34 protein-coding genes are annotated in these 43,975 nt (G+C 55.0%); 13 read left to right on the forward strand and 21 right to left on the reverse strand.

The window, feature by feature from the left end; all coding sequences use genetic code 11:
* Nucleotides 1–162: 162 nt before the first annotated feature.
* From rcsC to gyrA, 3 genes are all read right to left on the reverse strand, one after another.
* Complete coding sequence (gene rcsC, locus ACLW56_RS03965) at nt 163–3,012, reverse strand: two-component system sensor histidine kinase RcsC (protein WP_330982520.1); 2,850 nt, start codon at nt 3,010–3,012, stop codon at nt 163–165.
* Nucleotides 3,013–3,015: 3 nt separating this feature from the next.
* A complete protein-coding gene (locus ACLW56_RS03970) occupies nt 3,016–3,213 on the reverse strand; it encodes a hypothetical protein (RefSeq protein WP_330982557.1) in 198 nt (65 codons plus the stop codon).
* 81 nt (nt 3,214–3,294) lie between these two features.
* The gene (gene gyrA, locus ACLW56_RS03975) at nt 3,295–5,934 is read right to left on the reverse strand and encodes a DNA topoisomerase (ATP-hydrolyzing) subunit A (protein WP_330982521.1); all 2,640 of its coding nucleotides are present in this window, start codon (nt 5,932–5,934) and stop codon (nt 3,295–3,297) included.
* 159 nt (nt 5,935–6,093) lie between these two features.
* Between gyrA and ubiG the strand changes: the two genes are divergently transcribed.
* Nucleotides 6,094–6,816: a bifunctional 2-polyprenyl-6-hydroxyphenol methylase/3-demethylubiquinol 3-O-methyltransferase UbiG gene (gene ubiG / locus ACLW56_RS03980; RefSeq protein WP_330982522.1), complete on the forward strand. Its 723-nt coding sequence runs from the start codon at nt 6,094–6,096 to the stop codon at nt 6,814–6,816.
* A 36-nt stretch (nt 6,817–6,852) separates the two neighbouring features.
* On the opposite strand, the gene yfaL is transcribed toward ubiG, so the two are convergent.
* Nucleotides 6,853–10,575, reverse strand: a complete 3,723-nt coding sequence (gene yfaL / locus ACLW56_RS03985) for an AIDA-I family autotransporter adhesin YfaL/EhaC (RefSeq protein WP_330982523.1) — start codon at nt 10,573–10,575, stop codon at nt 6,853–6,855.
* A 650-nt stretch (nt 10,576–11,225) separates the two neighbouring features.
* Here yfaL and nrdA point away from each other — a divergent pair.
* From nrdA to yfaE, 3 genes are all read left to right on the forward strand, one after another.
* Complete coding sequence (gene nrdA, locus ACLW56_RS03990) at nt 11,226–13,511, forward strand: class 1a ribonucleoside-diphosphate reductase subunit alpha (protein WP_330982524.1); 2,286 nt, start codon at nt 11,226–11,228, stop codon at nt 13,509–13,511.
* Nucleotides 13,512–13,611: 100 nt separating this feature from the next.
* Entirely contained in the window at nt 13,612–14,742 is a 1,131-nt protein-coding gene (gene nrdB / locus ACLW56_RS03995) for a class Ia ribonucleoside-diphosphate reductase subunit beta (RefSeq protein ID WP_330982525.1), read from the forward strand.
* Nucleotides 14,742–14,996 (forward strand): class I ribonucleotide reductase maintenance protein YfaE, encoded by a 255-nt coding sequence (yfaE, locus tag ACLW56_RS04000; RefSeq protein ID WP_330982526.1) that lies wholly within the window; start codon nt 14,742–14,744, stop codon nt 14,994–14,996. Before nrdB ends, yfaE begins: the two co-directional genes overlap by 1 nt.
* 9 nt (nt 14,997–15,005) lie before the next feature.
* On the opposite strand, the gene ACLW56_RS04005 is transcribed toward yfaE, so the two are convergent.
* A complete protein-coding gene (locus ACLW56_RS04005; protein ID WP_330982527.1) occupies nt 15,006–16,196 on the reverse strand; it encodes an MFS transporter in 1,191 nt (396 codons plus the stop codon).
* A 181-nt stretch (nt 16,197–16,377) separates the two neighbouring features.
* Between ACLW56_RS04005 and ACLW56_RS04010 the strand changes: the two genes are divergently transcribed.
* From ACLW56_RS04010 to glpC, 4 genes are all read left to right on the forward strand, one after another.
* Nucleotides 16,378–17,331 carry a LysR family transcriptional regulator gene (locus tag ACLW56_RS04010; RefSeq protein WP_330982528.1) on the forward strand — a complete coding sequence of 318 codons (954 nt, stop codon included), beginning with the start codon at nt 16,378–16,380 and terminating at the stop codon, nt 17,329–17,331.
* A 149-nt stretch (nt 17,332–17,480) separates the two neighbouring features.
* The gene (gene glpA, locus ACLW56_RS04015) at nt 17,481–19,109 is read left to right on the forward strand and encodes an anaerobic glycerol-3-phosphate dehydrogenase subunit A (protein WP_330982529.1); all 1,629 of its coding nucleotides are present in this window, start codon (nt 17,481–17,483) and stop codon (nt 19,107–19,109) included.
* Nucleotides 19,099–20,340, forward strand: a complete 1,242-nt coding sequence (gene glpB, locus ACLW56_RS04020; RefSeq protein ID WP_330982530.1) for a glycerol-3-phosphate dehydrogenase subunit GlpB — start codon at nt 19,099–19,101, stop codon at nt 20,338–20,340. The genes glpA and glpB overlap by 11 nt, the downstream gene beginning before the upstream one ends.
* Entirely contained in the window at nt 20,337–21,527 is a 1,191-nt protein-coding gene (gene glpC / locus ACLW56_RS04025; protein WP_330982531.1) for an anaerobic glycerol-3-phosphate dehydrogenase subunit GlpC, read from the forward strand. Before glpB ends, glpC begins: the two co-directional genes overlap by 4 nt.
* On the opposite strand, the gene yfaU is transcribed toward glpC, so the two are convergent.
* The 8 genes from yfaU to tctD all read right to left on the reverse strand — a co-directional run bounded on the left by yfaU (nt 21,524) and on the right by tctD (nt 30,745).
* On the reverse strand, nt 21,524–22,327 hold the full coding sequence (gene yfaU / locus ACLW56_RS04030; RefSeq protein WP_330982532.1) for a 2-keto-3-deoxy-L-rhamnonate aldolase: 804 nt from the start codon (nt 22,325–22,327) through the stop codon (nt 21,524–21,526). The two genes, glpC and yfaU, sit on opposite strands and share 4 nt — an antisense overlap.
* Before the next feature lie 9 nt (nt 22,328–22,336).
* Nucleotides 22,337–23,626 (reverse strand): MFS transporter, encoded by a 1,290-nt coding sequence (locus ACLW56_RS04035; protein ID WP_330982533.1) that lies wholly within the window; start codon nt 23,624–23,626, stop codon nt 22,337–22,339.
* Between the two features lie 51 nt (nt 23,627–23,677).
* Entirely contained in the window at nt 23,678–24,883 is a 1,206-nt protein-coding gene (rhmD, locus tag ACLW56_RS04040) for an L-rhamnonate dehydratase (RefSeq protein ID WP_330982534.1), read from the reverse strand.
* 13 nt (nt 24,884–24,896) lie between these two features.
* Nucleotides 24,897–25,679, reverse strand: a complete 783-nt coding sequence (locus ACLW56_RS04045; protein ID WP_330982535.1) for an IclR family transcriptional regulator — start codon at nt 25,677–25,679, stop codon at nt 24,897–24,899.
* Nucleotides 25,680–25,880: 201 nt separating this feature from the next.
* A complete protein-coding gene (locus tag ACLW56_RS04050; RefSeq protein WP_330982536.1) occupies nt 25,881–27,080 on the reverse strand; it encodes a nicotinamide mononucleotide deamidase-related protein YfaY in 1,200 nt (399 codons plus the stop codon).
* A gap of 85 nt (nt 27,081–27,165) precedes the next feature.
* Nucleotides 27,166–27,708 carry a YfaZ family outer membrane protein gene (locus ACLW56_RS04055; RefSeq protein ID WP_330982537.1) on the reverse strand — a complete coding sequence of 181 codons (543 nt, stop codon included), beginning with the start codon at nt 27,706–27,708 and terminating at the stop codon, nt 27,166–27,168.
* A gap of 966 nt (nt 27,709–28,674) precedes the next feature.
* Nucleotides 28,675–30,084 (reverse strand): sensor histidine kinase, encoded by a 1,410-nt coding sequence (locus tag ACLW56_RS04060; protein ID WP_330982538.1) that lies wholly within the window; start codon nt 30,082–30,084, stop codon nt 28,675–28,677.
* On the reverse strand, nt 30,071–30,745 hold the full coding sequence (gene tctD, locus ACLW56_RS04065; protein WP_330982539.1) for a transcriptional regulator TctD: 675 nt from the start codon (nt 30,743–30,745) through the stop codon (nt 30,071–30,073). Before tctD ends, ACLW56_RS04060 begins: the two co-directional genes overlap by 14 nt.
* A 151-nt stretch (nt 30,746–30,896) precedes the next feature.
* On the opposite strand from tctD, the gene ACLW56_RS04070 reads away from it, so the two are divergent.
* From ACLW56_RS04070 to ACLW56_RS04080, 3 genes are read left to right on the forward strand one after another with little or no spacing between them, the layout of a single operon-like run.
* Complete coding sequence (locus tag ACLW56_RS04070) at nt 30,897–31,877, forward strand: tripartite tricarboxylate transporter substrate binding protein (protein WP_330982540.1); 981 nt, start codon at nt 30,897–30,899, stop codon at nt 31,875–31,877.
* Nucleotides 31,878–31,887: 10 nt separating this feature from the next.
* Nucleotides 31,888–32,322, forward strand: coding sequence for a tripartite tricarboxylate transporter TctB family protein (locus ACLW56_RS04075; RefSeq protein ID WP_330982541.1), 435 nt, complete (start codon nt 31,888–31,890; stop codon nt 32,320–32,322).
* Between the two features lie 11 nt (nt 32,323–32,333).
* Nucleotides 32,334–33,848, forward strand: a complete 1,515-nt coding sequence (locus tag ACLW56_RS04080; protein WP_330982542.1) for a tripartite tricarboxylate transporter permease — start codon at nt 32,334–32,336, stop codon at nt 33,846–33,848.
* Here the strand turns inward: ACLW56_RS04080 and menE are convergent.
* The 8 genes from menE to ACLW56_RS04120 form a co-directional block, all read right to left on the reverse strand.
* Complete coding sequence (gene menE / locus ACLW56_RS04085; protein ID WP_330982555.1) at nt 33,845–35,212, reverse strand: o-succinylbenzoate--CoA ligase; 1,368 nt, start codon at nt 35,210–35,212, stop codon at nt 33,845–33,847. The genes ACLW56_RS04080 and menE overlap by 4 nt on opposite strands.
* Nucleotides 35,209–36,174 (reverse strand): o-succinylbenzoate synthase, encoded by a 966-nt coding sequence (menC, locus tag ACLW56_RS04090; RefSeq protein WP_330982543.1) that lies wholly within the window; start codon nt 36,172–36,174, stop codon nt 35,209–35,211. Before menC ends, menE begins: the two co-directional genes overlap by 4 nt.
* The gene (menB, locus tag ACLW56_RS04095; RefSeq protein WP_330982544.1) at nt 36,174–37,031 is read right to left on the reverse strand and encodes a 1,4-dihydroxy-2-naphthoyl-CoA synthase; all 858 of its coding nucleotides are present in this window, start codon (nt 37,029–37,031) and stop codon (nt 36,174–36,176) included. The genes menC and menB overlap by 1 nt, the downstream gene beginning before the upstream one ends.
* Nucleotides 37,032–37,045: 14 nt before the next feature.
* Entirely contained in the window at nt 37,046–37,807 is a 762-nt protein-coding gene (gene menH / locus ACLW56_RS04100) for a 2-succinyl-6-hydroxy-2,4-cyclohexadiene-1-carboxylate synthase (RefSeq protein ID WP_330982545.1), read from the reverse strand.
* Nucleotides 37,804–39,474: a 2-succinyl-5-enolpyruvyl-6-hydroxy-3-cyclohexene-1-carboxylic-acid synthase gene (gene menD / locus ACLW56_RS04105; protein WP_330982546.1), complete on the reverse strand. Its 1,671-nt coding sequence runs from the start codon at nt 39,472–39,474 to the stop codon at nt 37,804–37,806. Before menD ends, menH begins: the two co-directional genes overlap by 4 nt.
* Nucleotides 39,475–39,552: 78 nt before the next feature.
* Nucleotides 39,553–40,842, reverse strand: coding sequence for an isochorismate synthase MenF (gene menF, locus ACLW56_RS04110; protein ID WP_330982547.1), 1,290 nt, complete (start codon nt 40,840–40,842; stop codon nt 39,553–39,555).
* Nucleotides 40,843–40,924: 82 nt separating this feature from the next.
* Nucleotides 40,925–41,230, reverse strand: a complete 306-nt coding sequence (gene elaB / locus ACLW56_RS04115) for a stress response protein ElaB (RefSeq protein WP_330982548.1) — start codon at nt 41,228–41,230, stop codon at nt 40,925–40,927.
* Nucleotides 41,231–41,277: 47 nt separating this feature from the next.
* Nucleotides 41,278–41,736 carry a GNAT family N-acetyltransferase gene (locus tag ACLW56_RS04120; RefSeq protein ID WP_330982549.1) on the reverse strand — a complete coding sequence of 153 codons (459 nt, stop codon included), beginning with the start codon at nt 41,734–41,736 and terminating at the stop codon, nt 41,278–41,280.
* A 48-nt stretch (nt 41,737–41,784) separates the two neighbouring features.
* Here ACLW56_RS04120 and rnz point away from each other — a divergent pair, with 48 nt between their 5' ends.
* Both rnz and ACLW56_RS04130 read left to right on the forward strand, forming a co-directional pair.
* Nucleotides 41,785–42,705, forward strand: coding sequence for a ribonuclease Z (gene rnz / locus ACLW56_RS04125; RefSeq protein ID WP_330982550.1), 921 nt, complete (start codon nt 41,785–41,787; stop codon nt 42,703–42,705).
* Between the two features lie 63 nt (nt 42,706–42,768).
* Nucleotides 42,769–43,773: a chemotaxis protein gene (locus tag ACLW56_RS04130; protein ID WP_330982551.1), complete on the forward strand. Its 1,005-nt coding sequence runs from the start codon at nt 42,769–42,771 to the stop codon at nt 43,771–43,773.
* Nucleotides 43,774–43,975: the final 202 nt, after the last annotated feature.

Raw genomic sequence — 43,975 nt, forward strand, 5'->3', positions numbered from 1 at the left:
ATTGATTTTCGGCTGCTCACCACAAAGAAGGAAAAACCACGCTTTTTCCTTCTTTGTCAGCAATCTGAACCCCGGCTCGCCGGGGTTTTTTATGGGTGGGATCTCGTTATGTCCGGTGGAGAATGCCCGGTAAGGCGAAGCCGCCACCGGGCGATATCGGTCTTATGACTCCCGGCTTTTTCTGACGCGTGCTGCGTACACCGCCAGCGTTTGTTTCAACACATCGAGCGTCACCGGCTTGGACAAGCAGCTGTCCATGCCTGACTCCAGACAGCGCTGTTTCTCTTCCGCCAGCGCATTGGCGGTTACCCCAACCACCGGCAGCGTCAGCCCTAACTGGCGGATACGCTGCGTCAGGCGATAACCATCCATATTTGGCATGTTCACGTCACTCAGCACAATATCAATGTGGTTCTTACTGAGAACATTCAGGGCATCCACACCGTCGATGGCGGTTTTACACTGATACCCCAGCGATCCGAGCTGATCGGCCAACAGGCGTCGGTTAATCGGATGATCGTCCACCACGAGGATCATCATGTCATCGTTCGCATCAGGCATATTTTCGGCGGAGGGCAGTGCCCCGTTGCTGTGCGCATTTTCCACTTCAATGCGGTAAATTCTGCCCAACAGGGCCAGCAGCTCATGCGGAGAAGCCACGCTGTGGATCCACTCCCCTGCCGCACGTTCGAGCGGAATACCGATATGACGACGGCAGAATATGATGGCCGCGCGCCCGGCCCACGGCTGCACCAGTTCATCGTCAGAAATCAGCATATCGTCGCTTTGCGGCGTCTGCCCTTCGTAGCGCAGCACTTCGACACCGTGACGTGTCAGCAACGATTCAACAAACTGTGCCAGCGAAGCATTACGAACGGCAAGCCAGCAGCGTTTGCCCACCAGCCCTTCAATCGCCGCTGGGATCGTATTCTGCACGCCGTACAGGGGAATACGAATGGTGAACTGGCTGCCCATACCCGGCTCGGTGTCCACGGAGATATCACCGTCCATCATGCTGATCAGCTTCTCGCAGATCGCCAGCCCTAATCCGGTGCCCTGGAAATTACGCTGCACCCCCGTCCCGACCTGGAAGAACGGATCAAACAGGCGCACCACTTCTTTGGCCGGGATACCCACGCCAGTATCGCGCACGCTGATACTCAGGTAATCGCCATTACGTTGCAGGTGCAGAATAATGCAGCCGATATCGGTAAATTTAATCGCGTTGCTCAACAGGTTAGAAATTACCTGCTGCAAACGCATTGGGTCGCCCATCAACTGCTGTGGCACATCTGGCTCGACAAAGCAGTAAAGCCCTAACTGCTTACGCACCACCAGCGGTAAATAGTTGGCGGTGATATGGCTCATCACCTCACGCGGAGAGAACTCGCGCGGCTCGATTTTCAGCTGCTCAGACTCAATTTTTGAGAAATCGAGAATGTCGCTGATGATCTTCAATAACAGACCAGAAGAGTTATTCATCGCCGTCACCAGCCTGTCGACCCCTTTCGGCAGCTCTTTGGTCTGCAATAAATCCAGGTTGCCGATAATGCCGTACAACGGGGTACGCAATTCATGGCTGACGGTGGCAAGGAACATCGATTTCGACTGGCTGGCCTGCTCTGCGGCCTGCGCCATTTCCTGCAGCGACTCTTCCATTTTCACGCGTGAACTGACGTCCACCAGCACGCATATCGCCACGTTTTCGTTACGATAGCGGGAGTGCACGAAGCTGATTTGCAGGTTGGTATTGTTGCTGGTCAGCACGTCGACAAAGTTAACCTGCTGGCCGCAGATGATTTGGGTCAGCCGTTGCCGGTCTTCGTGAGTCAGCATGTTGAGATAGTTATGCGCCAGCTCGTTACTCAAAATGTTGGTGCCATCCTGAGTGCGTAAAATACAAATCCCAACGGGTGCGGAAGCCACGATTTTACGGTTGAACTGCTCATGCTCTTCCAGCCGCTGTGCATCGGCTTCAGCAGGCAGGAAAATGCGCCGCTCATACATTCGCGCCATGGTAAACAACGCGAAGCCCGTGAGGATGTTGAGTAACAGGGCGTTGAGAATGAGCATTCTTATTCGCTCAAGCACCAAATCAACCGGTACGGAGTAGACAATGCTCAGCGAAGATGGCGGTAAGCTTTTCTTCAACACCAGCTCGCGGAAACCGGAGGTATAGCCGAACCATGCCCGCTCCTGCATCCAGTGCGGATCGATTTTCAGCTTATTTTCACCGCCCGTCAGCGCAATCAACGACTGGCCGTTTTCATCCAGAATGTTCACGCCCATCGGCATGCTGCCGGGAGTGAAGAAGTTTTCCATGCGGATGGTCTGCTCAACGCCAAGCAGCGCCTGCAAACGGTTAGCCAGATACACTGGCGTCAGTGCATAGAAATAGCCCACGCCAGGACGTGGCCCCTGGCTAATCCAGAACAGGTTGTTACCACGTTCCTCCTGCGGCGCATTGCGGTACTTGATGATACGCTCGTGCAGCATTTTCAGCGCCTGGTCGCGCTCCATCGGCATTTCACGCAGGCCAAAATTGGCCATGCACAGGTTATCGCTGCCAATCAGGAACACACGGTTGAGATCGTAGGCGGCAGAAAAATTATCTCGCCAATAGCGCATAAACCATGCCAGCGACTCCAGCGAGCCCCGCCAGGTGTTGCTCATCGCGCCGCAGTCGGAATCCTGAAACAGGGGCTCAAACTCCGGGACTTCAGTGCTGTCCGTTGCGGCACGCGAAGAGAGCACGCCGTTCTCCGCACTCAGCCGGTTTTCCGCAATGTACTTCAGCTCCTTCATGACGTCAGACGTACGCTGAATGTAACGCTGGGCCTGATCGTAACTGAGGTTAAACTCCTGGCGAATTTCAGCCTCTTTGTTGTGCAAAGCGTTAACGATGTAGAAGACAGAGACGAACGCAATCAACAGCCAAAGCAGCAGAGCCAGTGCCCGAAACAGATAGCGGGAAACTTTTAGCGTTGTGCGGAAGGAGACGAGGTATTTCAACGTTTAGCCGTGTGCGTACAAAAAGATGCGATTAAGGTAGCTGTAAATCACCCTACCCGCAACGTTCAAAGAAAAAGGGCCAGCACAGGCTGGCCCTTCAGATTGCTGACAAAGAAGGAAAAAGCGCGGTTTTTCCTTCTTTGTGGTGAGCAGCCGAAAATCAATGAATTGATTTTCCTTATTTTTTGTTCTGCCACCCATGACAAAACGGTATTCGTTAGAGGTTTGTCATCAGTCTCAAGGGCCAGCACAGGCTGGCCCTTTGGCGACGATTTCGGACGATTACTCGTCGGCTTCGTCGTCGGCGGCTTCGTCGTCAGACTCGGCTTCCGGGGCGATTTCATCGTCGCCTTCCGCCACGCTGCCATCGATAGCGTCGAGTTCTTCGTCGTCTACCGGCTCGGCAACACGCTGCAGACCCACCACGTTTTCATCTTCCGCAGTACGGATGAGGATAACGCCCTGAGTATTACGGCCCACCACGCTGACTTCCGACACGCGAGTACGCACCAGCGTACCGGCATCGGTGATCATCATGATCTGATCGGTATCTTCAACCTGCACTGCGCCCACCACAGAACCGTTACGCTCGGTCACTTTGATCGAGATAACGCCCTGGGTACCGCGTGATTTGGTTGGATATTCCGTTTCAGCCGTACGTTTACCGTAGCCGTTCTGGGTCACGGTCAGCACCGCGCCTTCACCGCGTGGGATAATCAGCGACACAACTTTGTCAACACCTGCAAGCTTGATGCCGCGAACACCGGTCGCGGTACGACCCATAGCACGTACTGCGTTCTCTTTAAAGCGCACCACTTTACCGGCCGCAGAGAACAGCATCGCTTCGTCGTTACCGTTGGTCAGATCAACGCCGATCAGCTCATCACCTTCGTTCAGGTTCACCGCGATGATCCCGGCAGAACGTGGACGGCTGAATTCGGTCAGCGCGGTTTTCTTCACGGTACCGCTGGCGGTGGCCATGAAGACGTTAACGCCTTCTTCGTATTCACGAACCGGCAGGATCGCAGTGATACGTTCGTTCGCTTCCAGCGGCAGCAGGTTAACGATTGGACGGCCACGCGCGCCACGGCTCGCTTCTGGCAACTGATAAACCTTCATCCAGTACAGGCGACCACGGCTGGAGAACAGCAGGATCGTGTCGTGGGTGTTGGCGACCAGCAGACGGTCAATAAAGTCTTCTTCTTTAATACGCGCGGCAGATTTGCCTTTACCGCCACGGCGCTGAGCTTCGTAATCGGTCAGCGGCTGATACTTCACGTAACCCTGGTGAGACAAGGTCACAACAACGTCTTCCTGATTGATCAGGTCTTCGATGTTGATATCTGCCGTGTTGGCCGTGATTTCCGTGCGACGCTCATCGCCAAACTGTTCACGAACCAGCTCCAGTTCTTCACGGATCACTTCCATCAGACGGTCTGCGCTACCGAGGATGTGCAGCAGTTCAGCAATCTGTTCCAGCAGCTCTTTGTATTCGTCGAGCAGTTTTTCGTGCTCAAGGCCGGTCAGTTTCTGCAGACGCAGGTCCAGAATCGCCTGAGCCTGTTGTTCAGTCAGATAGTACTGACCATCACGTACACCGAACTCTGGCTCAAGCCACTCAGGACGCGCAGCGTTATCGCCCGCACGTTCCAGCATCGCCGCGACGTTGCCCAGCGCCCACGGACGCGCGATCAGGCCAGCTTTCGCTTCAGCCGGAGTCGGTGCCTGACGAATCAGTTCAATGATCGGATCGATGTTAGCCAGTGCAACCGCCAGCGCTTCAAGGATGTGCGCGCGATCGCGTGCTTTACGCAGTTCGAAGATGGTACGGCGAGTCACCACTTCACGGCGGTGACGAACGAATGCGCTCAGAATATCTTTAAGGTTCATAATCTTCGGCTGGCCATGGTGCAGAGCAACCATGTTGATACCGAAGGAAACCTGAAGCTGAGTCTGGGAATACAAGTTGTTCAGGACAACTTCACCCACCGCATCACGTTTGATTTCAATCACGATGCGCATGCCGTCTTTATCGGACTCATCACGCAGCGCGCTGATACCTTCCACGCGTTTGTCTTTGACCAGCTCGGCAATTTTCTCAATCAGGCGCGCTTTGTTCACCTGATACGGAATTTCATGCACGATGATGGTTTCGCGGCCGGTTTTCGCGTCAGCTTCCACTTCCGCGCGGGCACGAATATAAATTTTGCCACGACCGGTACGGTACGCTTCTTCGATACCGCGACGACCATTGATGATGGCGGCAGTCGGGAAGTCTGGCCCTGGAATGTGCTCCATCAGACCTTCAACGGTGATGTCTTCGTTCTCAATGTAAGCGAGACAGCCGTTGATCACTTCCGTCAGGTTGTGTGGCGGAATGTTGGTTGCCATCCCTACTGCGATACCGGATGAACCGTTCACCAGCAGGTTGGGAACTTTGGTTGGCATGACGTCCGGAATTTTTTCCGTGCCGTCATAGTTATCGACGAAATCGACAGTTTCCTTGTCCAGGTCAGCAATCAGCTCATGGGCAATTTTCGCCATACGGATTTCCGTATAACGCATCGCTGCGGCGGAGTCGCCGTCTACGGAGCCGAAGTTACCCTGACCATCAACCAGCATGTAGCGCAGCGAGAACGGCTGCGCCATACGTACGATAGTGTCATAAACGGCGGTATCACCATGCGGGTGATATTTACCGATGACGTCACCCACGACACGGGCAGATTTTTTATAGGCTTTATTCCAGTCATTGCCCAGTACGTTCATGGCGTATAGTACGCGACGGTGTACCGGTTTCAGGCCATCTCGGACATCTGGAAGCGCACGGCCAACAATCACCGACATCGCATAATCCAGATAAGAGTTCTTTAACTCTTCCTCAATGTTGACCGGTGTAATTTCTCTCGCAAGGTCGCTCATCTAACCGCTATCCCTCTACATGTTTCCCGGATTCAAAGGTCGCAAATTATAACACAGCAGACCGGATTGAGGTAAACCAATAGCACCTGCACAACGCTTTATTCGCGCCGGGGTGCTGATATACTCTTTGGCCTGATGAAAAAAGGAGTCAATGCGCCCATGAATGCCGAAAAACCGCCGGTGGCTAACGTCGATCACGACGAAATCGCGAAATTTGAAGCTGTCGCCTCACGCTGGTGGGACCTGGAAGGGGAATTTAAACCTCTGCACCGTATTAACCCGCTGCGCCTTGGCTACATCGCCACTCGCTCAGACGGTCTGTTCGACAAGAAAGTGCTGGATGTTGGCTGCGGTGGCGGGATACTTGCGGAAAGTATGGCCCGTGAAGGCGCGAAGGTGACCGGGCTGGATATGGGCTTTGAGCCGCTTCAGGTTGCGCGATTGCATGCGCTGGAAACCGGCATTCAGGTGGAATACGTCCAGGAAACTGTCGAGGATCATGCGGCAAAACACGCTCAGCAGTATGACGTCGTCACCTGTATGGAAATGCTGGAGCACGTTCCCGACCCGCAATCTGTGGTTCAGGCGTGCGCAAAACTGGTCAAACCCGGCGGTCAGGTGTTCTTTTCCACCCTCAACCGCAACGGCAAAGCCTGGCTGATGGCGGTCGTCGGTGCCGAGTATGTTCTGAAAATGGTGCCGAAGGGCACGCACGACGTGAAGAAATTTATCAAGCCGGCTGAACTGCTGGGCTGGGTTGACCAGACTAACCTGCAGGAACGTCATATGACCGGACTGCATTACAATCCGCTGACTAATCATTTCAAGCTTGCGCCAGGCGTGGATGTCAATTACATGCTCCATACCTCGAGCCCGCTGTAAAGCAAGGGGCCCTTGCCGTTGAGCAAGGGCTTTATTTTACCAGCGTACACTGACGCCCACACTGCCTGCCCGTTGCGAATAATCAGACGTTCCATACTGTTGGGTAAACTTGCCCCACAGGCTGACATTGTCATTGATTTTGCCTTTTACACCAACGCTGACTTCCCCCACATCTTTGCCCGCCCCGTCAGCAAAGTTAACCTCATCAACGCTCAGTGAAGCGTCTTCAGTATTATGGAGATAATTCACATCAACGTAAGGGGTTATCTCACCGGTTTTGCCCAGACGTTTGGTCCACTCGTTATGCAGCCCCAGACGGCTTTGTACATTGTGCGCAGAATTCTGCTCTACCACACTGTTGTTGGTTGCCATGAAGGTATTCTGGCTCACACCCTGATAAATAACCTGCGCCTGCGGCTGAACGGTCCAACGCCAACCAGCCTTCTCTTCCATCTGCCAGCTGTAGCCTGCTTCTACTGAAGCGAGCAGGCCGGAAGAGCGGTAGTTTTCATCACCATTGTTTTGTTCATTCACATGGTTATCAAACCAGACATATTGCGCCCAGCTGTCCACATACGCACCGGTTTTCCCTTGATCACGCTGATACCAACTGGCAGTCAGACCAACGCTGTAGCCCTGATTATCATTGTCAGATTTGCGTCCGGTGAGGCTGGAGTGGCTGTCGCCGCTGTTGTTACTGTAACCCGCCACGGCACCAAAGCTCCACAGTTGCTCCCCCTGAGAAATGTCCAGCAGGTCGGCACTGAGTTGTACCACCGACGTGTCTTCACTCTGATCAAGCTGGTGCTGGAAAGTCGACTCGCTGTGATTGCCCTCCACGCGCAGATGCAATTTTTGATTTTGCCCGCCCGCATGATCGCTGTGGCGCATCACAAAGGCATCATTCGCGCTATGAAGGTTATTGAAATAGCCGCCAAGCTTCGGGTTAAGCACCGGTGTGAAATCGGGCGTTGGTGACCCATCAGGATCGTCCGGCGTTACCGGGATATCCTGTGTCGGCGATACATCCGCAACCTGTGAGCGCAAATACCAGTCCTGGTTATCTTTCACCAGCGTGTAGTCATACGCCCCCATGTTGACGTAGCCGTCCCCTGCCAGCGTGAACTGAGCATCGTTGTGGTATTGCGACGGGTCGGCAACAAAATCAACCACCTGAATCCCTGTTTGGGTTGGCTGACCAATGCCACCGACAGGTGTGACCTCCATTGTCGTCGTTCCGCTGGTGTTGCCATTGAGCACCAGCATGTCGCTGGCGGAATCATCATCGCCAAGCACACTGTCCAGCTTCAACACCCCACCGCCGTTGTAATCACCGTTAATCGTCAGCGTATCGCCCGCATAGCCATTACTCAGGCTCAGGGTGCCGAAGGTATTGGTGACATCGCCATTGACGGTCACACCCGCAAGTTCTGTTTCAGTGTCCACGGTAAGGTTGGTGTTCAGCGTGCCGGTGAGCGTCATACCGGCAGTCATATTGACCAGCGTTCCACCGCCGCTGAACAGCGAGGCATCCAGCGCCTGCTGCGTGTCCTGATTTGTCAGCGTCAGTGAGGTATCGTCACTGATCACGATATTGCCCTGTGAAGTCGTATCAATCGACTGAATATGCTGATCTTCCCCGGTGATAAACGTGCCCTCATCGCCAACCCATAACGAGGAAGCTAAAGGGAAAATATCTGCCGTACCACCCAGCAGAGTGCCCTGTTCGACACGCACGGCGGAACGAGCAGAACCTTTACCCATCAGTGTCAGCGTGCCATTCCCCGTTTTGCTGAAGGTCGCATCCACATCGCCCATGTTCCCCGTTGAGTCAGCATTGAGCGCCCCCCACTCCGTCGTCACACCGTCATCAACCCGAACCTCGCCATCAGCACGCATTTCCAGATCGCGTTCATGTCCGCTTTCGTCGCTCCAGGTGTCCACATCGTTCGTCACTTGCAGCACACTGGTTTGCTGCGGATCGGTAAAAATAACCGATCGGTTATAGCTGGTATCCCCTAACTGCGAGTTATCGCTCACCAGCAACGTACCCGAGGCAATTTGCGTATCACCCAAATATTCGTTGTCATTCGCCAGCGCTACGCTGCCCTCGCCCGCATTCACCACCACATACACACCGTTTTGTTGAGCGCTCCCCTCATCCCCACCGATATGCAGATCGCTACCGCCAGTCAAATTCACCACGTCGGCATTGCCAATCACGGTGCCACCCGTTCCGGAAATGGCGAGCAGTGATCCCGCGCTGTCAGGCGAAGCACCGGGCATATCGGACAAATCAAGCACACCGCCGTTGAGCACCACGGACTGCGGATCCTGGGTCAGAGCAGTGATATCACTGGAATTTGCTGAAATACTTAACACCGCATGATCGTCAACAATAATATCACCCGTCAGCGCCAGAGAATCCGCACCGATCAGCGAGTAATCGCCACCGGATGCGACCGTGAAATCACCCTCGCCCTGGATTGTCCCGGTAAAATGACCGTCATTGACAGTAACGTTGCCACCCGCATCGATATTCAGCGTCCCATTCTGATAACCGATAAAGGGGTTCACAAACGTCTGCTGTGTACTGCCTACATTCAAGACCCCTTTTGCCTGTTCATCTGTCGCATCTCCGACCACTAATCCGGTACAGTTGAGCGGGTCGCTTTCACAAGCTGTCTCACCGACATTCATCAGAGAATTGTCACGATTCAGGGTAAGAGTGCCGTTTGCCACGCTCAGCAGACCGGTAAAGCTATTGTTATCCGCGTTGAAGACCACGTCCCCTTCGCCCATCTTCACAATCACCCCTGTACCGGCTATCGAATCCATCGCCCCGGGATTGGACACATCACCAATCACCATGGTTTTTCCCTCGGCCACATCCATCGTCACTACGCTGTGCCCGACATACATGAAGCCGCCAGCAGCAGCAGAAGCCGTATCGCCATAGCCGAACGCCTGGTTGCCTTCGTAAACGGCCACGCCGTCGTTATCGGTGTAGTTTTTATCCACGGACAGCGTGACCAAATAAGGGGAGCTTTCACTGTCGGTATAGATTGCACCGCCTTTTCCCTCAGCCTGATTATCGGTGAATGCCATATTATTCAATACCGCGGCGCCGGTAAAAATATCATTATTAACGTTACTGGTGATATCCAGCGCACCGCCATTGCCGTTGCTTGTTGATGAGCTTAGTGCCTGATTATTATCGAAAACAGAATCAGAGATCAGAATATTTGAATCAAGCGCATAAATAGCACCGCCTTTACCGTTCTGGGCAATATTGTTTTCGAAAATAGTGTTATCGAGAACTAAATCAAACTGTTGCGGATCATTCTTCCCATTTAAATAAATAGCGCCACCATAGGATTTTGATGAGTTATTGGAAAAGAGGGCGTTACTGATATTTATCGATGAGTTTTCTTTCGCAAAAATGGCCCCACCGTTTGAGTCGGCATGATTGTTATCAAAAACAACGCTCCCCGTGGTGCCTTCGGGTTGAATGGTAAAGGAGGCCCCCGATGAGAGTGCCACTGCGCCGCCACTGTTACCGCCAGTGGCGTTCATGTTTTCGAATTGCAGGACCGCATCATCGGCAACGGTAAATGTTGTATTTGCGCCTTTAATGGCTTGTTGCGGTGCATGACAGGTTTCGGAGATAACGTTGGAATAACAATTCTCACTGGCGCTGACTGATGGGCTCAATACAAAACACGCAGGGATAAAGACAAACAAAGATTTAATATGCATACAAGACCCAAGAGAAAAAATGGCTACACTCAATGACAATCTTGAGGCAGGAAGGGAATAGCAATAATGGATTATGATGTTACGCGTGTTTGATGATCGTGCTTATCATTACCGAGGTTATTATTATCCTCAAAAATATTTTTCTCCGTTTATAAGCGGTGATTAAAAAAATGCCCTATGTCTGGTGCACATTTTACTCGCGGCGGCAGGGCGGTTTTCGCTAAGCAACTTCTGCTGTCCCTTACGTTCATTACAACATTTATGCAACATTACCGAGAGCAGCATAAGCATGACTTAGGGTCAGCAACTCTCCCCTGTGATTCTTCCTATGACACACATCAACTTCTTCTTGTCCAGAGAACGACCAGGAAATCGGCGTTCGATCAAATTTCTAATTTTTTTCTTCGAATATTGACAATGTCTCCAGGCCTTACAGCACGAGGCCTTAGGCTTTTTCACCCTTTGACAACCTCAATTTAACGTCAAAATCAACTCTTGTACTCAAAAGAATCCTTACTAGAATACTCACCATATAGCGTTTCAATTATCGAACACCCCCTACATATAGTATTTATTCACAGAGTTAGTCACAGCGACGGCGTTGTGGATAAACGGGGGGGATTTTTCATTTCACGGACAGGGTAAAGCACATGAATCAGAGTCTGATGGTGACTAAGCGTGATGGCGGGACTGAGCGTATCGATCTCGAGAAAATCCATCGCGTGCTGGATTGGGCCGCGGAAGGGCTAAACAATGTTTCCATTTCTCAGGTTGAACTGCGCTCTCACATCCAGTTCTATGACGGCATCAAAACCGCCGATATCCATGAGACCATCATCAAGGCTGCGGCGGATTTGATCTCCCGCGATGCCCCTGATTACCAGTACCTGGCCGCACGCCTGGCGATTTTCCACCTGCGTAAAAAAGCTTACGGTCAGTTTGAACCGCCAGCGCTGTACAACCACGTCGTGAACATGGTTGAGCTGGGTAAATACGACAGACATCTGCTGGAAGACTACACGGAAGAAGAGTTCAAGCAGATGGACGGTTTTATCGACCACTGGCGCGACATGAACTTCTCTTATGCCGCGGTTAAGCAGCTGGAAGGGAAATACCTGGTTCAGAACCGTGTCACTGGCGAAATCTATGAGAGCGCTCAGTTCCTTTACATCCTGGTTGCCGCGTGCCTGTTCTCCAACTACCCGCGTGAAACCCGTCTGGACTACGTGAAGCGTTTCTATGATGCCGTGTCCACGTTCAAAATTTCTCTGCCAACGCCAATCATGTCTGGCGTGCGTACCCCGACTCGCCAGTTCAGCTCCTGCGTGCTGATCGAGTGCGATGACAGCCTGGATTCTATCAACGCCACCTCCAGCGCGATTGTGAAATACGTTTCTCAGCGCGCAGGTATTGGCATCAACGCCGGCCGTCTCCGTGCGCTGGGCAGCCCAATTCGCGGCGGTGAAGCATTCCACACCGGCTGCATCCCGTTCTACAAACACTTCCAGACTGCGGTGAAATCCTGTTCTCAGGGTGGCGTGCGTGGCGGTGCTGCCACACTGTTCTACCCAATGTGGCACCTGGAAGTGGAAAGCCTGCTGGTGCTGAAAAACAACCGTGGTACTGAAGCAAACCGCGTGCGTCACATGGACTACGGCGTGCAGATCAACAAACTGATGTATACCCGCCTGCTCAAAGGGGAAGACATTACCCTGTTCAGCCCGTCTGACGTTCCGGGTCTGTACGATGCGTTCTTCGCCGATCAGGACGAGTTTGAGCGTCTGTACGTGAAATATGAAAAAGACGACAGCATCCGCAAGCAGCGCATTAAAGCGGTAGACCTGTTCTCTCTGGTAATGCAGGAACGTGCTTCCACTGGCCGTATCTACATTCAGAACGTCGACCACTGCAACACACACAGCCCGTTTGACCCGGTAGTGGCGCCCGTTCGCCAGTCTAACCTGTGCCTGGAAATCGCCCTGCCAACCAAACCGCTGAATGACGTCAACGACGAAAACGGTGAAATCGCCCTGTGTACGCTGTCTGCGTTTAACCTGGGCGCTATCGACAGCCTCGACGATCTGGAAGAGCTGGCTATTCTGGCTGTACGTGCACTGGACGCCCTGCTCGATTATCAGGATTACCCAATTCTGGCCGCTAAACGTGGCGCGATGGGCCGTCGTACGTTGGGTATCGGTGTGATTAACTTCGCTTACTACCTGGCGAAGCACGGCAAGCGTTACTCCGACGGCAGCGGCAACAACCTGACCCACAAAACGTTCGAAGCGATTCAGTACTACCTGCTGAAAGCCTCCAACGAGCTGGCGAAAGAACAAGGCGCGTGCCCGTGGTTCAACGAAACCACTTACGCCAAAGGCGTGCTGCCGATCGACACCTACAAGAAAGACCTGGATGCGATCGTTAACGAGCCGCTGCATTACGACTGGGAAGGCCTGCGCGAGTCCATCAAAACTCACGGTCTGCGTAACTCCACGCTGTCGGCCCTGATGCCGTCGGAGACCTCTTCGCAGATCTCTAACGCCACCAACGGTATCGAGCCACCGCGCGGCCACGTGAGCATCAAAGCGTCGAAAGATGGCATTCTGCGTCAGGTCGTGCCGGATTACGAAAACCTGCAGAAGGGTTACGAGCTGCTGTGGGAAATGCCGAACAATGACGGTTACCTGCAACTGGTCGGCATCATGCAGAAGTTTATCGACCAGTCGATTTCGGCGAACACCAACTATGACCCAACGCGCTTCCCGTCTGGCAAAGTGCCGATGCAGCAACTGCTCAAAGACCTGCTCAATGCCTATAAATTTGGCGTGAAAACCCTGTACTATCACAACACCCGTGATGGCGCAGAAGATGCTCAGGACGATCTGGCACCGTCCATTCAGGACGATGGCTGCGAAAGCGGCGCATGTAAGATCTAAGACATTTGCCGGGTGGCGCGATGCTTACCCGGCCTACGTTTTTGTAGGCCCGGCCAACGCAGTGCCGCCGGGCAATACAATCTCAACAGGACTCTCTTCCATGGCATATACCACTTTTTCACAGACGAAAAATAACCAGTTGCTGGAGCCGATGTTCTTCGGCCAACCGGTTAACGTGGCCCGTTACGATCAGCAAAAATATGACATCTTCGAAAAGCTGATCGAAAAGCAGCTCTCCTTCTTCTGGCGTCCGGAAGAAGTGGACGTCTCCCGCGACCGTATTGACTACCAGGCGCTGCCGGACCACGAAAAGCATATCTTCATCAGCAACCTGAAATACCAGACGCTGCTGGACTCCATTCAGGGTCGTAGCCCGAACGTAGCGCTGCTGCCGCTGATTTCCATCCCGGAACTGGAAACCTGGGTAGAGACCTGGGCGTTTTCTGAAACCATTCACTCTCGTTCTTACACCCATATCATCCGTAACATCGTCAACGATCCGGCGACCGTGTTCGATGACATCGTGACCAACGAGCAGATTCAGAAACGTGCGGAAGGCATTTCCCACTATTACGATTCCCTGATCGAGCTGACCAGCTACTGGCATCTGCTGGGTGAAGGCACGCACACCGTTAACGGCAAAACCGTGACCGTGAATCTGCATGAGCTGAAGAAGAAGCTGTATCTGTGTCTGATGAGCGTGAACGCGCTGGAAGCCATTCGCTTCTACGTCAGCTTTGCGTGCTCCTTCGCATTTGCTGAGCGCAAGCTGATGGAAGGTAACGCCAAAATCATTCGTCTGATTGCACGTGATGAAGCCCTGCATCTCACCGGCACTCAGCACATGCTGAACCTGCTGCGTTCAGGCCAGGACGATCCGGAAATGGCAGTGATTGCCGAAGAGTGCAAACAAGAGTGCTATGACCTGTTCGTGCAGGCCGCCGTTCAGGAAAAAGAGTGGGCAGAATACCTGTTCCGTGACGGTTCGATGATTGGCCTGAACAAAGACATTCTGTGTCAGTACATCGAGTACATCACCAACATCCGTATGCAGGCTGTCGGTCTTGACCTGCCGTTCCAGACTCGCTCTAACCCAATCCCGTGGATCAACACCTGGCTGGTGTCTGACAACGTTCAGGTCGCACCACAGGAAGTAGAAGTGAGCTCTTATCTGGTCGGTCAGATTGATTCTGAAGTTGATGCCGACGATCTGAGCAATTTCCAGCTCTGATGAGCCGCGTTACGCTTCGCATCACTGGCACACAAGTGCTGTGCCAGGAAGAACACCCTTCTCTGCTGGTGGCGCTGGAATCGCACAATGTGGCGGTGGAGTTTCAGTGTCGTGAAGGTTACTGCGGATCGTGTCGTTGTCGCTTGGTTTCCGGCCAGGTTGACTGGCTGATGGAACCACTGGCTTTTGTCCAGCAGGGAGACATTCTTCCCTGCTGCTGTAAAGCCAAAGGCGATATCGAGATTGAGATGTAAATCGAGCGGTCAGTGAATTTCATGCGTTGAGTAGCGTTTCATCTCACCGTGTTTTTTCATTTGTATCGTATACAGACCGCCCGCCAACACCACTAACAGCGCCCCAAGCAAATAGATTGCCCGATATCCGACACCTTCCACGATCATCCCCATCGCGAACGCCCCTATCGCCAACCCGGCATCCATCGCATTGAAAAACAGGGAATTCGCTACCCCGATTTTATGGGGTTCAACCGAGCTGATGATCTGCGTCTGGAAGATCGGCGTCACCGAACCGTAGCCAATGCCAATCAGCGCGCCGGAAAGCACCATCATCACGCTGCCGTGGGTATAACCCAGCACCAACAGACCCAGGGTGAAAGCCAGCAGACAAGGATACACCACGTAGCGTGGCCCCTTTTTATCGAACACGTTGCCAGTGAAAGCGCGGCAAATCATCAGACACACGGCGTAGCACAGCAGAAAGTTGCTGGCAGCGGCCAGCATGTCCAGCTCGCGGGCATACAAAGCCAGAAATGCGGAAACCCCAGCGTAAGAAAAGGTCATAAAGAAGGTGACCAGCGCAAATGGCAGTGCCGCCTTATCAAACATGGCTGCCATCGTCAGCGTTGAGGATGAGCCATCCGCATGACTGACCAGCGGCGGAACTTTCACCCCCCAGGCCAGAATAAGCGTCAGAAATGAAACACCCGTACAGAGCCAGAACGCGGGGATAAACGCTGCATGGCGCGCCATATTAAGCCCAATCCACGGCCCAACGACCATCGCAAGCCCCATCGCCAAAGAGAAAAAACTGATGCCCTCCCCACGTCGGGAGGCTGGAATGAGGCGTGCGGAAATGGTCCCTTTGACCGTGGTAATCACACCAAATGTGGCACCATGGAGCACGCGAATCAGCAACAATGCTTCTATCGAATGACACAAAGGATACAACGCAGTCACCGCAAAAAAAGCCAGAGAAGAGAGCATCAGAATCGTTTTATTTGAATATTTTCCTACCCATTGCCCGGCAAAAGGGCGCACCACAATGGCGGCGGCAAGAAAAAGCGTCACCAGCAATCCGGCCTTATTAGCACCGGCATGCAGGTTGTCTGCAATATAGAGGGGCAACAGGGTCAACAAGACATAAAAATCGAAGAAAATGATGAAGCTAATGATCGTGACGGCCCAAAAATCCCGGGTCCAGAGTTTTTCTTTCATTATCCAACAACCTGTTTATACGGCGCAGTTATACATTCATCCTGAAATTAAAAATCCAGAACACATAAACCATGCAAATGATTTGCGGAGTGATTGTGTGAGGAAGCTCGCGGAAAAGCCTACACGTCACCGTAATATTAGTGAAATTAATCCTTTTAATTTTATCCAGTAGATAAACCTAATGACACTCACTCAGATCGCAACCCTGCTCGCGGTCGTCGATTTCGGCGGCTTCACCGAAGCCAGTAAACGCCGTTTTATGACCCAATCTGCCGTCAGCCAGGCCATTGCCGCGCTGGAAGAGGAACTTGGCGTCACCCTTTTGCAACGCGAACGGCGAAAAGAGGCCCGGCTAACGCCGGCAGGAGAACGGATTGTTGCCCGTATGAGAACATTGCAACACGAAGTCAGCGCCATCCGCGAACTGGCAGAGCAGGAAAAGTCAGCCCCTGTACGCCCGCTGCGTATTGGCTGCTTCCCCAGTATCTGCGCCTGTATGCTGCCGCAAATCGTCCGTTATTTTGAGACTCACCATCCGCAGATCAAAATTATTCCGCATGAAGCAGATAATGCAGAAATCATCGAGTCACTTCATCAGCAGCAATTAGATGCAGGGTTTGTGCATTTTTCGGCCCCTGAACTTTATTCCGTGCCGGTCTACAAAGATAAATTTATGGTGGTGGTTGGAAAACAACATCCCTTTGCTCGTCGCTCGTCCGTACGGCTGGAAGATTTAGTCAATGAACCGCTGGTTATCAGCAAAGGGCGCTATGAAATGAAAATCATGGCGCTGTTTAAGGAAAGGAATATCACTCCGCTGATTAACTACGAATTCAGCCATCCGGAAACGGCGCTGAGTTTTATTCGTCAGGGATTGGGTATCGCTTTATTGCCTGAGCTAACGCTGAAAACGCAGGATCCGTCGCTTCATTCTGTCGCGCTGGAACCTGCGTTTTACCGCCATATTTCGCTGATTGCCCGCGATCCGCCGGTAGAAGGCAGCCCACTGGCCTTGCTGGAGCGTTGCCTGCATCAGCTGTTACAAACCGATTTTCCCTCGCGGCCAACCAGCAGGTTAATGAGTTGCAGTGTGCGCGGATGCCAGGAAATGCGTAGCCCTGATGCTGTGAAATGACGCACATAATGTTACACATCCATGACAAAACTCGAATGTGAGCACGAAATCACGTTTCATTTTCGATTTATGCTCGAATATGCTCGATATCAAACAAACCACAGTGTCATTGTGGCTAAATGGAAGAAATCGAACTTCGAGGGAATGTCATGCCTTTCTGTGAAACTCGTGAAACCGACGTGCTGATCATTGGTGGCGGGGCCACTGGCGCAGGCATTGCCCGCGACTGCGCCCTTCGCGGCCTGAAAACGCTGCTTGTTGAGCGAGATGATATCGCCACGGGCGCAACCGGGCGCAATCACGGTTTACTGCACAGCGGTGCTCGTTATGCCGTCACCGACAGCGAATCCGCGCGCGAGTGCATCGCCGAAAACGCCATCCTCAAGCAAATTGCCCATCACTGCATCGAAGCGACTGACGGCCTGTTTATTACGCTGCCGGAAGACTCGCTAGACTATCAGCACACGTTCATTGAGGCCTGCCTTGCAGCCGATATTCATGCCCAACCGCTAACGCCCACTCAGGCGCGGCAATGGGAACCCTCCGTCAATCCGGCGCTTATTGGTGCAGTTAAAGTGCCAGATGGCACAGTCGATCCGTTTCGGTTAACCGCCGCCAATATGCTGGATGCACGCGAACACGACGCAGTGGTGTTAACAGGCTGCGAAGTCACCGGCCTGATACGCCAGGGCGACAGGGTCTGCGGGGCTACCGTCTGGGATCGTCAGCACCAGGCCAGCGTGAAGATTTATGCCTCGATAGTGGTGAATGCAGGGGGTATCTGGGGCCAGCGAATTGCGGAATATGCCGATCTAAAGGTGCGGATGTTCCCGGCCAAAGGATCGCTGCTTATCTTCGATCATCGTATCAACCAGCACGTGATAAACCGCTGCCGTAAACCCGCCGATGCCGACATTCTGGTGCCCGGCGACACCATCTCGCTGATTGGTACCACTTCCACACACATTGATTACCGTGATATCGATGATAACCGTGTCACCGCAGCTGAAGTCGATACATTGCTGCGCGAAGGTAAAAAGCTCTCGCCTGCGATCGCTACAACCCGCATTCTGCGAGCCTATTGCGGCGTGCGCCCTTTGGTTGCCAGCGATGACGATCCCAGCGGGCGTAACGTCAGCCGCGGAATTGTGCTGCTCGATCATGCTCAACGTGATGGCCTGGAAGGCTTTATCACCATCACTGGCGGTAAGCTGATGACCTATCGCCTGATGGCAGAAATGGCTACCGATGCAGTCTGCCGCAAGCTTAACCACAACGTGCCGTGCACTACCGCCAGCGTTGCCCTTCCCGGCTCGCGTGAAACCACTGAAAAGACGCTCAATCGCATGATTTCTTTGCCTGCGCCATTACGCGGTTCAGCGGTCTATCGCCATGGCGACAGAACGCCAAACTGGCTGGGCGATTCCCGCTTACACCGCAGCCTGGTCTGTGAATGCGAGGCGGTCACCGCAGGCGAAGTGCAGTACGCGATAGAAAATCTCGGGGTGAAAAATTTACTCGATTTACGGCGTCGTACCCGCGTCGGCATGGGTACCTGTCAGGGCGAACTCTGCGCCTGTCGCGCGACAGCTCTGCTGAACCGCTATCAGGTGACCACGCCTGCCCAGTCTCTTAACCAACTCTCAGAATTTCTGAACGAACGCTGGAAGGGAATCGAACCCATCGCCTGGGGCGACGCCTTACGTGAAAGTGAATTTACCCGTTGGGTATGGCAAGGATTGTGCGGGCTGGAAAAGGAGCAGCAGGATGAAATTTGATACGGTGATTATTGGCGGTGGCCTGGCCGGGCTGCTGTGCGGCATAAGGCTCAGCCAGCAAGGCTTGCGCTGCGCCATCATCAGCCGCGGACAAAGCGGCCTGCACTTTTCCTCTGGCTCGCTGGATTTGCTGAATCACTCAGGCAATCTTGCCAGCGCACTGAAAACGCTCGCCGAGCAAGAGCCAAACCATCCTTACAGCCTTTTAGGCCCCGAGCTAGTGCTGGCTTATGCCCAGCAAACGGAACAGATGCTGGCAGAACCCGGCATTGCCATGCACGGCAACCTCACACAACCTCATCAGCGAATTACCCCGCTGGGCACAACGCGGCAAGCCTGGCTGACTCCGCAGGAAGTTGCCCGCGAGCCGCTTATCGGGAACAAAATCGCTGTCGTCGGCTTCAGCGGATTTGTCGATTTCGAGCCTCATCTGGCGGCCGCCTCGTTACGAAAAACGGGTATCGAGGCCGATGCGCTGGAGATAACCCTGCCCGCACTGGATGCTCTGCGAGATAACGCCTCGGAATTCCGCTCAGTCACTCTTGCGCGTCTGCTTGATGACGGTTCGCAGTGGGATGCCTTGCTCGACGCTCTGGAACCGATGGCAAAACAGTACGATCAGCTGCTGCTTCCCGCCTGTTTTGGCTTGCAGGACGACAGGCTCTGGCAATGGCTGAATGAAAAGCTCTCCTGCCCACTGGCGTTAATCCCAACGCTGCCGCCCTCCGTGCCCGGTTTCAAATTGCACGATACCTTACAGCGCCAGTTTGTGAAGCAAGGCGGTGTATGGCTCGCGGGTGATGCCGTGCGGGAAGTTGTCTGTGAAGACGGAAAAGTCAGCGCGATCATGACCCGTAATCATGCAGAAATCCCCTTACGCACCCGGTTTGCCGTTCTCGCCAGCGGCAGCTTCTTCAGCAACGGGCTGATTGCCAGCCGCGAAGGTGTTACGGAACCGGTGATGGGTTTAGATATTCTGCAAACCCTGCCGCGCGACAGCTGGTATCGACGTGACTTCTTCACCCCACAACCCTGGCAGCGCTTTGGCGTGAAAACGGATGCCACGTTGCGCCCTTCGCTCAACGGTCAGCCTTTCGCGAATGTGTTTGCGATTGGCGGCGTTCTCGGGGGTTTTGATGCCATCGCTGAGGGCTGTGGCGGAGGCGTGAGCGCCGTCACCGCGCTGCACGCAGCCCAACAAATTCTTGACCTTGCAGGAGAACAGCCATGAGCGACACCCGGTTTGAAAGCTGCATCAAATGCACGGTCTGCACTACCGCGTGCCCGGTCAGTCGGGTAAATCCTCAGTATCCTGGCCCGAAACAAGCCGGGCCGGACGGTGAACGCCTGAGATTAAAAGACCCGACGCTGTACGACGAAGCGCTTAAATACTGCATCAACTGCAAGCGATGCGAGGTGGCCTGCCCTTCTGACGTCAACATTGGCGATATCATCCAGCGCGCTCGCGCTCAGCACAGCCAGAGCAAACCCACGCTGCGTGATGCCGTGCTCAGCCATACCGATTTGATGGGCTCGCTCTCCACCCCGTTTGCACCCATCGTCAACGCCACAACGAGTTTGAAACCCGTGCGCCAACTGCTGGATGTTGCTCTGAAAATCGACCACCGCCGCCAGTTGCCGAAGTACGGCTTTGGTACCTTCCGTCGCTGGTATCGCAGTGTGGCAAAACAGCAGGCTCAGTATGCCGATCAGGTCGCTTTCTTCCACGGTTGCTACGTTAACTACAACAACCCACAACTAGGCAAAGACTTAATTACCGTGCTGAATGCGATGGGCACGGGCGTGCAACTACTGGACAAAGAGAAGTGCTGCGGCGTGCCGCTGATTGCCAACGGCTTTGTCGATAAAGCACGTAAACAGGCGCAGACCAATACCGTTTCGCTGCGCAAGGCGATTGTCGAAAAACAGCGGCCAGTCATCGCCACCTCCTCGACCTGCACTTTTACCCTGCGCGACGAATACCCGCATTTGCTGGATATCGACAATCACGACCTGCGCAATGACATTGAGCTTGCCACCCGCTGGCTGTGGAAGCAGACAGACGCCGGCAAAACCCTGCCGCTGCGCCATCTGCCGTTAAAAGTGATTTATCACACGCCGTGTCATATGGAGAAAATGGGCTGGGCGATTTACACCCTCGAACTGCTGCGTCAGATCCCGGAACTGGAAGTGATGGTGCTGGATTCGCAATGCTGTGGCATCGCAGGAACTTACGGCTTTAAGTCCGAAAATTACAGCACCTCGCAGGCGATTGGCGCGCCGCTGTTCCGTCAGATAGAGGAGAGCGGCGCGGACCTGGTGATAACTGACTGCGAAACCTGCAAATGGCAAATTGAGATGTCCACCAGCCTGCGTTGTGAACACCCCATTTCCTTGCTGGCTCAGGCGTTAACCTAGTAGCTCCCCTTCGAGTCCCCCGCGGCGGGTAAAGACTTAAACTGCGCCAGCCGCTTATCCAGCGCTTCGGTATACAGCATCGTGTCCACGCCCACCGCGACAAAGTTCGCCCCCCATGAAAGGCATTTCTTTGCCATCTCTGGATCGACAGCAAGGAACCCCGCTGCTTTGCCCGCCGCGCGAATGCGTTTGATGCTTTGCTCGATGACCTGCTGGACTTCAGGATGACCCGCGTTATCGGGGTAGCCCAAAGAGGCGGATAAATCAGCCGGGCCGATGAAAACGCCGTCGATGCCTTCAACATCCAGAATCGCGTCCAGGTTCTCCAGCGCCGCTTTCGTTTCCACCTGAATCAGCAAGCAAAGTTCATCATTGGCCTGAGCCATATAATTCTCGACTCGCCCCCAGCGAGCAGCGCGAGCAACACCCGCCCCGACACCGCGCACACCCAACGGCGGGTAACGAGTAGCAGAGACAATCGCTTTCACCTGTTCCGCACTTTCCACCATAGGAATCAGCAGCGTTCGCGTGCCGATATCCAGCACCTGTTTTATCAGGCTGCGATTGTCGTCTACCGGACGGATCACCGGGTGACTGGCATACGGCGCAACGGCCTGCAGTTGGTGATAGAGATCCTGAATCGTATTCGGCGCGTGTTCACCGTCGATAAGCAACCAGTCGTAGCCAGAGGTTGCCGCAATTTCAGCCATGTACGCCGTGGTGGAACTCAGCCACAGGCCAATCTGCGTTTCTCCACGCAGTAAAGCTGCCTTAAACGGATTCGCTAATATCGTGTTCATGGTCATCCTTTATTGGACTACAGAGTCAGGTTGTGCCGCGGGCTTTGCGACCTGCAGCGAAAAAATCAAAATGGAACCGAGGATGGCAACCGCGGCAAGCGTTAGCAGCCCTGCGGAGTTGCTGGCAAATAACGTTTCAGCCTGCACGCGCAGAATGGGCGCAATAAACCCGCCAACCGCGCCAAACAGGTTCACGAAACCAATCCCTGCGGCCAGCGCGGTGCCAGAAAGTAACTGTGTCGGCATCGTCCAGAAAACGGGCTGCACCGCGATAAAACCAACGGCCGCCACGCAAAGCGCTGCGATGGCCAACACCGGCGAAACCAGCCCGGACACGCCAATCCCGATACCTGCCGCCAGTAAAGTAAACGCAGCAATCTTGCGACGTTCACCGGTACGATCGGAATAACGCGGGATCAGCCACGTGCCCAGTAACGCAAACACCCAAGGGATCGCGGTGATCACCGAGGCGTAGAAACCCACTTTGGTTCCGAGCAGCACGGCAACCTGAGTCGGCAGGAAGAAAATCAGCCCATACACCGCCACCTGGATGCAGAGATAAATCATCGCCAGTTGCCAGACGCGCCCAATACGGATGGCGTCGCTCAGTTTTGAGGTCACTTTCGTTTGCTCTTCGCTGGCAAGCTGCTGCGACAAGGCCTGTTTTTCTTCTTGCGTCAGAAAGCGAGCCTGCTGTGGGGAATCGTCCAGCCAGAAGAAGGTGAACACGCCTGCGCCCACCGCCAGCAAGCCTTCAATCACAAACATCCAGAACCAGCCAGGGTGTCCCATAAAACCGTGCATTTCCAGCAAAGCACCTGAAAGCGGTGAGCCCAGCGTTAACGCCAACGGTGCGCCCATGTAAAACAGGCCCATGATGCTGGCGCGGTTGCGTTGCGGGAACCATTGGGAAGTGAGGTAAATCATTCCGGGGAAGAACCCGGCTTCCGCTGCGCCGAGCAGCGTACGCACCAGCAGAAACTTGGCTTCGGTATCGGCCCACGCCATCGCCGCAGAAAGGAATCCCCATAACAGCGTGGTGCCACCAATCCAGTAGCGGGCGCCAAACTTACGCATCAACAGATTGGCCGGTACGCCGAGAAAGGCATATACCACAAAGAAAATCCCCGCCCCGAGCGCATAGGCCTCGTTACTGAGGCCGGTGTCGATTTGGTAGGTCTCTTTCGCAAAGCCGATGTTCGAGCGGTCCAGAAAAGCCAGCACGTACAGCGCCAGCATGAACGGGATCAAACGCGCGCGGTTTTTCTTTACCACGCTTTCAATCAGGGCGGTATTCATTGCGTTATCCTCAGGAAATTTGCGCCACGGCATCCCGTGGCGCTAGCGGGTTTAGTGGCTATAAGGACGTTTCAGATTGCAGTCGCGGTTCAGTTCCACCCCGAAGCCAGGCTTATCCAGCACGCTTTTGTGCATCCGGCCGTTCACCGGTACCGGTTCATCCAGCAGGATCGGATCAAACTGAGGACGCAGCGTTGAACAATCCGGGCTGGTCATCAAGAATTCGCTGAACGGCGTGTTGGTAAAGGTGATGACGGCGTGATGCGAATACACCGACGAGCCGTGTGGCACCACCAGTTGACCGCGAGATTTCGCAATGGCGGCAATCTCGACAAGCGTAGTTAACCCGCCACACCAGCCAACATCCGGCTGCATAATGTCGATGCCCGTTTCGGAAAGCGTGCGGAAAGATTGCACCGTGCCGTGATGCTCACCGCTGGTCACCATCATTCCCGGAGGCGCATTGCGCTTCAGCTCGCGATAGCCTTCGTACTGCTGCGGCGGCAGGCATTCCTCAATCCACTTCAGGTTGTGCGGCGCACAGGCGTGGGCCAGTTTGGTGGCGTAGTTCACGTCCTGACTCATCCAGCAATCGAGCATCAGCCAGAAATCCGGGCCGCATTTCTCGCGGTATTCCGCCACCATGGCCGCATCTTTGCGAATGCCTGCATCGCCGTCATGCGGCCCGTAATGGGTCGGCATTTTCCCGCCAATGAAGCCCATTTCTTTTGCCAAATCCGGGCGAGCACCGGTGGCATAGAACTGAATTTCATCGCGTACCGCGCCACCCAGCAGCTTGTAAACGGGCAGTCCGGTGACTTTGCCGAACAGATCCCACAGCGCCAGATCCACACAGGAAAGGGTGTTCATCACCAGGCCGCCCGAACCGGAGTAGAACATCGTCGCGTTCAGCATCTGATCGTGGATAAGCTTGATGTCACTCACGCACTTGCCTTCGATAAAGCGATTCAGGTGTTTTTCAACCATGAAGCAGCCCATTTCGCCAGCGGTGGACACGGCAAACCCGGTTTGCCCATTATCAGCCTCCACTTCAACAATCAGCGTGCCGAGCACGTTGATGCCGAACGACTGGCGTGATTGCTCATACTGCTTGTATTTACTCATCGGCGTAGCGATGTGATCGTCAATCCAGTGATTCGCGCCCTGGTCGTGATAATCGCCGCCACCCGCACCTTTTTCAGCTGTAGCTCCGCCCACAAACCAGGCCCGGACGTGTTTAATTTTCGGTAAGGTCATGATGTTCTCCTTGTTATGAAGCTTGCCATTCGAGGGGGCTTTTCCACCCCAACAGACGGGAAATATCTTTCGCGCAGGCAATGGCTTTGCCCGCGAGGTAATCACGATTGTCGTCGTTGATTTGCAGCCGAGTGCCGACCACGGAAATCGCCGCCGTCAGCTCATTACTGGCGTTGAATACCGGGGCGGCCACGCAGCGCACATCGGGATAATCTTCGCCGTTATCAAAGCTCCAGCCTCTGGCACGAATGCGGGCGAGATCTTGCTGCAAGGCTTGCGGCGTGGTGAGGGTTGTCGGCGTGGCCTGATGCCAGTCGAGGGTCGCAATGATGGCGCTCTGAACGCTCTCGGGCTGCCACGCCAACAGGCATTTGCCAATCCCTGAACGGTTAAGCGAGAGGCTTTTGCCTTCATGGGAACGCACGCTGATGGTGGAAGACGACTCAATCTTGAGGATGTAGTAAGCGTTCTGGTTATCGATGATGCCGAGGTGACACAGCAATCCGCACTCATCCATCAACTGTGTCAAACGAGGACGTGCCAGCTCGCGCAAGTCCATTTTGCCGAGGGCGTGCCCTGCCAGTTCGACCAGTCGGGTCCACAGACAGTAGTTGTCACGGTTATCGATGCGCAGAAAACGCTGTTTTTTCAGTTCCCCCAGCAGCAGATAAGCGGTGCTTTTGGGAATGCCGAGTTCGTCGATGATCGTCGCGGCACTGCACGGGCCAATACGACCAATCAGGTCGAGAATTTCAATCGCGCGGGTCAACGCGGGGACCTTGCTTGATTCCAACATACTGGACTCCAATCCTGAATACTGGAATCAGTGTTACGGTTGACGACAAGTCAAAGTGTGAAGACGGTCAAAGTCTGGCGAGCGTCCAGCAGGTTGAACATTTTATGAGATTAAAATGGGAGACAGCGCACGGAATAATTTCTGAGAAGTACAACAGGCTGGACTGTCAGCGTGCCGGAGGCCCGACACGCCAACAAGGCATTACGGCAGGAACAGACTCTCGACGACGTTAATCCAGCCGTGATCGCTGGCAATCGGCTTGCCATTGAGCCAGCGGCGCAGAATGTTGAGCGCCATCATGGCGCACACTTCCTGCCGGGTTTGCAGGCTATGGCGAGAAGTGATGAATTTCACCCGCAGCGCATGCGTGCCTTCCGGCGTCGACAGCGCAAAATTAAGGTGTTCCTGCTCAAAACCGCTAACGGCCAGCGCCAATGCAGCGAAGTGCTTGGTGCGACGTTCCGCTATCCAGTGGGCCGTCTGCGCCAGAGTTTCTTCCTGCGAGGGCACCACTTCGCTTGCCAGCAGCGGCGCGTTTTCACGACCAAGCTGTAAAGCAATCAGCCCGGAGGTGAACTGCTCGCTAATCGTTAGCCCCAGTTTTCGCTCCTGCAGCTCACGAGAGATTTGCGCGGGAAGCCCTTCCGTTCCCTCAAAAATCAGGCTTTCACCTGCCACGCACTGCACTTCCGGCCACAGCTTCAGCATCGCTTCTTTCTCAGAAGCAGGCCCCGTCAGTTTGAGTTCAATAATGGGCATCGACGAGCGGTAACCCATGGTCACACCTGGGGGTAATTCGAGAGGGTCAAGGCTTTGAGCGAGGTCGCTTTCTGAGCGGCCAAACGTGGTCAAACGCAGGCATAGTGGCGGTTCCGGCAGCGTGAAGCGTTCGCGCAAACGCGGAACAATTTCTTGTGCCACCATCACTTTAAATTCTGAAGGCACGCCCGGGGTGAAGAACATCAGGCAGCGATTAAGCTTTACCGCAAAACCACAGGCGGTGCCGACAGGGTTGTCGATGAGCTCTGCGCTGGCAGGGATTTCGGCCTGTTTACGATTGCCTGGCGCCATCACTCTGCCGCGTTCAGTGAAGAAGCGCTCCATATGGCTGAGCCACTCTTCGTGCAACACCAACGCTTCACCTTTTGCGGTGGCGGCCGCGAGCGCGCTGAGATCGTCACTGGTCGGCCCAAGCCCGCCGTTGACGATCAGAATATCTGCAAATTGGCTGCGTTCACGCAGCACGGAAACCAGTGACTCAAGGCTGTCACCGACGGTATTACGTCGAATTAAGGGCAATCCCTGGCTAAAAAAGTAATCGGCAAGCCACGCCGCATTGGTGTCAATGATTTGACCCTGCAGCACTTCGTCGCCGGTGGACAGCATCTCCACGTTTATCATCGTTTTCTCCTGAAGAAGAGGACGATTTACTATAACGGAGTGCGGAGAAAGGGCAAACAGGCGCGACGGATGCCGCGCCAGAGGATCAGAATCCCGCGCTTACGCCAACGTACGGGCCATCCGCAATGGTGTTATCACGGTTGCCATCTTTGCCCGCCAGGCTGAGATAACGGTAACCGGCTTCAATGCTGATGGGACGCATGATAGTCCAGCGGCCACCCGCATTGGCTTCCTGGTAGCTGTCGATACCGCTGGAGAGCGAATCCGGAGAGTAGTAGTACTCGCCGAACAGATGGAAGCTGTCGCCAATCTGCCACTGCAGACCACCGCCAACGGCTGCCGCATAACCTTCATCGCCATCGTTCGGATTGGTGTAAATACCTTTACCGCCGACGGTGGCAATAAAAGGTCCAAGCGGAATGTTAAGGCCCAGGCCAATTCCGGCCACGTCGCCGTCGTTGTCGCTGTGCGTCCAGTCACCGCTGAGAGCAAGACCGGTGGATTCCGTTCCAAAACCGACGCCCAGGTTGGTGTAATGCTCACCCGCCTGACCACTGATGCTGATTGCGTTCGCCGCTGCTGACACAAACAGCAGCCCGAACAGTCCTGACATGATACTTTTTTTCATTTTTTAACGTTCCAGCAAACAGAAAGTAATAAATCGCGCAAAACAGCAGAATTGTACTGTTGAATGCCAGAGAATCAATGAACTAAAAGGGCTATTTACAACAGTTCTGTAACCAGTTGCTACCTGAAATGGTGTCAATCAGGGTTGATGTCTCCCTCATTTTCCACTGATGCCGTGCAGCGCACTGTTCCGTTCACTTTATGACTTACAGTCACCTTAACTTTCGCAGCACGTGAACGGGTTAAGGGAGCCTCTCGCGGCTCCCTTAACAATCCCTGCGACCCCGCGAATGAAACCGGTGCTTTGCACTCCCCTCCCTGACAACCAGCTGCCTAAGGTCGGCTCGACTCGACGTCCATGTCTCATTTCGCCTCAGTCCGCCATCCATGGCGGCCTGACCTTGTCATCTGGTCGTCAGCTCGGCGGTTTCAGCGGGGACCAACACCAGTGCCCACCTCAGCTAATGGAACAGAGGTTTTGACCCTGGTTTTGACCTTGATGTTGAGTCCGGCTGAAAATCGCCTCAACCTTCAGCGACTGGCCGGGGCAGCCCGCATGGATGCGGGCTGAGGGCGTGACTTACAGGGACAAAATCGTCGGGAACGATTTTGAACAACGCTTGCGTTGGCCCCGAAGGGGTGAGCCCCAGGGATGGGGCGAATACCATGCATCTCGCCCGACCCGATTAGCCAGTTGCTGAAGGTTGAGGTTCCGTGAAGCGGCGATTTTCTTTTGCCGGGAGCCGGGACAAATTTGTCGGGAACAAATTTGAACAGCGCTTGCGCTGGCCCCGAAGGGGTGAGGCCCATGGATGGGCCGAATAATGTAAGGGGATGGCGGTGAATTCCCTTAGCACGTTCACCGCAGCGGGGATAACAGAGTAGCAGTGGAGTCATAGTGAACGGAACGATTCCACTACTGCTCTCATATGCACTAAATTTCTGAGGGCTCCTCATCAATCAGGAATTAATTTGCCGACAACAAGCGAATTCTGACACGAAGCCCGCCCAGCGTTTCACTACGGCTAAGTTGGGGATGAGAACGATGCAGGCGAGCGATATCGTTGACCAACGCCAGGCCAATTCCTGCACCGATGGCATCACCCACGTTATCGAGTCGCTGAAACGGCTGTAGCGCCTGACTGGCCTGTCCGTCTTCAATGCCGGGCCCGCTGTCTTCCACGTCCAGCAATACCGCATCGCCCTCTCGCTGTAGAGTGACGGTCACCGTGCCGCCCGCTGGCGTGTATTTCAGCGCGTTATCCAGCAGATTGGCGCACAGTTCGCCCAGCAATAGCGCATCGCCTTCCACCAAAACAGTCTGTTGTTCGCCTTCATAGCCCAAATCTATCTGTTTGCTTCTGGCTTGAGCCAGCCGGGAAAAACAGGATTGTTGCACTATTTCTCGCAAATCCGTCGCTGCGAACTGACGATCGCCCTGCTCTTTCTGCTTCACGGTGGAAAGTTGCAATAAGCGCTCAGTCAGCGAAATCGTGTTATCCAGCGTGGCGCTCATGCCTTGCAAGCTCTCGCGCCATACCTTCGGGTCCTGGCTTGCTAACGCTACTGACACCTGCGTTTTGAGGATCGCCAGCGGGGTTTTGAGTTGATGCGAAGCGTCTGCGCTGAAGCGCTCCTGACGGGAAAGCAGCCCGCGCAGCCGCTCTAAATAACGGTTAAAAGCCACTATCAATAAGCGCGTTTCCGACCAGGGTAAAAGCTCCGGAAGAGGCGTGAGCAAGCCCGGTTCACGGCGCACCATTATCCCGGAAAGGCGGCGCATGGGGCGTAACACCCGGCGCAGCAACCAGCCCGCGAGAACAAGCGTAAAAAGCACCAACATGCCCTGAGTCGTCAGCGAGGAAAGCAGCAACTGATGAGCCAGATAGCGTCGGGATTGCAGCGTTTCCGCCACATAAATTTCCGCCATTCCGCTAATGCCGCCTTCGTTTATGGGCTGCAATAGCTTTGCTACACGGATCGCCTGTCCGTGAAATTGGGTGTGATAAAACCAGGCCAGTGCCGGATAGAGTGACGTTCGGGAAGTCGAAGGGGGCATCGCGGGCAAGTCGCCGTAACCTGAAATCACCTTTCCTGTCGGGTCGACCACTTTGTAATACAGGCGGTCATTCATGTTCAGCTCAAAGCTGTCGAGCACCACCCACGGCACATTGACCTTCAGCTTGCCCTCGCTGACTTCGAGCCGTTCAGAAATCGTGCGAGCCGAGGAAAGCAGCGTACGATCGTAAGCCTGCGTTGCCGCCTGAAGCGCACTCACGTAGCTGTTAAACGCCGACAGCGCCCAAAGCAGCAACATCGGCAAACCCAGAAACAGCAGCAGTTGAGAATAGAGTGATTGCGGTTTACGCCACTTCATCGCCGCGCTCCAGCACATAGCCCAGGCCGCGCAGCGTGGTGATGCGCACATTGCTGTCCTGAAGCTTTTTGCGTAAGCGGTGGATGTAGAGTTCAATGCTTTCAGGGCTGACATCGTCGTTAAGACTGAACACCTGTTCGAACAGCTGCTGGCGCGAAACAGGGCGTGTGCGGCGATACATCAGCACCGTCAGCAAGGCGTGTTCCCGAGGCGTAAGCGCCAGCGTCTGGCCTTTCAGTAAAAAATAACCGTCATCATGCAGCGACAGTTCACCAAGCTGCTGCTTCTCCTGCACTTGCCCTTCACTGCGTCGCAACAGTGCGCGCAGCCTTGCATCCAGCTCTTCCAGCTCAAACGGTTTAGGTAAGTAGTCATCTGCTCCGGCATTCAGGCCGATCACTCGTTCTGCCACGGCGCTGCGTGCCGTCAGCAACAGCACAGGAAGTGTTTGCCCTCTCTTTCGCAAACGCTGTACCACTTCCAGGCCATCAAGCCCGGGCATACCGATGTCGAGCACGGCTAACGCGTAGGTTTCACTTTGCAGCAGGTGATCGGCGGCTTTGCCATCAAACACGCAATCCACAGCGAATCCGCCCTGCACCAGCGCTTTCTCCAGCCAGTGAGCCAGCTCACGGTTATCTTCCGCTAATAAGAGACGCATATCACATCCTGTAAAGTTAGAGGCCGATTGAAAGGGAAATGAAAGGTTACTGTTTTAACAATCACGCAACTGAACCGCTACATGTGGGGTTCACATAATCAGAAAAAACCTCAACCCACACACTCCCGGTCATCCGGCGTGAGGCTACAAAATGAAAAAACAGATCCTTCGTACTCTGGTCACTTCTGCCCTGCTGCTTAGCAGCGCAAATGCTCTGGCGGTGGAAGCGCCAGAGCGCACCGAATGTATCGCCCCAGCGAAACCCGGCGGCGGCTTTGATCTCACCTGCAAGCTGATTCAGGTGAGCCTGATGGAAACACACGCGATTGAGAAACCAATGCGTGTGACCTATATGCCGGGCGGCGTTGGGGCTGTCGCTTATAACGCAATTGTTGCCCAGCGCCCAGGGGAACCCGGCACGGTGGTGGCGTTTTCCGGCGGCTCGCTGCTCAATCTGTCTCAGGGCAAATTTGGCCGTTATAACGTTGACGACGTGCGCTGGCTGGCGAGTGTCGGCACCGATTACGGCATGATCGCCGTGCGAAATGACTCGCCGTGGAAATCGCTGAAAGACCTGCTCACCACGATGGAAAAAGATCCCAATAAAGTGGTGATTGGGGCGGGCGCGTCCATCGGCAGCCAGGACTGGATGAAAGCGGCGAAGCTGGCACAACAGGCAAAAGTCGACCCACACAAGATGCGCTATGTGGCCTTTGAAGGCGGCGGCGAACCGGTGACGGCACTGATGGGCAATCATGTACAGGCGGTTTCCGGCGATCTCAGCGAGATGGTGCCTTATCTGCAAGGCGACAAAATTCGCGTGCTGGCCGTGTTTTCAGAGAACCGTCTGCCGGGCCAGTTAGCCAATGTGCCAACAGCCAAAGAGCAAGGCTATGACCTGGTCTGGCCGATCATTCGCGGCTTCTACGTCGGGCCAAAAGTCAGCGATGCCGAGTACGCCTGGTGGGTGGACACTTTCCAGAAACTGCAGCAGACCGAAGAATTTAAGCAGCAACGCGACCTGCGCGGGCTGTTTGAATTCAATATGAACGGCAAAGAGCTCGACGCTTACGTGAAGCAGCAGGTCACTGAATATCGCGAGCAGGCAAAATATTTTGGCCTCGCCAAATAAGCCGGAGGCCATGATGAGCGATCGTATTTTTGCCGGGATCTGGCTGCTGCTGTGCCTCGGCGGCCTGCTGGTGGCCTGGCAACTCCACAGCGAATACAGCTATGAACCGGTTGGGCCGCGCCCCTTCCCGCTCGGCATTATCAGCCTGATGGTGTTCTGTTCGGTGGCCCTGCTGTTACGCCGTCCGGATGCCGTGGAATGGCCGCACCACAAAGTGCTGCAACGGCTGGTGGTGATGGTGATTGTGCTGCTGATGTACGCCTGGGGTTTTGAGTGGCTCGGCTTCCCGCTGGCGACGGCGATCCTGACCGCCATCATCGGCATGCTGTTTGGCGCAACGCTGCCTGCGGCGGGCATGTCTGGCGCGGTGCTTGGCCTTCTGCTCTGGTACGCCTTTGACAGGCTACTGGACGTCACCCTTCCTCTCGGCGCGTGGCTGAACTGACGGAGATTTCGATGGATACCTGGATTTATCTCTCACAGGGGTTCGCCGTGGCGATGACCCCGGAAAACCTGGCGATCGCGCTGATTGGCTGCTTCGTCGGCACCATCGTCGGATTACTGCCCGGGCTTGGCCCGATTAACGGCGTGGCCATTCTGCTGCCGCTGGCTTTCGCTTTACACCTGCCTGCGGAATCAGCGCTGATCTTGCTGGCAACGGTCTATATCGGCTGCGAATATGGCGGGCGTATCTCGTCCATTCTGCTAAACGTGCCCGGCGATGCGGCAGCCATCATGACCGCGCTTGACGGTTATCCGATGGCGCAGCAAGGGCGCGGCGGCGTGGCGTTGTCGATTTCAGCCGTCAGCTCATTTATGGGCTCGATGATCGCCATTATGGGCATCATTCTGTTTGCCCCGGCGCTGGCGCAGTGGTCGCTGGCGTTTGGCCCGGCGGAATACTTTGCCCTGATGGTATTTGCTATCGCCTGCCTCGGCAGCATGATGGCGCAAAATCCGCTGAAATCTTTTTTGGCGGCGTTGATCGGACTGGGCCTGGCGACGGTGGGCGTTGATGCCAACACCGGGGTATATCGCTTCACTTTCGACAGTGTCCATTTGTCCGACGGCGTGCAGTTTATTGTGGTGGTTATCGGCCTGTTCTCGGTGTCTGAAATCCTGCTGATGCTGGAAAGCACCAGCGGCGGCAAAACGCTGGTTCGCAAAACCGGGCGCATGTTGTTCAACTTCAAAGAAGCGTCGCAGTGCGCGGGCACGACGCTGCGTTCTTCGGTGATTGGCTTCTTTGTCGGCGTGTTGCCTGGCGCAGGCGCGACCATCGCCAGCGCCATCACCTACATGACTGAGAAGAAAATCAGCGGCAACAGCGACAGCTTCGGCAAAGGCGATATTCGCGGTGTAGCGGCCCCGGAGGCAGCGAACAACGCTTCAGCCTGCGGCTCGTTTATCCCGATGCTGACGCTCGGCGTACCCGGTTCCGGCACAACAGCAGTGATGATGGGTGCGCTGACGCTCTATAACATCACGCCAGGACCTGCGATGTTCACTGAACAGCCTGACATTGTGTGGGGACTGATTGCGGCGCTGCTGATTGCCAACGTGATGCTGCTTATCATGAACATTCCGCTGATTGGCCTGTTCACCCGCATGTTGACTATCCCGCTGTGGTTCCTGGTGCCCGCAATTGCCGCCGTTTCCGCCGTGGGCGTGTATGCGGTTCACAGCACCACTTTCGACCTGGTGTTGATGGTTGGGCTTGGGGTATTCGGCTACATCCTGCGTAAGATGCACTTCCCGATGTCGCCGTTAATCCTTGGCTTCGTGCTGGGAGAAATGCTGGAACAGAACCTGCGCCGCGCGCTGTCTATCAGCAACGGCAGCATGAACATTCTGTGGGAAAGCGGCGTGGCGAAAACGCTGCTGGTGATGGCGATTGCGGTCATTGTGATCCCGCCGGTGCTGCGTGTGATACGCAAGCGCCAGCGGAAAACCACGGCGGAGGCCAACTAGCCGCGCAACGAGGCGTTGACCCACTCCTGTAACGCCCGGCGGGAAATTTTAATCCCGCCGGTTTTCAGGCTGGCAGGCAGCAGTAGCCAGTACACCGGCTGCTGAAACCGCGCCAGCTTGTCTTTCGCCCACTCGGGCATACTTTCTACCTCAAACCCTTCACGCCCTTCGATAACTGCCACCGGACGCTGGCCATATTCCGCATCTTCCAACGGCACGATGAACACCTGTTCAACATCGGGATGAGTGACAATCACCCGCTCCACGGCTTCCGGCTGGATGCTTTCGCCGCCGCAGAAAAACAGATTGTCCATGCGCCCAAGCACTGTTAATCGTCCTTCACACAGTTCGCCGCGATCGCGTGTCGCAAACCAGCCTTCGGCATTGGTCAGCGGCACCAGCCCACCGTCACGCCAGTAACCGGCAGCCATGCTTTTGGCTCGCAGCCAAATCTCACCGTCGACGATTTTCACTTCCCGCCCCGGCAATGCCGAACCGACATCGGCTTCACCGTCCGTTTCCTTCGCGCAAGCCGTGGAAGCAAACTCCGTCAGACCGTAACCACAAAACGTGCGTATTCCGCGAGCACGCGACTGTTCCGCCAGCTCAACCGGGATGGCCGCGCCACCAAGAAGCACCGTCTTGAGTGAAAGCGTTTGTTCCTCATGCAGCAGCCGCCAAAGCTGTGTTGGCACCAGCGAAGCGTGAGTGCACCCTTCCAGCATCTGTGCCAACGGCATATGTTCACGCACCGTCAGACGCGCACCGCGCAGCAGCCAGCGCCAGAGAATGCCCTGGCCGGAAACATGAAACAGAGGTAACGACAGCAACCAGTCATCATCTTCAGCGTAAGGCATCAACGCCAGCACGCCTTCTGCGCTGGCAAGATGCGCTTCAAACGTATGCACAGCGGCTTTTGGCAAGCCGCTCGACCCGGAAGTTAGCGTCATGGTTGCCAGATGGTCGGACGGCCAGGTGAAGTTTGGCGTCACACTGCTTTGTTGAAGGAATAAAGCGGCTAACGTGTCAAAAGGGGCTTCTTCCGTCAGCACTAAAGCATGGCGCAAAGAAAACTGCGGGAGCAAGGCAGCCACCAGCTCACGCGGCAACTGAGGATTTACTGGCAACACGCGAGCGCCGCACTGTAGCAGCGCCAGCCACGCAAGCAGCGTTTGCGGATTGTTATAAGCACGCAGTAAAACACCGTCACCAGCGGAAACGCCCTGCTCGGCAAGCCCACCAGCCAGCGCATCAATACGCTGACAAAGCTGCTGCCAGTTCAGGCGTTCCTCACCCAGACGCAGCGCAATCGCCTGCGGACGAACGGCGCGCCAGTGTCGCCACGGCCAGTCCTGAAAAATCATAGCAGCGGTTCCAGGCTCTCCCGCGTCAGGCACGGCAATTCGCTTTGCGGCCAGCGGCGCAGTAATTGCGCCTGCATCAGGCTTAGCGTGTCCAGCCCCGGCATCGTTTGCGGTGTCAGCCACGCAGCGATTCGCGCCAGCTGTGTAAGGCCAAGGCTCGACTCAATCGAAGAACTGATCACCGCCGTTAAGCCTTGCGCCTGTGCCGCGGCCACCTGCTCGCGAACCTTTTGCAAACTGCCGGTGAGCGTTGGCTTGATAACCACAGCCTTAACACCCGCTTCGGCGGTGAAGGTGAAATCAGCTTCACGCAGGCTTTCATCCCAGGCAATCGCAATGCCGGTTTCCTGCGCAAACGCTCGTGAGTCGTCGCGAGTTTTGCAAGGCTCTTCGATGAAAGCGATGCGCGAGCGATAATCAGGATTAACGTATTTTGCGAACTGCTGCGCTTTCAGCGGCGTCCAGGCACGGTTGGCATCAAGACGTAGAGAGAGATCGGGAATGGCCTCAAGCAGCAAATTCACTACCATACCGTCTCGCACCGCTTCCCACAGCCCTACTTTCACCTTCGCCACTTTCTCACCGGGCATCGCTTCCAGCACGGCAAACAGCTCATCTGGATCGCCCGTACAGAGCGGTGCCGCACGGTAATCCGCTTCCTGGGGCAATTCACCATTAAGCTCCGCCACGGCACAGCTCAAACCAAAGGCCACGGAAGGGATGTCTGGCAACGCGCTATCTTCGCCCTGTCGCCATGCGTTAACCCAGGCGACCGTTGCCGCCTGCGCCTCGTCCAGCGTCTCATGACTAAACCCCGGCAAGGGCGAGATTTCGCCCCAGCCTTCGGCCTCGCCTTCGCGCAACCAGACAAACAGCCCATCGCGGGTTTTCAAACGCCGCTCGCGCAGAACCACTCCCGCGTCCATTGGGATCTGCCAGCGGTACACCTGGGCTTTACGCATTACGGATTCCGTTTAAATTTGCTGAAATCAGGCTGACGTTTCTGGTTGAAGGCGTTGCGACCTTCCTGCCCTTCTTCGGTCATGTAGAACAGCATGGTGGCATTACCCGCCAGCTCTTGCAGACCGGCCTGACCGTCGCAATCCGCGTTAAGTGCGGCTTTCAGACAACGCAGCGCCATTGGGCTGTTTTGCAACATTTCGCGGCACCAGCGCACGGTTTCTTTTTCCAAATCCGCCAGCGGAACCACGGTATTCACCAGGCCCATGTCCAGCGCGGCCTTCGCGTCATACTGACGGCACAGGAACCAAATCTCACGCGCTTTCTTCTGACCGACGATGCGAGCCATGTAAGACGCGCCCCAGCCGCCGTCGAAAGAACCCACTTTCGGGCCAGTCTGGCCGAAGATGGCATTTTCCGCTGCGATGGTCAGGTCACACATCATGTGCAGCACGTGACCGCCGCCGATGGAGTAACCCGCTACCATGGCGACAACAGGTTTCGGGCAGGTGCGAATCTGACGCTGGAAATCCAGCACGTTAAGGTGATGAGTACCGGAGTCGTCCTGGTATCCGCCGTAATCGCCGCGCACTTTCTGGTCGCCGCCAGCGCAGAAGGCTTTGTCGCCTTCGCCGGTGAGGATTATCACGCCGACGTTATCGTCATAACGCGCATCAGCCAGCGCCTGAATCATCTCTTTGACGGTCAGCGGACGGAACGCGTTACGCACCTGTGGGCGATTAATGGTGATTTTGGCGATCCCGTCAGACGATTTCTGATAACGGATATCTTCAAAACCTTCGGAGCAGTCCTGCCAGTCAACCGGGGCGTAGAGCATTTTTTCATCAGGGTAGATCATAGTGTGTCCTGTCGTCAGTCGTTCAGAATCTGTGCCAGACACGCGGCCACCGCAGCGGGATCCTCCCGATGGGCGTTGTGTCCGGCGTTAGGGATAAGGTGATAGGACGCGGCCAGACCTTCCGCTACTGCACGGAATTTGGCATCGCGTTCACCACATAAGTACCAGAAAGGATAGTCGCGCGTGCTTAACGCCGCGCGTAAATCAGGCTGCACCGCGAGCGAAGTCGCCAGCAGCATATCGGCAAGCCGTGGGCCGTTGTTGTCCGCACGTAAGGCGACCAGTTCGGCGCGTTGCTTCTCTGTCAGAGAAGCAAAAACAGGCTGGCGATACCAGGCGTCAAAGACCTGCGCCAGCGGCTCAGTGCGAAAGCGTTTTGCCCATTGCGCGTCGGATTGCAGGCGTTCGACTCGTGTCTCGTCGCTCTGCAACCCAGGATGCCCGCCTTCCACAATCAGCCCACGAATACCCGCAAGTTTTGCCTGCGAAGCGGCATACATCGCCACTCGGCCGCCCAGCGAATACCCTATCAGCCAGCCATCTGGTATGTTGTAACTAAGTAGCGTTTCCTGCAGTTCGCGACACGCTTCGTCAAAATTGCTGACAGAAATATCCGCCGAACCGCCGTGGCCGGGCAAATCGACATACAACCTGGAATGTTTGCTAAGGCTTTCGCCAACGGACTGCCATTCCCGGCAATCACCGGAAAAACCGTGCAGAAAAACCAGCCAGGGTTTATCCGCATCGCCAGCCTGCGCCACGGCGTGGAGCGTCATAGCTGGCTGACCCGCGCCAACAAGTGTTGCAGCATTTGCGCGCCATCGGTGTCATTCACCACCAGCTCGACCACCGTGGTGACCGGTTGACGCCAGGCGTTGCTCATCACATCGTCCAGCGCCGCCCAGCTTTCCGGGCGATGGTAGCGAAGGTCAAACATTTGCGCGGCATGCTCGAAATGAATGTTTTGCGGCAGGGTATAAAAGCGTTCCCGCTCTTCTACCGGCGTCGGCAGCAGCGAGAATATCTGCCCACCGTTATTGTTCACCACCACCAGCACCAGCGGCGCAGAAACCTGACGCAGTAACGCCAGGCTATTCAGGTCATACAATGCAGAAAGATCGCCCACAATCGCCAGGGTGGATTTTGCACTGCCGCGCTGTACGCCAGCGGCGGTGGAAATCAGGCCATCAATGCCGCTCGCCCCGCGATTGCTGTAAACCGGGTAGCCGGCCGGAAGCTGACCCATTGCATCAATCAGACGCACCACGAGACTGTTGCCAACAAACAACTGCCCTTGCTCAGGCAGATAATCACTGATCCGGTGAGCAAACTGCGCTTCACCAAACGCTTCACGCTCGGCTTCCACTACTTGCCATGCCTGAGCCGATAAACGCGGGATCTCAACGCTCCAGCTCTTGCGCGTTTCTGCCGGATGCAGCTCCAGCCAGCGGTCGATATCGCACACCAGACGACGCCCGCGATGATGGGCAGGGTCAAGCCTTCCCGGCAAATTGTCCACCAGCCAGTATTCATCAGGTTCGCAGGTCGCCTGCCATTGCAGGACTCTTTTGCCCGTCAGGCTGCTGCCAAGCTGCACCACAATTTGCGCCTGTGCCAGTTCGCTGACCGCTTTTGCATTGCCCAGCCACAAATCTGCGCACGGCAGCGGCTGCCCGGTTTGCGACAGCACATCGCCAATCAGCGGCCAGCCCAAAGTCTGCGCCCATTCTGCCACTTTCTTGCCTTCCGCAGCGCTCATGCGCCCGGCGACGACCACCCCGCGTTTTTGCCGCCAGAAGAACCAGTCGCGCTGTTTTTCGCTTTCCAGATGCAGGTTTTCACGCAGCCAGGGTTTGTCGCTTTGCCACCAGTTGCCCAGCGCCTGTTGCCATTCCGCGCCGGTTTCGTCCATTTCGCCGTACAGCGGTTCCGCGAACGGGCAGTTGATGTGGACGCCACCGCTGTGCACATTGCCCATCGCATTATCGATAGACGAGACCAGCCAACGGGCAGGAATATCCTGGCTCGGGCGCGGCAGGGAAAGGGTTTGCGAAGGATGCGAGCCGAACATGCCCGGCTGACGAATGGCCTGATTCGCACCGCAGTCGATAAGCTCCGGTGGCCTGTCAGCGGTCAATAAAATGAGTTTTTCGCCGGTCAAACCCGCTTCAATCAGCGCAGGATAAAGGTTCGCTACTGCAGTACCGGAAGTGACAATCACCGCCACCGGCTGTTTGCTGACTTTTGCCAGCCCTAGTGCGAGATGCCCGAGCCCGCGCTCGTCAAAATGCGTGTGATGAATCAGTGCGCGATTTTCTGCCGCAGCAAGCGTCAGCGGGGTGGAACGCGACCCCGGCGCAATGCAAACGTGCTGCACGCCGTGGCGGGTTAATGCTTCAAGGATCACCGCCGCCCAGCGTCGGTTGAATGCGCTTACTGACATGAGATTGTCCGGTATCAATTTTGTGAGTAATTATAGATGAGCGATAGCGACAGGTTATTGATATGAGTCGGTTATGTGCTAATCCGAAAGAAGCAGCGAACGCAGTCCCGCCGCTTTTTGGGTGATTTCCTGCCACTCAAGTTCTGGGTCTGATCCCCGCACAATCCCCGCGCCGGCATACAGGCGAACCACGTTATCCGTCACTTTCGCTGAACGCAGCGCTACGCAGAATTCACTTTTGGCCTGGCTGAGATAGCCTGCCGATCCGGCGTACCATTCACGGGTAAAGGGTTCATGATGCTCGATAAAATGACGCGCATGTTCCCGTGGAAGCCCCGCAACGGCGGCAGTTGGCTGGAGCTGGAGCAGACAGCGAGTATCGTCAGGTTCTTTAAGTTCAGCCTGGATACAGCGTCGGAGATGCTGCACTTTCCGTAAACGAATAACCTGCGGTGGTAACACTTCCAGCGAGTTGACGTCCTGGTGCAGACGCTGGCAGATATCCTCCACCACCAGCATATTTTCACGCTGATTTTTATCGTCCTGCATCAGCCAGTCGGCAAGGTGTTTGGCCTGGCGATCGTCATGATGACTGGCAACGGTGCCAGCCAGCGCTTCGGTTTCTAGCTGCGTGCCCTGCCGCTGCCAGAGTCTTTCCGGGGTGGAGCCCAGAAACGCCGAGTCCGCATCGAAGGCCAGCATGAAATGGTAGCAGTTGAGGTTCACCCGACGGCTGGCGGCCATCATCGCCCCGGCGTTCAGGCGTGTGGCAAACTGCAAATCTGTCGCCCTCGCCAGCACTACTTTATCCAGCTCACCGTTTGCAATGGTTTCGGTCGCAGTCTCAATCAGCCGAATCCACCCTGCTTTGTCTGGAGAGTGACGTTCGGCTTTAAGCTCGCCCGACAACACTGGCAATGCGCTGGCCGGCTTTAACGTCGCCACAAACTGACGCGCCTGTTGCGCGTCTTTACGCAACGATGTGTCACTGTGAAGGGCTAAACGTAGACTGGCTTTTCCCGCCTCGCGCCGCCACTCAAGCCGTGGTAAAAACAGATCGCCATGTTCAGGCGTGAAGGCGTTTAATCCCCAGATTCGCAGCTCAACAGGCTTTTTTGCCAGAAACTCGTTGGCCTGTGCAAGGGAATTGAAGCGGCAGACAGCCCCGATCGCAGCGCTTTCTTCGTGGCCGTTACGGTGTTGCCAGTAAAACTGGGGATAGCGGTGTTGGCTGCAAAGCCAGCTTAGGGGGTCGAAAGCATCATTGAGAGGAAAAGCGGTGTCGAAGATTCGCGAGCCGGGCGCATCAGGGAACTCCTCAGACAGAAAACCCTGTAAATTTTCCAGCGCAGCGGTAATGGAATACACGCGAATCTCCCTCTGATAAAAACCACATATTATAGAGGGTACTGCCGCGAAATAGCAGTACCCATGATGAGGGAGCGTATTTTTATCGACGCGCTAACAGCAAACCTAACACCAGCCCTACCGCCGCTCCGACACCAATTCCCTGCCACGGTTTCTCATGAACATAGTCATCGGCACGGGTAACGGCTTGTTTTGCGCGATAGTAATAAGTATCGGAAGCCTGGCTGATGCGGATTTTGACGTCATCCAGCGCCTGCTCGGCGCGCAGCTTCAGTTCGATGTATTTCTCATCGGCCGGATCGCCGGATGAACTCAGAATTTCCTCAAGCGTGTCGCTTAACAGCGCCAGGTCGTCATCAATACGGGATTCATAAGCGTTATAAGCCATTACGTTTTCTCCTTGGTTAAACCTGCTCGCTAACTATAGACAATCGCTTACGATTGCGCTTCCCGAGCCATGCCGATGTGTGGAATGCCGTCTTCGTCGTAAACGTCGGTGACTGGCGTGAAACCGAAGTGTGCGTAAAACGGTTGCAGGTGAGCCTGCGCACCCAGATAAATCGCCTTCTGCGGCCAGTATTGCTGGCAACTGGCGAGCGCCTGATCCATTAACTGATAGCCCAGTTTTTCGCCCCGAACCGCGCTACTCACAATCACCCGACCAATGACGACAGGGTCAAAATCGTCTTCGCTTTTCAGAATCCTCGCATACGCCACCAGCTCTCCGTCGCGCCAGCCCAGCAGATGGCGGTTCTCGCCAATCAAATCGTCACCGTCCACATCCTGATAGGCGCAGGTCTGCTCGACCACAAACACTTCGCAGCGTAATTTGAGCAAGGCGTAAAGCTGAGGCACAGTCAGTTGGGAATGATGAAGATCCTGCCACTGAATCATATTAAGCTCCGTTATAATGAGTGTTCTGACAAATCAGGAAAGAGTGTGATGGAATTGATTTTTCTCGGCACCTCCGCTGGCGTGCCGACCCGCAATCGTAATATGACGTCGATAGTGCTGAATTTGCAACAGCCCACCGTCTCGCAGATGTGGCTGTTTGACTGTGGTGAAGGCACTCAGCATCAGTTTCTGAAAACGGCACATCATCCGGGTAAGCTCGATAAAATTTTCATCACGCATTTGCATGGCGATCATTTGTTTGGCTTGCCGGGCCTGCTGTGCAGCCGCTCGATGCAGGGCAATCCTTCCCCGCTGACAATTTATGGCCCGAAAGGCATTAAAGAGTTTGTCGAAACAGCGTTGCGCCTGAGCGGTTCCTGGACTGATTATCCCCTGACTATCGAAGAAATTCGCGCGGGTGAAGTGTTTGACGATGGCTTCTTCAAAGTCACCGCTTATTCGTTGAACCATCCCGTTGAGTGCTACGGCTACCGTATTGAGCAGCACGATAAACCCGGTCCATTAGATGCTGCCCGTTTGCTTGCCGACGGCATTAAAGCCGGCCCGCTGTTCCAGCAACTGAAGCAAGGGCTGACGGTAGAAATGCCGGACGGACGCATTGTTAATGGCCGTGATTATCTTGGCCCGAGCACGCCAGGCGTTAAACTGGCGATTTTTGGTGATACTGCCCCTTGCCCGGAAGCGCTTATTCTTGCGAAAAATGTGGATGTCATGGTGCACGAAACCACGCTGGAAAATGAGATGGCCGAGAAAGCCAATAGCCGTGGGCACTCTTCCACGGTTCAAACAGCGGAACTGGCTCGCGCAGCGAATGTCGGCAAACTCATCATTACGCATGTCAGCTCACGCTACGACTGGCACGGTTGTCAGCGTCTGTTGGCGGAATGCCGAAGCGTGTTTGAGCCGTGCGAACTGGCGGAAGATTTCAGCGTGTTCAGTCTGGCTTAACTTTTATCTGCATTTGCCGATAACAGAGTAAAGACTCGCCATTCTCTTTACTCTGAGGGCTACATGGATAATTTCCAGAAAGATATCGACGACAGGGCCAATCTGACCCTGTCTAACCGTTTTGAACTCCTGCTGTTCCGCCTGGGCGCCTCGATGGAAGGCGACAAGTCAGAGCTCTTTGGCATCAACGTCTTTAAGCTGCGTGAAATTGTGCCGATGCCCTCCTTCACCAAACCTGCTGGCATTAAAGCGCCCGTGATGGGCATGGTGAACATTCGCGACCAGATTATCCCGGTTATCGACCTGCCGTCGGTGCTGGGCTGCAAATCTGAAAACGGCCTGAATATCCTGCTGATCACCGAATATGCCCGCAGCGTACAGGCCTTTGCCGTCGAATCCGTCGAGAACATTATTCGCCTCGACTGGACGCAGGTTCACACGGCAGAGAAAGCGGTGAATGGGCAGTACATCACCAGCATCGCCTGCCTCGATAACGACAAAAACAGCAACAATCTGGCGATGGTTATCGACGTCGAACAGATCCTGTATGACATTGTGCCAGCCGATCATGACCTGCATGCCACTCGCCTGACTGCGCCAAAACAAAGCATCAAACCGGGCGCAACAGCGATTGTTGCCGAAGACTCAAAAGTCGCTCGTGCGATGCTGGAGAAAGGCCTGCATGCGATGGAAATCCCGGCGAAAATGCACGTCACCGGGCAACAGGCGTGGGAAACCATTGAGAAGTTAGCGAAGGAAGCACAAACCGAAGGCGTGCCGGTGACGGACAAAATCGCGCTGGTCTTAACCGACCTCGAAATGCCAGAGATGGACGGCTTTACCCTGACACGCAAAATCAAATCCGACCCACGTTTGAGAACCATTCCGGTCGTGATTCACTCCTCACTCTCCGGCAACGCCAACGAAGATCATATCCGCAAAGTGAAAGCGGATGGTTACGTGGCTAAGTTTGAGATTAACGAGCTGTCGTCAGTGATTAAGGAAGTGCTGGAACGCGCCGAACGTCACGAGGATGGGCCTTTGATCAGCCGTTTGCATTCGGTGTGATGTTTGAAAATGGATGCCTGAAATCAGGCATCCATCAGAGCATATTAAGGAATGTCTGCAGCCTTTTTAATCGTAATGGTGTAGGTTTTGTCAAACCCACCACCTGTTGCAACATTGGTACCGAAAAGGCTGCCTGACACATTGACTTTAACTACTCCGGGTTTCGTCGGATTCCCTCTAATTTGGACACAGTTATTAGAGT

Source organism: Pantoea sp. sgz302252 (assembly GCF_047713085.1).
GTDB lineage: Bacteria > Pseudomonadota > Gammaproteobacteria > Enterobacterales > Enterobacteriaceae > Scandinavium.

Coding starts and splice junctions, on each gene's coding strand:
- ACLW56_RS03970 (WP_330982557.1), bottom strand. CDS start 3,213: ATGGGTGGCAGAACAAAAAATAAGGAAAATCAATTCATTGATTTTCGG.
- gyrA (WP_330982521.1), bottom strand. CDS start 5,934: ATGAGCGACCTTGCGAGAGAAATTACACCGGTCAACATTGAGGAAGAG.
- ubiG (WP_330982522.1), top strand. CDS start 6,094: ATGAATGCCGAAAAACCGCCGGTGGCTAACGTCGATCACGACGAAATC.
- yfaL (WP_330982523.1), bottom strand. CDS start 10,575: ATGCATATTAAATCTTTGTTTGTCTTTATCCCTGCGTGTTTTGTATTG.
- nrdA (WP_330982524.1), top strand. CDS start 11,226: ATGAATCAGAGTCTGATGGTGACTAAGCGTGATGGCGGGACTGAGCGT.
- nrdB (WP_330982525.1), top strand. CDS start 13,612: ATGGCATATACCACTTTTTCACAGACGAAAAATAACCAGTTGCTGGAG.
- yfaE (WP_330982526.1), top strand. CDS start 14,742: ATGAGCCGCGTTACGCTTCGCATCACTGGCACACAAGTGCTGTGCCAG.
- ACLW56_RS04005 (WP_330982527.1), bottom strand. CDS start 16,196: ATGAAAGAAAAACTCTGGACCCGGGATTTTTGGGCCGTCACGATCATT.
- ACLW56_RS04010 (WP_330982528.1), top strand. CDS start 16,378: ATGACACTCACTCAGATCGCAACCCTGCTCGCGGTCGTCGATTTCGGC.
- glpA (WP_330982529.1), top strand. CDS start 17,481: ATGCCTTTCTGTGAAACTCGTGAAACCGACGTGCTGATCATTGGTGGC.
- glpB (WP_330982530.1), top strand. CDS start 19,099: ATGAAATTTGATACGGTGATTATTGGCGGTGGCCTGGCCGGGCTGCTG.
- glpC (WP_330982531.1), top strand. CDS start 20,337: ATGAGCGACACCCGGTTTGAAAGCTGCATCAAATGCACGGTCTGCACT.
- yfaU (WP_330982532.1), bottom strand. CDS start 22,327: ATGAACACGATATTAGCGAATCCGTTTAAGGCAGCTTTACTGCGTGGA.
- ACLW56_RS04035 (WP_330982533.1), bottom strand. CDS start 23,626: ATGAATACCGCCCTGATTGAAAGCGTGGTAAAGAAAAACCGCGCGCGT.
- rhmD (WP_330982534.1), bottom strand. CDS start 24,883: ATGACCTTACCGAAAATTAAACACGTCCGGGCCTGGTTTGTGGGCGGA.
- ACLW56_RS04045 (WP_330982535.1), bottom strand. CDS start 25,679: ATGTTGGAATCAAGCAAGGTCCCCGCGTTGACCCGCGCGATTGAAATT.
- ACLW56_RS04050 (WP_330982536.1), bottom strand. CDS start 27,080: ATGATAAACGTGGAGATGCTGTCCACCGGCGACGAAGTGCTGCAGGGT.
- ACLW56_RS04055 (WP_330982537.1), bottom strand. CDS start 27,708: ATGAAAAAAAGTATCATGTCAGGACTGTTCGGGCTGCTGTTTGTGTCA.
- ACLW56_RS04060 (WP_330982538.1), bottom strand. CDS start 30,084: ATGAAGTGGCGTAAACCGCAATCACTCTATTCTCAACTGCTGCTGTTT.
- tctD (WP_330982539.1), bottom strand. CDS start 30,745: ATGCGTCTCTTATTAGCGGAAGATAACCGTGAGCTGGCTCACTGGCTG.
- ACLW56_RS04070 (WP_330982540.1), top strand. CDS start 30,897: ATGAAAAAACAGATCCTTCGTACTCTGGTCACTTCTGCCCTGCTGCTT.
- ACLW56_RS04075 (WP_330982541.1), top strand. CDS start 31,888: ATGATGAGCGATCGTATTTTTGCCGGGATCTGGCTGCTGCTGTGCCTC.
- ACLW56_RS04080 (WP_330982542.1), top strand. CDS start 32,334: ATGGATACCTGGATTTATCTCTCACAGGGGTTCGCCGTGGCGATGACC.
- menE (WP_330982555.1), bottom strand. CDS start 35,212: ATGATTTTTCAGGACTGGCCGTGGCGACACTGGCGCGCCGTTCGTCCG.
- menC (WP_330982543.1), bottom strand. CDS start 36,174: ATGCGTAAAGCCCAGGTGTACCGCTGGCAGATCCCAATGGACGCGGGA.
- menB (WP_330982544.1), bottom strand. CDS start 37,031: ATGATCTACCCTGATGAAAAAATGCTCTACGCCCCGGTTGACTGGCAG.
- menH (WP_330982545.1), bottom strand. CDS start 37,807: ATGACGCTCCACGCCGTGGCGCAGGCTGGCGATGCGGATAAACCCTGG.
- menD (WP_330982546.1), bottom strand. CDS start 39,474: ATGTCAGTAAGCGCATTCAACCGACGCTGGGCGGCGGTGATCCTTGAA.
- elaB (WP_330982548.1), bottom strand. CDS start 41,230: ATGGCTTATAACGCTTATGAATCCCGTATTGATGACGACCTGGCGCTG.
- ACLW56_RS04120 (WP_330982549.1), bottom strand. CDS start 41,736: ATGATTCAGTGGCAGGATCTTCATCATTCCCAACTGACTGTGCCTCAG.
- rnz (WP_330982550.1), top strand. CDS start 41,785: ATGGAATTGATTTTTCTCGGCACCTCCGCTGGCGTGCCGACCCGCAAT.
- ACLW56_RS04130 (WP_330982551.1), top strand. CDS start 42,769: ATGGATAATTTCCAGAAAGATATCGACGACAGGGCCAATCTGACCCTG.